Consider the following 55,553-nt stretch of genomic DNA (forward strand, 5'->3'; position numbering starts at 1 on the left):
GGCTGTGGACCCGCCCGACCAGCCCCTGGCGGCGCATCGAACTCAACGAGTCCGAACCCAAGACCGAGGCGCCGGCCGAAGAACCCAGCTGACCGAGTCACAGGCTGCGTAGGATTCCGCGGCCGTAGCGCTGGAACTGGGTGTCGTCGACCATGCCGAGCGAGTGCCGCTCCACCAGCAGCTCCCATTCGCTGTAGAGCTGGGTGACGCCGGGATCGGCCGGCCCGGGCGCGCCGTCGGCCGCCTGCCTGCGCACGGCGAAGTTCACCGCACAGGTCACGCGTTCGATGTCGGCCCGATCGACACCCGCGAAATGCAGGGTGCGATTGCCGTCGCTGACATCCATCCCCGAGCCGCCGTGCCTGGTGTCGACCTCGCCGGGCGCCGCATGACTCTCGACGGTCCTGGCGCCCAGAATCGCGGGAACGGGTAGTTCGTGGGCATAACGATCGCCGCCGATGCCGATGAACAGCAGCCGGTCGGTGGTCGCCGCGAGCAGCCCGGGCCCCGAGCCCGCGGGCGGCGAGGCGATGGCGATCGCGGTCTCGAGTACGTATTCGTCGGAGGTGACGTACCGGTGCAGCGCGTTGATCGCCGAGCGGGCGTCCTTGCGCGGCGCCATCCGGCGCACGGCGCGGTCCACATCGGCGCGGACCGGCCCGGACTTGCCCCACTCGGGAGCGGGCGGGGTGAGATCGGGCGCGGCGATATCGATGCGCTGGGTGGCCATGATCTGGTCGTTGATCCGGTCGACGATGCCGAGTGCGGTCGGTACGTCGTGTTCGGCGATCAGCACCGGAAGCGGGGTGCGGTCGGCGGGCACACCGGTGAGCACGGCGGTGGGATAACGCAGGTAGATCTCGATCACCACCGCGTCGTCGGCGCGGCGGTTCAGCCGGACTTTGAGCAGGTCGGCGATGGGAACGTCGAGTACCCGTTCGCCGTCGGTACCCGGCCGCAGGACGGTGAGCCGCCCCTCGCCGTGGCGCAGAATCGCTGTGGGTGTTCGTAGCTCGACGATGTCCGTACCCCCTGCGCTGTAGTTGTGTCCTCGCCCACGATAAGACGGGCATGACATGATTGTGGCCACTTGCAACAACCCGGACGGGGTACTCGGGAACCTCTCCCGTTCCCCGGCCGTTTACCAGTGCAGCTGCACCAGCAGCCGAACTGCGCGATGTATCGACTAGACCGTACGCGGTAACGTGGCATGTCCGCATCCGAATCCCGCCGATCTCGACAGCTTCGCTAGGCACACCCCGGAGAAATAACCGGAAAGGACTGGGCCGTCCGGCCGACGCTCTATGAACCGCAAGACAGTGTTTCGCACCTTGGCGATCATCTCGGGCATCATGCTCATGATCTGGCTGTTCAGCTATCTCGGCGATGACACGCGCGGCTGGGAGAGTGTCGACACCTCCGTGGCGCTCAGTCAGCTGGAGAACAAGGAAAACGTCAAGAACGTCCAGATCGACGACAAGGAGCAGCAGCTCCGCGTCGAACTGAACAACGGCAACGACGCGACCAACAACAACGCCAAGATCGTCGCCAAGTACCCCGGCGGCGGCGAGACCTCCGCCAAGATCCTCGACGCGGTCCAGAAGTCGGGCGCGCCCTACGACACGGTGGTCAAGCAGGAGAGCTGGCTGTCGCAGCTGCTGCTGTTCATCGTGCCGATGGTGCTGCTGGTCGGCCTGTTCATCTTCGTGATGTCGCGCATGCAGGGCGGTGGTCGCGGCGGCATGATGGGCTTCGGTAAGTCCAAGGCCAAGCTGCTGTCCAAGGACATGCCCAAGACCACGTTCAAGGACGTGGCCGGTGCCGACGAGGCCGTCGAAGAGCTGTACGAGATCAAGGACTTCCTGCAGAATCCGGCCCGCTACCAGGCGCTCGGCGCGAAGATCCCGAAGGGCGTCCTGCTCTACGGCCCACCCGGAACCGGTAAGACGCTGCTGGCGCGCGCGGTCGCCGGTGAGGCCGGGGTGCCGTTCTTCACCATCTCCGGTTCGGACTTCGTCGAGATGTTCGTCGGTGTCGGTGCCTCGCGTGTGCGTGACCTGTTCGAGCAGGCCAAGCAGAACAGTCCCTGCATCATCTTCGTCGACGAGATCGACGCGGTCGGCCGTCAGCGCGGCGCGGGCCTCGGCGGCGGTCACGACGAACGTGAGCAGACCCTCAACCAGCTGCTGGTCGAGATGGACGGCTTCGGCGACCGGTCCAACATCATCCTGATCGCGGCGACCAACCGCCCCGACATCCTCGATCCCGCGCTGCTTCGCCCCGGTCGTTTCGACCGGCAGATCCCGGTCGGCAACCCCGATCTGGCCGGTCGTCGCGCCATCCTTCGGGTGCACTCGGCGGGCAAGCCGATCGCCCAGGACGCCGACCTCGAGGGTCTGGCCAAGCGCACCGTCGGCATGTCCGGCGCCGATCTGGCCAACGTCATCAACGAGGCCGCGCTGCTCACTGCCCGCGAGAACGGGTCGGTCATCACCGGCGAATCGCTGGAGGAGTCGGTCGACCGTGTGATCGGTGGTCCGCGTCGCAAGAGCCGCATCATCAGCGAGCACGAGAAGAAGATCACCGCCTACCACGAGGGTGGGCACACGCTCGCCGCGTGGGCGATGCCCGATATCGAGCCGGTCTACAAGGTCACCATCCTGGCGCGCGGCCGCACCGGCGGTCACGCCATGACGGTGCCCGAGGACGACAAGGGCCTGATGACCCGCTCGGAGATGATCTCGCGACTGGTCTTCGCGATGGGTGGCCGCGCGGCCGAGGAACTGGTGTTCCACGAGCCGACCACCGGTGCGTCGTCGGATATCGACCAGGCGACCAAGATCGCGCGCGGCATGGTCACCGAGTACGGCATGAGTGCCCGCCTCGGCGCGGTGCGCTACGGCCAGGAGCAGGGCGACCCGTTCCTCGGCCGCTCGATGGGCGTGCAGGCCGACTACTCGCACGAGGTCGCCCGCGAGATCGACGAGGAGGTGCGCAACCTGATCGAGGCCGCGCACACCGAGGCATGGTCGATCCTGAGCGAGTACCGCGAGCAGCTCGACGCGCTGGCCACCGCCCTGCTGGAACGCGAAACCCTGCACCGCAAGGACCTCGAGGAGGTCCTCGCCGGTGTCGAGAAGCGTCCGCGCATCACCGCGTTCAACGATTTCGGTGAGCGGCTGCCGTCGGACAAGCCGCCGGTGAAGACCCCGGGCGAGCTGGCGCTCGAGCGTGGTGAGCCCTGGCCGCCGGTGCAGCCCGCGCCGGTTCCGGTGCCCAACGGCGCCCCGCAGCAGCAGCCCAACGGCTACCCGGGCCAGCAGCCCTACGGTCAGCCCGCCCCGCCCGCCGCCGGATACCCGCTGCCCAACGCGCCCACCCAGGCGTTCCCGCGTCCGACGGGCACGCACGGTTCGCGTCCGGACTACGGCGCCCCGGCCGGTTGGTCCGCGCCCGGCTGGCCGCCGCGCGAGGAACAGCAGCAGGACCAGGGCGGTTGGTCGCAGCCGCCTCAGCAGCAGGTCCCGCAGCACCAGCCCCGCCACGGTAGCGAGTTCCAGCCGTGGGGCGAGCAGCCCCCGACCCCGCCGCAGCAGCCACCTGCCCGCGACGCGGACCCGGACACCAACGAATGGAACGGCCCCAACGGCCGTTGACAGACCCCCACCGCGCCCGCCCGGTCGGCCCGCCTGGAACCCAGGCGCCGAACCGAGCGGGCGCGGTGGGTTTCGCCGTTCATGCGCCCGCGTCTCCGAACGGGATGCATGGACCTCGCCGGTCGGCGCACGTCGCGGATTGCCGATCGGATGCACGGGGTTTCGCAGACCGCGAGTGCGCGCCTCGGAGTTTCCGCAACGGCGGTCCTGCTCCAGGGACGGTCGGAAGGCGTGATCGGAACCGGCGACCGCTGCGGTCTCGCCCGCGCACGGCTTTCGCGGTCGGGCGCACGGCGAGCGAGTCGTGGTCCTTGCGTGGGTGCCGTCTATGCGTTCCGGTGGTGCGTACCTGGCTCGGCGCGCAGGTCAGGCCGGGCGTGCGGCGTGATGGGGCGGACGCGGACTGCGGACACGGGCCGAGCTGCCGTGGTCGGCCCTGCGCCCACTACGCTGGGATGTTCGAGCCGGATCGTTTCGGCTCTGGTCACCGTCGAGCCGGGACGTTCCGGCTCTGGTGACCGACGCTGCCGGATCGGCCCGGCAGCGTTTACCGGATTGACCCGGAGGTGTGGAGAAGTTGTCGGCCAATAGGAAAGTCGCTGAGCCGGCCGGGAACGGTTCGGGGTTCGACCCGGCCGGTGAGCTCGGCGAGACGAGCCCGGCCGAGCTGACGGCGCTGGCGACGGGCCGCCCGTTCGACCAGCAGCGCGCCGAGAACGCGGTGCGTGAACTGCTGCTCGCCGTCGGCGAGGATCCCGACCGTCCCGGCCTGCTCGACACTCCGGCCCGTGTGGCGCGCGCCTACCGCGAGATGTTCGCCGGCCTCTACACCGAGCCCGACGAGGTGCTCGCCACCACCTTCGACGAGGGCCACCAGGAACTCGTGCTCGTGCGTGACATCCCGATGTTCTCCACCTGTGAGCATCACCTGGTGTCGTTCCACGGCGTCGCGCACGTCGGCTACATTCCCGGCACGCACGGCCGGGTGACGGGCCTGTCGAAGCTGGCCCGCGTGGTCGACCTCTACGCCAAACGCCCCCAGGTGCAGGAACGCCTCACCAGCCAGGTCGCCGACGCGGTGATGCGCAGGCTCGACCCGCGCGGCGCGATCGTGGTGATCGAGGCCGAACACCTGTGCATGGCGATGCGCGGTATCCGCAAGCCCGGCGCGAGCACCACCACCTCGGCGGTGCGTGGCCTCCTACAGACCAATGCCGCCTCGCGAGCCGAGGCGCTGGACCTGATCCTGCGCAAATGAACCAGTCCCTCGTGACCGCGCGGGGCGGCCGCTCATGTGTGGTCATGGGCGTGGTGAACGTGACCGCCGATTCGTTCTCCGACGGCGGTCGCTATCTCGATCCCGAACTCGCGATCGCGCACGGTGTCGCCCTGTACAAGGCGGGCGCCGACATCGTGGATGTGGGTGGTGAGTCCACCAGGCCCGGCGCCGACCGCGTCGACCCGGCGACCGAGGCCGCGCGGGTGGCGCCGGTGATCCGCGGGCTCGTCGCGGCGGGGGTGCCGACCAGTGTCGACACCATGCGCGCCGAGGTGGCCGAGGCGGCGCTGGCCGCCGGTGTCGCCGTTGTCAACGACGTGTCCGGCGGGCGAGCCGACCCGGACATGGTCCGGGTGGTCGCCGACGCGGGCGTGCCGTGGATCCTCATGCACTGGCGCGCCGCTGCCGACTACCGCCACACCGGTCCGGCCGACCACTACGACGACGTGGTCGCCGAGGTGCGCGCCGAACTGCGCACCCAGGTGGACCTGGCCGTGGCCGCGGGCATCGCCGCCGACCGGCTGATCCTCGATCCGGGCCTGGGTTTCGCCAAGAACGCCGACCACAACTGGGCCCTGCTCGGTGCCCTTCCGGAGCTGGTCGCCGACGGCCTGCCCATCCTGATCGGCGCGTCCCGCAAACGTTTCCTCGGCGCCCTGCTCGCCGACGAATCCGGCCCGCGCCCGCCCGACGGACGCGAGGTCGCCACCGCGACCGTGTCGGCGCTCGCCGCGACCCACGGCGCCTGGGGCGTGCGCGTCCACGACGTGCGCGCTTCGCTCGACGCCGTCACCGTTGTCGATGCGTGGCAGCGCGCCACCGCCGCCCGAGGAGCCGCCCGATGAACTCACCGCTGCTGCCCCCGCCCGCCGACCGGCCCGCGTCCTCGCGCATAGAACTGCGCGGGCTCACCGTGTTCGGCAGGCACGGCGTGTTCGATTTCGAGCGCCGCGACGGTCAGGAGTTCGTCGTCGACCTCACCGTGTGGGTCGATTTCGCGGCCGCCGCGGCCTCCGACGATCTGGCCGACACGGTCGACTACGGCGCCCTCGCCGAACGCGCCGTGCGCATCGTCGCTGGTCCGCCGCGCGATCTCATCGAAACGGTGGTCTCCGAGATCGCCGACGACGTGATGACCGACCCGCGGATCGAAGCGGTCGAAGCGGTGCTGCACAAGCCGTCGGCACCGATCCCGCACACCTTCACCGATGTGCGCGTGGTCGCCACCCGCTACCGCACCGAGGTGCCGGAGCCGCGCCGATGACCCGTGCGGTGCTCTCGATCGGCGCCAATCTGGGTGACCGGCTCGCCAATCTGCGCAGCGTGCTCGACGCGCTGGGGGAGCGCACCCGCGCGGTGTCACCGGTGTACACCACGGCGCCGTGGGGCGGGGTGGAGCAGGACGACTACCTGAATGCCGTTGTGGTGGCCGAGGATCCGTCGTTCGACGACTACGACTGGTTGCGTTTCGGGCAGCGGCTCGAGCAGGCGGCGGGCCGGGTGCGTGAGGTGCGCTGGGGCGCAAGGACGCTCGACATCGACATCGTGCAGTGCGTCGACGGCGGCGAAGCCGTTGTGCGCGACAGCGATCCGACGCTGATCCTGCCCCACCCCGAGGCGCACCACCGTGCGTTCGTGCTGGTTCCGTGGCTGGACGTCGAGCCCGATGCCCGTCTGCACGTCGACGGCGCCCAGGTGCCCGTCGCCGACCTGCTCGCCGCCGTCGACCCCGCCGAACGCGCGGGTGTGATCCGCACCGACCTGGTCCTGCGCGAAGGCGCCCGCCCGTGCTGAAACCGACCCGGCTGCTCGACCTCGCCCTGAATGTCGTGCTGGCCGCGGCCATCGCCTGGACCGCGACCCGCTTCGCCTATTCCACCTTCCCGTCCATCTCGGTGCTCGCCGGCGCCTCGCTGTTGCCGGTGGCCGGGATCGAGGCGGCGCTCGGGTTCGTCGTCAAGAACCGGATCGCCGAGCAGCGCATCGGTGACGGACCGGGTGAACTGCACCCGATCAATGTGGCGCGGGCGGCCGCGCTGGCCAAGGCGTCGTTGCAGGTCGGTTCGCTGGCGGCGGGCGTGTGGCTCGGCTTCCTGCTGTGGGTCTTCCCACAGAGCGGCACGGTGACTGCGGCGGCCTCGGATTCACCGGGCGCGGTGGTCGGTCTGCTCGCCGGTTCCGCCCTGGTTGCTGCGGCTTTGTGGCTCGAGTACTGCTGCCGCGCGCCCGACGAACCACCGGACGAACCGGCAACCACCTAGCAACTTGCGAATGGAATCACCCCCGTTGTCGGTGTGCCGACCAGCTGTTTCCGGCTACCCTGGCCACCATGGTTTCACCCTCCCGTAGCACCACGCCCCGTCGACGGCGGGACGACGCGGGAAAGCTCTTCATCGGCGCCCTTCTCCTCCTCGGCCTGACAGCCAGTGTTTTCCTCGTCTTCAGCGACAATGTGCAATTCGTCCGGATCGGCCTGGTAGCGGCGTTGTGGGCGGCCGTGATCGGCGCCCTCGCGGCCACTCGCTATCGCAAGGACGCGGCCGTCGACAAGGCCAAAGTGCGCGATCTGCAGACGGTGTACGAGTTGCAGCTCGAGCGGGAGATCAACGCCCGCCGCGAATACGAGATGGGTGTCGAGGCACGGGTGCGCGCGGAAGTGGGCGCCGACGCTTCCGAAATCGCGGCCCTGCGTGCGGAACTCACGTTGCTGCGCCAGAACCTGCAGGTGCTGTTCGAGGGTGCCCTGCCCGATGACCAGCCCGCCCTGCAAGCCGACGCGGTCCGCATCGACGCCCTGCCGAGCGGCGGATCGGCCTACGCCGATTTCGACGCCTTCGACGAGGCGGAGCCCGAGATCGACGATAGCCACGAGGCTGCCGCCGCCGCCTGGTTCGGCCCCTGGCAGCAACCGCCCAGCGCCCTGAAGCCGGTTTTCATGCAGCCGGTGTCGGCCAATTTCGCCGACCCCTACGACGACCCGGTCACCGCCGAGACCTCGGCCGTGCAGCTCGACGAATACGCGGAGTCCCAGCAGCCGACCCCCGAGCCCGAACCGGCCAAGCCGTCGTCGACCAAAACCCCGCCCCCGCGACTGTCGGCCCCCCACACCCGCAAGGTCGACAACGACGGCCGCCCCCTCGACCCCGAGCCCTCGGCCCCCACGTCGAACGGCACGGACCAGTCGTCGAACCCGGCCACCGACCCGACGGCCACCCCGGCACCCACCGGCTCCCTCAATCCCGAGCCCGCGACCGAACAACCCGCCACGGTCCCCACCGCCGAATCCGCCTTCGAAGCTCCGCCGAACTCCGGCCCGGCCCTGGCCCCCAACCCCGCACCGGCCACCCCCACCGTCGGCACCAGCTCCCGCCGCCGCCGTCGCGCCGAATCCGAAGGCACCCGCCTCTCGGTAGCCGACATCATGGCCAACCTCCAGTCGGAGTCCACCCGCACATAGCCGCGGGCGCACCCAGCAACCCAGGCGAGTACATGGGTAACTCACCGGGAACGGGCTAACGCACCACGCACCTCGTCTGGCCGCCGACGCACGTCACCCCGCCCCTGAGTCCGGCCTGAATTCCCGGAGAGGCGGGTGTGCTAGATCACCACGGGGGGCGTGGCGGGGCGGGCGTAGGGCCCGTTATTCTCGACCCGTACGTCTGGTACCCGCACAGCGGGACTGGAACGCAATCGAGAGGACAATGTTGACCTCGAGAAGTGTCGATTCCGACGGCGCGAACTCAGGTGTCGATCCAGCGCCCGCACGGCTGACGGTGGGAATCGTCTCGGCGGGACGGGTGGGTTCGGCGCTCGGTGTGGCGCTCGAGCGAGCCGGGCATGTGGTGTTCGGTGTCGCCGCGATTTCCGATGCCTCCGTGCACCGGGCGCGCACGCGGCTGCCCGATTCGCAGATCCTGCCGGTGGAGCAGGTGGCGCAGCGCAGCGAGTTGTTGCTGCTCGCGGTGCCCGATGCCGAGCTGGCCGGGTTGGTCCGTGGTCTGGCCTCGGCCGGTGTGGTCCGGCCGGGCACGATCGTCGCGCACACCTCCGGTGCCAACGGTGTCGGTGTGCTCGCCCCGCTCACCGAGCAGGGCGCCTTGGGCCTGGCGGTCCATCCGGCGATGACCTTCACCGGTCACGACGAGGACATCGCCCGCCTCGCCAATGCCTGCTTCGGTATCACCGCCGCCGACGACATCGGTTACGCCATCGCCCAGGCGCTGGTGATCGAGATGGGCGGCGAGCCGGTGCGCATCGAGGAGGACCAGCGCACGCTGTATCACGCGGCCCTCGCGCACGGCAGCAATCACCTGGTCACGCTCATCGTCGACGCGGTTTCGGCACTGCGCGAAGCGATGTCGGGCCCGGGCCTGCTCGGTCAGCCGGTGGTCGACGACCAGCCGGGCGGCCTGCCCGAACGCCTCATCGGCCCGCTGGTCTCCGCCGCGCTCGACAACGCGCTGCGCCGTGGTCAGGCCGCGCTCACCGGCCCGGTCGCCCGGGGCGACGTGGACGCGGTCGCCGCACACCTGAATGCCGTCGAGTCGTTCGACGAACGCCTGGCCGCGTCGTATCGCGCCATGTCGTTGCGCACGGCCGAACTCGCCAGGACCAATCCCGCTCTGCTGGAGCTGCTCGCCGAGAAAGGCCACTGATGGAACCCCGAGAAGTGCATCACCACCAGGGCGGCGCCCGGGCGACCGGCGCGTTCAAGCCCGGCGCGCTCACCGTGCACCACAGCCCCGAGGTGCTGTCCACGGTGGCCAAGGCGTTGCGCGGGGCGGGCCGCAGCATCGGTTTCGTGCCGACCATGGGCGCGCTGCACGAGGGCCACCTGCAGCTGGTCCGGCAGGCGCGGCTCACCAATCAGATCGTGATCGTGTCGATCTTCGTCAATCCGCTGCAGTTCGGTGCGGGCGAGGATCTCGACGCCTACCCGCGCACCCTCGACGCCGACCTCGCACTGCTCGCGGCCGAGGGCGTCGATCTGGTGTTCGCGCCGTCGGCCAACGAGATGTACCCCGACGGCCCGCGCACCACCGTGCAGCCGGGCCCGCTCGGCGCCGAGCTCGAAGGCGGCAGCAGGCCGACGCATTTCGCGGGCATGCTCACCGTCGTCGCGAAACTGCTGCAGCTCACCCACGCCTCGGAGGCGTATTTCGGGGAGAAGGACTACCAGCAGCTCACCTTGATCCGCCAGATGGTCCGCGACCTGAACTTCGACGTGAAGATCGTCGCCTACCCGACGGTCCGCGAACCCGACGGTCTCGCCCTGTCCTCGCGCAACCGCTATCTCGATGCGGCGCAACGGGAATCCGCGCTCGCCCTGTCGGCCGCACTGGCCGCCGGCAGGCACGCCGCGGGCCTCGGCCCCGAGGGTGTCCTCGCGGCCGCCCGCGCCGTCCTCGACTCGGCCGACGGTGTCGAGGTCGACTACCTCGAACTGCGCGACTCGCTCCTCGGCCCCGCCCCGGAATCGGGCAACGCCCGCCTGCTCGTCGCGGCCAAGGTCGGCAGCACCCGCCTGATCGACAACGCACCCCTTGTTCTCGGCGCCCAGCTCGACGGGCACCCCGACGCGAACTCCCTGCCTGCCCCGCAGGCGCACTGAGAAAGGCGAAGCCGATGCTGCGCACCATGATGACCTCGAAGATTCACCGTGCCACCGTGACCCACGCCGACCTGCACTACGTGGGTTCGGTGACCGTCGACCAGGACCTGCTCGACGCGGCGGGCCTGCTCGAGGGTGAGCAGGTGTGCATCGTCGACATCGACAACGGCGCCCGCCTCGAAACCTATGTGATCGCGGGCGAACGCGGTTCGGGTGTGATCGGGATCAACGGCGCCGCGGCACATCTCGTGCACCCCGGCGACCTGGTCATCCTCATCGCCTACGGCCAGCTCGACGAGGCCGAGCTGCGCGAGTACGCGCCGAAGGTGGTCTTCGTCGACGACCGTAACCGGCCCGTGGAGCTCGGCGCCGATCCCGCGCACGCGCCCGAGGGTTCCGGGCTCACCTCGCCGCGTTCCCTGTCGATCGCCTGATCGCGGCGGGGGGTCGGACATGCTGCTGACGATCGACGTCCGCAACACCGCCATCGAACTCGGCCTGTTCTCCGGTCTGGGCGAGCACTCGAAACTGGTGCGGCACTGGCGTATTCACACGAATCCGCTGCTCACCGCCGACGAGTTCGCGATGCAGGTGCGCGGTCTTGTCGGTGCCGATCTCGACCAGGTGGTCGGTGTCTCGGCGTTGTCGACGGTGCCGCCGGTGCTGCGGGAACTGCGCATCATGCTCGCCCGCTATTGGTCGCACGTGCCGAATGTGGTCGTGGAACCCGGTGTGCGGACCGGCATTCCGCTGCTGGTCGACAATCCCAAGGAGGTCGGCGCCGACCGCATCGTCAACTGCCTCGCCGCGTTCCGCCGGTTCGGCGGCCCGGCGATCGTCGTCGACTTCGGCACCGCCACCTGTGTCGACCTGGTCTCGGCCAAGGGCGAGTTCCTCGGTGGCGTGATCGCGCCGGGCGTCGAGGTGTCGACGGAGGCACTGGTCGAACGCAGTGCGTTGCGCCGCGTCGAACTGGCCAGGCCGCGCTCGGTGCTCGGCAAGAACACGATGGAGTGCATTCAATCCGGTGCGGTTTTCGGTTTCGCCGGTCTGGTCGACGGATTGATCGACCGCATTCGCGACGAATTCGACGCGTTCGCCGGTACCGATGTCACCGTGGTCGCCACCGGGACTGGCGCGCCGCTGATCGTGCCGGAATCGGAAACCATCGACCAGCACGAACCCCATCTCACCCTCACCGGTCTGCGCCACGTCTACGAGCGCAACAAGAAGTGATTCAGGTCATTGGCCCGTCCCCACGGGAGCCTGCTAAGCTCGCTCCCGTGTCTTTCCGTGTGAGCACCCAGGAGTGTTGTCGAGGCTGACCTGCCTCGACCGTTCGAGGCTGACGTTTTCCCCTCGACCGATTCTCACTCCTTGGAGATGCGCTCATGCGTTCTTCTGTTCTTTCCCTGCCGTCGGCCCGTGACGAATACTCCGCGACCCCGCCGCTCGACCGCGCGGTCGCCTCGGCCCTGCCCACCCGGCTGCGACCCGCCGACCTGCTGCGTCTCACCGACGAGGGCGCCGAGGATGTCCTGGCCGGTCGCTACGACCATCTGCTGCCCGCCGACGGGCTCTGGCCGACCGAACAGCGCTGGGCCACCCGCCTGATCGCCGACGACGAGGTCGATGTCTGGCTCATCAGCTGGACGCCGGGGAAATCCACCGAATTGCACGACCACGCCGGTTCGCTCGGTGCGCTCACCGTGCTCAGCGGCGCGCTGTCGGAATTCCGCTGGAATGGCACCGAGTTACGCGAGCGCACCCTTGCCGCGGGCGATCAGGCGTCGTTTCCGATCGGCTGGGTCCACGATGTGGTCCGCGCCGCCGACGCGACGGCGGGCCCGCTCGATCCCACCCTCAGCGTGCACGCGTATTCGCCGCCGCTGACCGCCATGTCCTATTACGAGGTGACCGGCCACGGCACCCTGCGACGCACCCAAACCGTCCTCACCGACCAGCCCGAAGGTGATCTGTGATGAGCCGTTTGTCGATTGACCAGATGCTCGACAACGCGCGCGCCAAGCTGCGCAGGCTGTATGTCTACGACGTCCCCGCCGCCCTGGCCCGAGGCGCCATTCTGGTCGACATCCGCCCGGCCGCGCAGCGTGTTCGGGAGGGCTCGCTGCCGGGCGCGCTGGTGATCGAGCGCAATGTGCTGGAATGGCGGCTGGACCCCACGTCGTCGGCGCGGTTGTCGCTCGCGCGCGACCACGATGTGGAGTGGATCATTTTCTGCTCGGAGGGCTATACGTCCAGTTTGGCCGCGGCCTCGCTTCAGGAACTCGGATTGCACCGCGCGACCGATCTGATCGGCGGTTATCAGGCGTTGAAGTCGGCGGGCATGCTCACCGTTGGCGTCGGGGTGCCGCACTTCGCCCGGGAAGTGGAGTCGCTGGCTTCGTTGTAACGGGCGGCGCACTGGTCCTTTCCGGTGCACGCTACTGTTATCGAATGTGAGCACCCCTAACTCCGCCGAGACCGGCCGCGCCGTCAGTTCCGCCGTGGACAGCGATGTCCCCGAGCAGATGCGGATTCGCCGGGACAAGCGTGAACGGCTGCTCGCCGGCGGTGGTGACGCCTATCCGGTGGTCGTGCCGCGCACGCACACGCTGGCCGAAATCCGTTCCGCCTACCCGGATCTCGAACCCGATACGCAAACCGGTCTGCAGGTCGGTGTCGCCGGCCGCGTCATTTTCGTCCGCAATACCGGCAAGTTGTGCTTCGCCACCCTGCAGGAGGGCGACGGAACCAAACTGCAGGCGATGATCAGCCTCAATGGTGTCGGCGCCGACGCGCTCGCCGCCTGGAAGTCCGATGTGGACCTCGGCGATTTCGTGTTCGTGCACGGTGAGGTCATCTCCTCGCGCACGGGCGAATTGAGCGTGATGGCCGACTCGTGGTCGATGGCGGCCAAGTCGCTTCGCCCGCTGCCGGTGGCGCACAAGGAAATGAACGAGGAATCGCGTGTCCGTCAGCGCTACGTCGACCTGATCGTGCGCCCCGAGGCCAGGGAAATGGCCCGTACCCGCGTGAACGTGGTCCGCGCGCTGCGTACGGCGCTCGAGCGTCGCGGCTTCCTCGAGGTCGAGACCCCGATGCTGCAGACCATCCACGGCGGTGCCGCCGCGCGCCCGTTCGTCACCCATTCCAATGCCCTCGACATGGACCTGTTCCTGCGTATCGCGCCGGAACTGTTCCTCAAGCGCTGCGTGGTCGGCGGCCTGGAGAAGGTCTTCGAGATCAACCGGAACTTCCGCAACGAAGGCGCCGACTCCACCCATTCGCCCGAGTTCGCGATGCTGGAAACGTATGAGGCCTACGGCACCTACGACGACTCGGCGACGATGATCCGGGAATTGGTCCAGGAAGTCGCACAAGAGGCATTCGGCACCCTCGTGGTGACTCTTGCCGACGGTACTGAATATGATCTGAGTGGCGAGTGGACGACGGTCGAGATGTATCCGTCGTTGTCGGAGTCGATCGGTGTGGAGGTCACTCCGGAAACGACTGTCGAGGAATTGCTGGCACTTGCCGAACGGGTCGGTCTGGAAATTCCGTCGGGCAAGGGCTACGGTCACGGGAAACTGGTCGAAGAACTCTGGGAACACGTCTATGGCGACAAGCTCTACGCGCCGACTTTCGTTCGCGACTTCCCCGTGGAGACCTCACCGCTGACCCGTCAGCATCGCAGCAAGGACGGCGTTACGGAGAAGTGGGATCTCTATGTTCGCGGCTTCGAGTTGGCCACGGGCTATTCGGAGTTGGTCGATCCCGTCATCCAGCGGGAACGGTTCGTCGACCAGGCGCGCCTCGGCGCGGCGGGCGATGACGAGGCGATGGTGCTCGACGAAGACTTCCTCACCGCGATGGAACACGGCATGCCGCCGACCACCGGAACGGGTATGGGAATCGATCGCTTGTTGATGGCACTCACGGGTTTGGGAATCCGGGAAACGATCCTGTTCCCCATTGTGCGCCCGAGTAGTCGCTGACCTGTGAATTCGCGGGGCGAAGGCCTCGTGTTGGAAATTTCGCATTTCGGGGTATTCTTGCCTCGGGTATTCGGCCTGGAGGCAGGCTTGACGATTTCGAGAGGACGTTCATCTCATGGCAAAGAAGGTCACCGTTAGCCTGATCGACGATGTCGACGGTGAGTCCATCGCGGACGAAACCATCGAGTTCGCTATCGATGGGGTGTCGTACGAGATCGATCTGTCGGAGGCAAATGCGGCGCGCCTGCGCGAAGGCCTGGACGAGTGGGTCGCCAACGCGCGTCGCGTGAGTGGCCGTCGCCGGACCAAGGCCGCCGGTACGCCTGCGCCGCAGGGCAAGAGCCGCGTTTCCATGGACCGCGAGCAGAGCGCCGCAATTCGTGAATGGGCCCGTCGTAAGGGTCACAAGGTCTCCGCGCGCGGCCGTATCTCGGCCGACATCACCGAGGCCTACAACAAAGAGGTCGGCAAGAGCTGAATTTTTGGAGCGCTGGCGCGCTCGAGTCGGCGGCCCCTGCGGTCCCGACGATCAGGCACCGTTGCTTGCTCCTTCGTCGCCTACGCAACGGCGCCTGATCGTCGGGACGGCCGCCGACCGCCGCTTCGCGGCGATCCCTCCTCGAGGTCGGGAAGGGGTTGGGGACCGCTTCTTCCGCCCTCCTGGGGTGCGTGGGAATGTGGCCTGGAAAGATAGACTGATGGTTGTGCGCAAGGTGTTTCGAGTCTCGGGAGATGTGCGGTGAGCTCCTTTCTTCGGTACACCGACAACACCGGGCGCCAGCATGAATTGCCGCTGGACCCCGCGCAGCAGCGGATCACCATCGGGCGCAACGTTCAGGCCGATCTCGTACTCGGCTGGGATGCCGAGGTGTCGCGGTTGCATGCCGCGGTCGAACACCTCGGTGCGCACTGGACGATCGTCGACGACGGGCTGTCGCGCAACGGGACGTTCGTCAACGGTGAGCGGTTGGTCGGCAGGCGCAGGCTGAGCCCAGGTGACCGTATTCGCGTCGGCACCACGCTGGTGCATTTCTTCGATTTCGGTGGTGTCGTCGACGACGCCACACATACCGCCTCCGGTTCCATCCCCACCATGCGTTCGCTGACCGAAACCCAGCGCGCGGTGCTGATTGCCCTGTGCCGTCCGTACAAGCACGGCACCGGATTCGCGACGCCCGCGTCGAACCAGCAGATCGCCGAGGAACTCTTCCTGTCGATCGACGCGATCAAAACCCACCTGCGTGCCCTGTTCGCGAAGTTCGGGGTGGAGAATCTGCCGCAGAACCAGAAGCGCACCCGGCTCGCCGCCCTCGCGATGCAGAGCGGAATGATCTCCGACCACGAGTTGTGACCTCTGCGGCCGGCGTTCGAGCGCCTGACGCAGGTGGCCGAGCGCCTGAACCATGTCGGTGGCGGTGGGGACGCGGTTGACTTGTTCCTGTCACCGGAGTGCGACTCCGGATTCGAGTCAGGAGTTGGTTCCCATGTCGGCCATTCGTTTGTCCTCGCTGGTTCTCGCGATGCTCAGCACCGGCCTCGTCGCCGGCGTGTTCTACGCCTACGCGATCTCGGTGATGCCCGCCCTGGCGCGCACCGGCGACCGCACGCTGATCGAGGTCATGCAGAAGATCAACGTGGTGATCATCAACCCGTGGTTCATGTTCGGCTTCCTCGGGACGGTCGGCTTCACCGCACTCGCGGCCGCGCTGCACCTGGGCGGCGATCACCGCGCCACGCTGATCTGGATCGGAATCGCGTTGGTGCTCAACGTGATCGCGTTCGCGGTCACCGCCGGGCAGAACGTGCCGCTCAACGACGCCTTGGCCACGGCGGGCGACCCGGCGACGCTGGCCGACACCGTTTCGGTGCGCGCCGATTTCGAGGCGGCGTGGGTGCGCTGGAACATCCTGCGGGCGATCCTGCACACGGCGGCGTTCCTGGTGCTGTGCGGTGCGCTGTTCGTCGCGGGTGTGCAGCAGGGCAAGTCGAACGCCGCCGCACCGGTCGCGGGGCAGACCGTTTCGCACGCGCTGGTGCGCTGAATCGCACCGTAGTGCCACGCGAAGGCTGGAACGTGTTCCATGATGACTGAAACACGTTCTAGTCAGGGGTGGTTCCATGCGAAGTAAGTCGATGCTCGTTCTCGCCGTCGCGATGCTGCTGGGTCTCGTGGGGGCAGGCGGTGCGTCCGCCGACCCCTACCCCGTCGACTACAACTTCTTCGCGGGCATCGCGCCCGAGCTGACGAACCCGGGCGGTGCGCTGCCCGGGGCGAACGACCCGAATTGTGTTCCTACACCGGAGCATCCGAATCCGGTCGTCCTGCTGCACGGCACCGGCGGCGGGGCGCAGACGAACTGGGGCGTGTACGCCCCGCTGCTGGCCAATGAGGGCTATTGCGTGTTCACCCTCACCTACGGCGCGTACGCGCTGCCCTGGCCCGTCTCGGCCATCGGCGGGATGCGTCCCATCGAGCAGAGTGCGGCGGAGGTGTCGGCCTTCGTCGACGGTGTCCTCGCGCGGACCGGCGCCGAACGGGTCGACCTCGTCGCCCACTCGCAGGGCAATATCGTCGGCAACTACTACCTCAAGCGGCTCGGCGGCGGGGAGAAGGTCGGCACGCTGGTCGGGATCGCGCCGCCCTGGCTCGGCACAAACGCCTTCGGCGCGGGCGATATCGCCCACTTCAGCCGGGCGCTCGGCGCGGGACCGGTCTTCGACGCCGCCACCGGCTCGCTGTGCCAGGCGTGCGCGCAGATGTTCAGCGGTTCGCCGTTCATGACCGCGCTCAATGCCGACGGGGTGTACGACCCGCGCGTCACCTACGTCAATATCGTCACGGTCCTCGACGAGCTCGTCGTGCCGCACACCTCCGGTTTGGTGCCCGGTCCCAACGCCACCTCGGTCGTCGTGCAGGACGGTTGCGCGCAGGACTGGTCCGAGCACATGGCCATCGCGGGCAGTCCGCGTGCCGCCGGTCACGTCCTCAACGCCCTCGATCCGGCCAGGCAGGCGCCCGTGCCGTGTGAGTTCGTGCCCCCGTTCACCGGCTGAGGCGGGATTTCGCTGTAGGCAAAACTGGAACGGAAACGAATGCCGCGACGTGCGCGTTGTGAGTGAATGACCAAGTTGTCATCGGTCCCCAATAGGGTGGAGCGGCGACGGCGGAATCCCCTGCCAACTAGAGTGGATGGCGGGGGCCGCAACCCCCGGGCTTCATGGCAGGCTGACGGAAGCGGCGTCTGTTGCCAGAATGTCGGAGCAGGAGAGTGAGGGAGCGATGTTCGAGAGGTTCACCGACCGCGCGAGGCGTGTCGTTGTCCTGGCCCAAGAAGAGGCCCGGATGCTCAACCACAACTACATCGGCACCGAGCACATCCTGCTTGGGTTGATCCACGAGGGCGAGGGCGTGGCGGCGAAGTCGCTGGAGTCCCTTGGCATCTCGCTGGAGGGTGTGCGCAGCCAGGTCGAGGAGATCATCGGGCAGGGCCAGCAGGCGCCGTCCGGTCACATCCCCTTCACCCCGCGTGCCAAGAAGGTGCTGGAACTGAGTCTGCGCGAGGCGCTGCAGCTCGGTCACAACTACATCGGCACCGAGCACATCCTGCTCGGTCTCATCCGCGAGGGTGAGGGCGTCGCGGCCCAGGTGCTCGTCAAGCTGGGCGCCGACCTGAACCGGGTCCGTCAGCAGGTCATCCAGCTGCTGTCCGGGTACCAGGGCAAGGAGCCCGTCGAGGGCACCGGCTCGCGTGGTGAGGCGGGTACGCCGTCCACCTCGCTGGTGCTCGACCAGTTCGGTCGCAACCTCACGCAGGCGGCGCTGGAAGGCAAGCTCGACCCCGTCATCGGCCGCTCGAAGGAAATCGAGCGCGTCATGCAGGTGCTGAGCCGCCGCACCAAGAACAACCCGGTGCTGATCGGCGAGCCCGGTGTCGGTAAGACCGCCGTCGTCGAGGGCCTTGCGCAGGCCATCGTCAACGGCGAGGTCCCCGAGACCCTCAAGGACAAGCAGCTCTACACCCTCGACCTGGGTTCCCTTGTCGCGGGCAGCCGCTACCGCGGTGACTTCGAAGAGCGCCTCAAGAAGGTGCTCAAGGAGATCAACACCCGCGGCGACATCATCCTGTTCATCGACGAGCTGCACACGCTCGTCGGCGCGGGTGCTGCCGAAGGCGCCATCGACGCGGCCTCGATCCTGAAGCCGAAGCTGGCCCGTGGCGAGCTGCAGACCATCGGCGCGACCACCCTCGACGAGTACCGCAAGTACATCGAGAAGGACGCCGCCCTGGAACGCCGTTTCCAGCCGGTGCAGGTGGGCGAGCCGACCGTCGAGCACACCATCAACATCCTCAAGGGTCTGCGCGACCGCTACGAGGCGCACCACCGGGTCTCCATCACCGATGGCGCTCTCGTGGCCGCCGCGACGCTGGCCGATCGCTACATCAACGACCGGTTCCTGCCGGACAAGGCGATCGACCTCATCGACGAGGCGGGCGCGCGCATGCGCATCCGCCGGATGACCGCGCCGCCGGACCTGCGCGAGTTCGACGACAAGATCGCCGACGCCCGTCGCGAGAAGGAAAGCGCGATCGACGCGCAGGACTTCGAGAAGGCCGCGCGCCTGCGCGACAAGGAGAAGCAGCTCGTCGCCAAGCGCGCCGAGCGGGAGAAGCAGTGGCGTTCGGGTGACCTGGACGTCGTGGCCGAGGTCGACGACGAGCAGATCGCGGAGGTGCTGGCCAACTGGACCGGTATCCCCGTCTTCAAGCTCACCGAGGAGGAGACCACCCGACTGCTGCGCATGGAGGACGAGCTGCACAAGCGGATCATCGGCCAGGAGGATGCCGTCAAGGCCGTCTCCAAGGCGATCCGTCGCACTCGCGCCGGCCTGAAGGATCCGAAGCGTCCGTCCGGTTCGTTCATCTTCGCCGGTCCGTCCGGTGTCGGTAAGACCGAGCTGTCCAAGGCGCTGGCGAACTTCCTGTTCGGCGACGACGACGCGCTCATCCAGATCGACATGGGCGAGTTCCACGACCGCTTCACCGCCTCGCGCCTGTTCGGTGCCCCTCCCGGGTACGTGGGCTACGAGGAGGGCGGTCAGCTCACCGAGAAGGTGCGGCGCAAGCCGTTCTCGGTGGTGCTGTTCGACGAGATCGAGAAGGCGCACCAGGAGATCTACAACACCCTCCTGCAGGTGCTCGAGGACGGCCGTCTCACCGACGGTCAGGGTCGTACGGTCGACTTCAAGAACACCGTGCTGATCTTCACCTCGAACCTTGGCACCTCCGACATCTCCAAGGCCGTGGGCCTGGGCTTCACCCAGTCCAACGCCGAGGGCTCGAACTACGAGCGGATGAAGCTCAAGGTCAACGACGAGCTGAAGAAGCACTTCCGCCCCGAGTTCCTCAACCGCATCGACGACGTGATCGTCTTCCACCAGCTCACCAGCGAGCAGATCGTGCAGATGGTGGACCTGATGATCGGCCGTGTCGCCAAGGCGCTGAAGAACAAGGACATGGCGATCGAGCTGACCGACCAGGCCAAGAGCCTGCTCGCCAAGCGCGGTTTCGACCCGGTCCTCGGTGCCCGTCCGCTGCGTCGCACGATCCAGCGCGAGATCGAAGACCAGCTGTCGGAGAAGATCCTCTTCGGCGAGATCGGCGCGGGCCAGACCATCACGGTCGACGTGGAGAACTGGGACGGCGAAGGCCAGGGCGAAGACGCCAAGTTCACCTTCACCGGCAAGACGAAGCTGACCAAGGCCCCCACGGGCGACGACAAGCCCGAGGTCGTCCTCACCGGAGCAGCCGAGGGCACCGCCCCCGACACCGCCGCCTCCGGCGAGTAACCAGCTGAACGAAAAGCCCACCTTCTGAACCCAGAAGGTGGGCTTTTTCGTTGCCGGATTCAGCCGAAGTGCTGCAGGAGCCCGGCGTCGTGCTCGGCCGCGTGCTGAAACACGGCGACCAGCTTGGTGTAGTACTCCCGGAGATAACCGAGGCCGTCGTTACGGGTATCGCCCCAGATGTTGGGATAGACCTGAGCCTCGACCATGCGCACTCCGTTGTAGTGCTCGGCCAGCTTGCTGAACGGAGTCTTCGAGAGTGTCTCCGCGGTGCGCGCCACCTCCTCTGCCGTCCAGCCGTTGTACTCGCCGATCGGTAGAGGGGTAGGCGTGAAGAACAGGTCGACACCGGTCCCCGCGGCCTCCAGCAGGTAGTTCAACCCACCCCATGCTTTGTCGAGGTAGCCACTCGGATCATCGGCGGAGGGCTCATATCCGGCAAGGAACTCCTCCGCGATGTCCTTGTGCCGCATCGCCATTTCCAGCTCGGCCGTGCTCACCCTCCTGAACGACATAACTGCACCCACGTCAACTCCTCCTTGTGATCCCAGTGAACCCATTGCGAAGTTGGGAACGATGGCTTGGAGATGTCTTGCCATCTCCTTTCCGGGCGGCGGCATCATTGAAATAGCGCGACGGCCTGGGAATTCTGTTCGGCGGCGAAGATGAAGAATGTGCGGAGGGCTTCGTAGTTTCGCGGAGGAATTCTCGGCAGAAATCGGTCGCCGGTCGGTTCGCCGGGGTGGTCGAGTTGGTCGATCAGGTCGAGGGCGGCTTCGGCATCGGCGAGGATGCGGGCGGCGTCGGCGTCGGAAATTTGGTGGAATGCGAGAACTGGGCCCATGGAGGCGAAGGTAGGAATGCGAACTTGGAGATACCTTTCGAGCCGCTTTTCACGGCCTCCGGGAGGTGAATTCGCGGCGTACCGTGGGTTGGGCCAGTCCATACGACACGGGGGTGTTCACGCACATGACTGATTCCGATCGCACGCTCATCGCTGTTCTGCTCGACCGTTCGGGTTCGATGCAGACGATCAAGGCCGACACCGAAGGTGGGTTGGCCGCGTATTTCGAGCAGCAGCGGGAGGTGCCGAAGCGGATCGAGGTGACCTTGGCGCAGTTCGACACCACCTACGAGGTGGTCTATTCGTATGTGCCGCTGGATCAGGTGCCCCCGCCGAATCTGCTGCCGCGTGGTGGGACCGCGCTGTACGACGCCGTCGGCAAACTCGTCACCAGCGTCGGCGAGGAGCTCGCGGCCCGCCCCGAGCACGAGCGGCCCGGCACGGTGATCGTTGTCGTCCTCACCGACGGCCACGAGAACTCCAGCCGCGAATGGACCCATGCGGCGGTCAAGTCCCTCATCACCCAGCAGCAGGAGGTCTACAGCTGGACCTTCGTCTTCCTCGGCGCCAACATGGACGCCGTCGAAGTAGGCTCCAACCTCGGCTTCGACCCCGGTTCCTCCATCACCTACGCCCCAGTCGCAGGTGGCGTCCGCGGCGCCTTCGACGCCCTCTCGGCCTACTCGGCCCGAGCCCAGGCCGCCCCCGCCGGAATGGCCCGCCGCGCCCACTTCTCCGAGGACGAACGCCGCCGAGCGGGCACGGACAGCTGACCCGAAGGCGCTCCGGCTACTGCCAGCCGGGGCGGACGAGCCCGGATTCGTAGGCGAGGACTACCAGTTGGGTGCGGTCGCGGGCGGCGAGTTTGGTGAGGATGCGGCTCACGTGGGTGCGGGCGGTGGCGGGGCTCAGGTAGAGGCGGGCGGCGATTTCGGCGTTGGTGAGGCCCTCGGCTACCAGGGTGAGGACCTCGCGTTCGCGGTCGGTGAGGTCGGCGAAGGCGGGTGGGGGTGGTTGTTTGGCGTGGGTGGCGAATTCGGTGAGCAAGCGGCGGGTGACGCTGGGGGAAAGGAGGGCGTCGCCCGCCGCGACGACCCGGACGGCGCGGAGCAGGTCGGCGGGTTCGGTGTGTTTCACCAGGAAACCCGCGGCACCGGCGCGGATCGCCTCGAAGACGTATTCGTCGATTTCGAAGGTGGTGAGCACGACGACGCGCACGTCGGCGAGCTGCGCGTCGTCGGCGATCATGCGGGTGGCGGCCAGCCCGTCGAGGACGGGCATGCGGATGTCCATCAGCACCACCGAGGGCGCCAGCGCGCGCGTCATCCGCACGGCCTGCTCGCCGTTCTCGGCCTCGCCGACCACCTCGATGTCGTCCTGGGCATCGAGCAGTGCGACGAACCCGCCGCGCACCAGCGCCTGATCGTCGGCGACCAGCACCCGGATCATGTCTCTGCTCCGGCCGGCCGGGAGGGCAACCGCGCGGCCACCCGGAAGCCGCCGGACGGCCGGGGTCCGGCGGTGAGCGCCCCGCCGAGCGCATGCGCCCGTTCCCGCATGCCGATGATCCCGTTCCCGCCGATCCCGCTGCGCACGGCGGTACCGGTCGGGCGGGTGTTGTCGACGGTGATGTCGACCGTTTCGGGCGTGTAGCGCAGGGTGATCATCGCCGTTGACCCCGGCGCGTGGCGCACCACATTGGTCAGCGATTCCTGGATGATCCTGGCGGCGGCCACGTCGATCACGCTCGGCAGCTTCTTGGGGGTGCCGATGACCTTGGTGTCGACGGGCAGACCGGTCGCCCTGGTTCGTTGCAACAGGGTGTCGAGGTCGTCGAGCGTCGGTGCCGGGGCGCGCGGTGCGGGTGCCGGAACCGGTTCGGCCGCAGGGGTTTCCGGGTACTCGGGGGCGACGGGTGCGCCGCTGCGGATCGCGTGCAGCAGTGTGTGCACCTCGGTCAGTGCTTCTTTGGAGGTGGTCTTGATCGTGGCCAGCGCGGCGGCGGCCTGCTGTGGTTTGCGGTCGAACAGTTCCAGCGCCACCGAGGACTGCACATTGATCAGCGAAAGGCTGTGTGCCAATACATCATGCAACTCGCGGGCGATGGCGAGCCGTTCCTCGGACGCGGCCCGCGCCTGCTGTGCCTGTTCGTCGCGTTGCGCCGCCTCGGCCCGCTCCCGGCGCGCGAGCACCACCGTGCGCCGCTGACGTATTCCCTCGGCGATCCCGACCAGCACACCCAGCCAGGCCAGCAGGCCGAAAACCTGCCAGGCATCGACATCGCGGCCGAGCAGGGCGGGCAGCGGCCACACCATCGTCAGGTAACCGACGACGACCAACGGGTAAGTGCGCCAGCGTGATCCGTGTACGGCAGCCGTGAGGAACGCGATGATGAGAGAAAGGAAGATCGGCCCGTACCCGTAGTCGCGCAGCACGTAGGACACGGCGGCGAGCAAGGCCACCACCAGCACCGGCTCGGGGAGCAACCGCCGGAAGCCGAGGGCGATCGGCCCGGCCAGCAGCAACAGGTACGCGAACGCGTCGAGCGAACGCACCCCGGTCTGCTGCGCGTTCGCCCCGGAACTGCCTGCCAGCTGCACTATCGCGACCACCACCGCCAGCCCCCAGTCCCGGACGGCCGCGTCACGCTCCCACTTCGCTCCCACCCACGCAACCCTATTGCGTCACCCGGGCAGAAGCGTCGGCCTACGCACGTATTTCTCTCGCGGCCCCGCGTACATCGCGCGACGTAGGCCCGATCGAGCCGCGCGACGGATGTGCGGGCACCCCTTCGGCGCGGATCGTCTTTCGCATGAACGAATCAATCGTGGTCACCACCGGGCTGACCAAACGCTATGGCGAACACCGCGCGGTCGACGCCGTGAGTATGCGGGTCAGGACCGGGGAGATCTACGGTTTCCTCGGCCCCAACGGCGCGGGCAAGACGACGACCCTGCGCATGCTGACCGGCCTCGTCCGGCCGAGCGCGGGCACCGCGACGGTCCACGGCAGCGCCCCCGGCGACCCGGAGGTGCTGCGCCGGGTCGGGGTGCTGATCGAGGGCCCGGGCTTCTACCCGTACCTGTCGGGTCGCGACAACCTGCGCGTTCTCGCCCGCTATCGCGGACTCGGCGACCGCGAGGTCACTCAGGCGCTGGCCCGCGTCGACCTCACCACCCGCGCCGACGACCGCTTCCGCACCTATTCCCTCGGTATGAAGCAGCGCCTCGGTGTCGGCGCGGCCCTGCTCGGCGATCCCGATCTGCTCGTCCTCGACGAGCCGACCAACGGTCTCGACCCGGCCGGTCTGGCCGAAATGCGTTCGCTCATCGTCGATCTCGCGGCAGACGGCCACACCGTGTTGCTGTCGAGTCATCAGCTCGCCGAGGTGCAGGAAATCTGCCACCGGGTCGGGGTGATCTCCGGAGGACGTCTGCTCGCCGAATCGACGGTCGCCGAATTGCGCGGCACCGCATCGCTGCTCGTCCGCGCCGAACCGGTGGATGTGGCCGTCGAGGCGGTCCGCACGCTGTCCGACGCGCCGGTGCGGGCGAGCGCCGAGGGCATCCGGATAGAGACCACGGCCGCGATGGCGCCTGCTGTGGCGCGAGCTGTCGTGCAGGCGGGTGCGGACCTGCTCGAGCTGCGCGTCGACGAGAAATCCCTGGAAGAAGTCTTCTTCGAGCTGACGGAGGTTGCGAAATGACCAGCACGACAAGAGATCTCACGGCGAGTATCAGGGCGGAGGGTCTGCGTCTCCGGCGCTGGCCCGCCTTCTGGATCGTGCTCGGCACATGGATCCTGCTGAATCTGACCTTCGCCTACCTGTTCAATTACCTGGCCTACCGCTCCGGAGAGAGCGGTTCCATGGCCGACGGTTTGCCGCGCGACGTGCTGCTCGGCCAGCTCATGCCGGCCGCTGTGCCCGAAGTGTTCACCCAGGGTATGGCCATGTTCGGCGGCGCGCTGATGCTTGTTCTCGGTGCGCTGGCGGTGGGTAGTGGGTACGGCTGGGGGACGTGGAAGACCGTGTTCACCCAGGGGCCGGGCAGGGCCGATGCGGTCGGTGGGCTGCTGCTGGGTCTGCTGGTAACAGTGGTGGTCCTGGTCTGTGCCGCGTTCGTCGTCGACCTCGGTGTCGCGTCGCTCATCGCGGTGACGGAAGGCCAGGCGGTCACGCTGCCCGCGCTCGACCGGTCTCTTCTCGGAATCCTCACCGGCACAGCCATTCTGAGTATGTGGACCGCGGCAGGCGCCTTCATCGGCGCCGTGGCCCGCGGTCCCGCTCTCGCTGTCGGGCTCGGCCTGATCTGGGTTCTCGTCGTCGAGAACCTGCTGCGCGGGGTCGCGGGGATATTCGGCCCCATCGAAGCGGTCACCGACCTCCTCCCCGGCACCGCCGCGGGTTCGCTGGCAGGGGCGATGCGCACGGTGGACGGCCCAACCACACCGGGTGTCCTCGACATCCTGACCCGCGGCGAGTCCCTCGTCGTCCACGCGGTCTACGTGACGATCTTCGTGACGGGAACCATCTGGCTCACCGCCCGCCGCGACCTCACCTGACCCGATTCGGAACCACCCGGCCGGATTCGACGCCTTGGAGATCCCCGGATTCCGGTCGGGGAAGGTAGTCACGACCCAGCCGTAGCCACCACCTGCCGCGCCTACCCGCCCCCGAGCAGGCGGTGGGCGAGCACCGTCAAGCCGTCGGTGATCTGCTCCGGGGACAATCCGCGTTCGCGCTGCTGGAGATAGACCTCGGCCGCCACGGGCGCCAACACGGTATCGATCAGCGAGTCGGGCTGGGGGAGACCGGCTTCGACCAGAAGTGCCCGGACGTGCAGTGCCCAGAACCCGTAGGCGCCGGTGGCGAAGCGGGCGCCGCCGGTCTCGGCGCCGAGCACCAGATGGGCGTGGGCGCTGAGCAATTCGATCATCGCCGAGTAGAAAGCGGCGAGCCGATCGGCGGGGGGCGCGCCGGGGCCGAGTGGGGGTTCGCCGCGGAGGAGCTGTTCCTGGACGGCGCGTTCGTGTTCGTCGAGCAGGGCGACGGCGATGGCGTTGCGGTCGGGGTAGCGGCGGTAGAGGGTGCCCCGGCCGACGCCCGCGGCCTTGGCGATGTCGTCCATGGTGACGGTGCGCGGGTCGCGGGTGGCGAAGAGGTCGGCCGCCGCGGCGAGCACTTTGGCGCGGTTGCGGGCGGCGTCGGTGCGTTCGGGTGCTGGTGCCGTGCCGGTGAGCAGGTCGGATCGAGGCTCCATGGGATCGACTCTAGCCGAGAAACGTAAATGTGGACAAGCTGTCCACTTGTGTTCTACCGTTGAGGTAAGCGGACACAACGTCCGGTTATCGAAAGGTTGGACCATGACCCACCTGCTGCACCTCGACGCCAGTGCCAGGACCGATTCCCTCAGCCGCAGGCTCGGCGCGGAATTCGTGCGGGCCTGGCGTGCGGCAGCCCCCGAGGGCGACTACACCTACCGCGACCTCGCCACCGACCCCGCACCGTTCATCGACGAGGGCTGGACCGAGCTGTGCGACGCCGTCCTCGCGGCGGGCAGCACCGACCTCGATCGCCTGCCGGACCTCGCCGTCACCCCCGCCGCCCGCGCCGCGTGGCGCACCGTCGAACCTCTGCTCGCGCAGTTGCTCGCCGCCGACGTGATCCTCATCGGAACCCCGATGTACAACTACTCGATCCCCGCCACGCTCAAGGCCTGGCTCGATCAGGTGACCTTCCCGCGTATGTCGCTGGGGCACCGGCGCTTCGTCGTCGTCTCCGCACGCGGCGGCGCCTACTCGCCCGGCGCGCCGAAGGCCGCCTTCGACTATCAGGAGCGCTACCTGCGCGATTTCTTCGCAGGCCATTACGCCGTCACCGACACCGTTTTCGTCAATGCCGAACTGGCCAACGCGGTCTCGGACCCCAACCTCGCCCACCTGCGTACCGAGCACGAGGCCTCACTCGATGCCGCTATCGCCGAAGTGCGCTTGCTCGCAAAGGATTACACGCGATGAACTGGATCCTGCTCGGCGTGGCCGGCCTGGTCGAAATCGCCTGGTCGCAGACCATCAAACCCACCGAGAACTTCACCAGACTCGGCCCGACCCTGCTCTGCATCGCGCTCGGCTCGCTGGCGGTCTACCTGCTCTCGCGCGCCATGCAGACCCTTCCGGTCGGCACGGCGTACGCGGTGTTCACCGGGATCGGCGCGCTCGGGGCGATCGGTCTCGGCGTGCTCGTGCACAAGGACCCGCTCAGCGCGGGCCGGGTCTTCGCTCTGACGCTGATTCTCGGTGGCATCGTGCTCGCGCGCGTCACCAACCCCGAGTGACGCTGTGGCACACCCGATGCGGGCTCGGTGGGCACTTGACCGGTAGGGTCGGCTGATGGACCAGCCAGTTCGCCCCCCGGACCTGTCCACTCGGCCCCACGAGCTCACCGTCGAGCGAGTCATGAAGGCCCAGCCGAGCCTGCTGTACGCGGCTTGGACCCAAGGCCTCGACCTGTGGCTGGCCGTCCCCGGATCGGTTCTGATGCGACCCGCCGTGAACGAGCCCCTCTATTTCGACACCGGCTCGGCCGAGAAACGCAACCCGCACTACGGCCGCATCCTCACGCTCGAAGCGAACCGCCGCATCGAGTTCACCTGGGTCACCGCCGCGACCGAAGGGGTGGAGACCGTGGTCGCCGCCGAGTTCCTGAAACAACCACGCGGCATCAGGTTGCGGCTGCGGCACTCCGGTTTCCCCACCGCCGCCATCCGTGACCTGCATCAGCAGGTGTGGCCGGAGAAGCTGGAACGCCTCGACGAAGTGACGAGTATCCCGGTCTGAGCTCACGTAGGTTCGGTATCGAACACACACACTCCGGCTAACGAAAGGAACGTGATGGCGACTCGTAGCGCACGCACACTCTGGGCAGGCGGGCTGCAGGACGGCTCCGGGCAGGTCGAGCTGGTCAGCTCCGGCGTCGGCAAGTACGACGTCACCTTCCCCCGCCGCGCGGCCGACAACGCCGAGGGCACCAGCCCCGAAGAGCTCGTCGCGGCCGCGCATTCGTCGTGCTACTCGATGGCGCTCTCGGCCGAGATCGCCAACGTCGGCGGCACGCCGGAGAGCCTCGACGTCACCGCCGACGTGACCCTCGGCCCCGACCCGGCGGGCGGTTTCCGGATCAGCAAGATCAAGCTGACCGTGCGCGCCGTCGCCTCGGGGATCGACGCCGAGGGCTTCTACACCGCGGCGACCGCGGCCAAGAACGGCTGCCCGGTGAGCAAGGCGCTCGCCGGTGTCGCCGAGGTGGAACTGGACGCCGAACTCATCTGAACACTCACCGCTGGGTGAACCAGCGGTGCGCCGCCGGGGTGTACATCGCCGGAATCGCGATCACCACCGCGAGGATGTGCACCGCCCGGCAGGCGACGAGGACAGCCGAATCGGGCGCGAGCCCACCGAACAGGGCCCCGAAGTCGTCGGTGGACAGCAGCACCGCCAGCGGTTCGATGATTAGCGAGACCAACCCGATCATCCCGATACCGACGGTGAGCAGGGCCCGCGACACCCGGCTGCCGTTGGCCATGTGCATCGCGACCCCGAGCACCACCAGGTAGATGGCCAGCCGGGGGAGCAGACCCGTTGCGGTGGCGCCGAATTCGGTCCCACCGCGCACGGCACGCAGCAGTCCCTCGGCGACCCCGGCGGCCAGCGCGGTGACCAGCCCGGCGAAGGCCACGCGCACCGCGCCCGGACGGGCGACGGAAACAGAGAAGGCAGTGTCGGTCATGATGCCGACACTGCCCTCTCGCGGTACGCACGAGGATCACCCCGAGGTAGCGACCTCGCGTGCTACCGGAGTGCTACGCGCGCTGGACCATTCGGTGAGCGCGGCGAACGCCAGCCCCAAAGCAGCCCACAGGGTGGCGGTTTCGGCCAGCGACGCCACCCGGAACTGCCACAGCAGCGTCGCCGGGAAATCGTCGGACACCTCGTTCACGCCCGGCAGCAGCACGTAACCGACCGTGGTGACCAGCACGAACGCGGCTACCGCGGCGACGAGCCGGAACGAGTCGAGCTGCCCGGCCAGCGCGCGATAGGCCGCGACGGCCGCCGCGACCGCGAGCAGGCCGAGCACGACGACGGCCACCCACAGCCAGGTGCGCTGATCGATGGTTTCCGGGTCGCCGACCGCCGGTGGATTGGCCGGGTACTTGAAGAACGGCACCGCGACGATCGCCACCCATGCGCAACTCGCTGCGGTCAGCGACAATCGGGGCCCGCTCAGCGTGGTGAAACGGCGAGCCACATTCACCACCGCGGCGAAGATCGCCCCGAACGCCATACCGGCCAGGGCGAGCGCGAGGAACTGACCCGCCTGCTGCCCCGACCGGCTGACCAGCGGTTCTTCGTCGTGCGCCTGGTCCTCGACCGTCCCGTGCGAATGCCCGCCGGAACCGGCCTCCTCGATGGCGATCGCCGCCTCGATATGGGGTTCGCCGATGAAATAGCCCACTGTCGCGGCCAGCAGACCGGCGATCAGGCCGGCCAGCAGACCACGTAACAGCAGGGTTTTGAAGGATCCGGTCAGTGGCACGGGACACCGAGCAGGTGACGTCCGTCGTGCATCAGCTCGTGCAGGAACATCCCGCTCCGCGAGACGGCCCCCTGATCGAAACCGACCAGGTACAGCGTGAGCAGTGCAAGAAGAACGACACCGGCCGTGACCAGCACGGTTGCCAGGGTGTCGAGGCCGGTAGACCGGCTGGGTGAATGTGCGACAGCCATTCGGGTCCTCCTCCGGGATGCGCGTCCCGCGATCGAAGCGATAGGCGAGGGTGCCGATGTCTGGCTGTCCGCACCGGAATCCGGCACGGAATACAGTGGCGCGACCGCTCCGGAATCTCACCGGATTACCGCGCACCCTCGCGTAATTTCCCTCGAACTGTGACAGCCGCTGCCGGCGCGCGTCAATACATCCAGGGGAAACGCCCGAATCAGGACTTCGCGGGCACGTCGAGCACGACCTCGAATTCGAGCAGCGACGCACCGGTCGACACCGGCTTGGGCCGCTCACCGTCGGCACCGTGACCGGCGTGCGCCGCGCGGGCCGGGCCGTCGCGCCACGCGGCGAACGACTCCTCCGAATCCCACTGCGTCACCACGAAGTACCGGTTGTCACCGGCCACCGGGCGCAGCAACTGGAAGCCGAGGAACCCGGGGGAGTTCTCCACCGCGTGGGCACGCGCGGCGAACCGCTTCTCCAGTTCCGGGCCCGCGCCCTCGGGAATCTCGATCGCATTGATCTTCACAACAGCCATGAGCTCAGTCTATGGCGGTCGACGCCAGGCCGGTCAGTCCAGCTCGAGGCGGCCGAAAAGCGATGCTCGAGCTGGCACAATCAGCTGGGTGTTGTACGACGAAGGCGGGGTCGGGGTGCCGATTCTGCTGTTGCACGGGTTGATGGGAAGTGCGCGTACCTGGTCGGATCAGGTGCCGTGGTTGCGCGAGTCGGGGCGTGTATACACCTTCGATGCCGCAGGTCACGGCCGTGTTCCGCCTGCGGAGCTCACCACCGAGGCGTTCGTCGCCGACCTCGCCGCGCACACGGCGGCGATCGCCGAACCGATGATCGTGATCGGGCACTCGATGGGTGCGCTGCACGGGTGGGTGTTCGCGGCGACCCATCCCGAGCGGGTCCGCGCGATCGTCGTCGAGGACATCGCCCCGGACTTCACCGGCCGCACCGCCGCGCACTGGGCCGAACTCATCCACTCCTGGCCGCAACCCTTCCCCGACGAGCAGGCTGTGCTCGACTATTTCGGGCCGGTGGCCGGGCGGTACTTCCTGCGGGCGTTCACCGAATCGGGCGGCTACCGGCTGCACGGCGAGGTCGACACCTTCCGCGCGATCTCCGAGGAATGGGGAACGCGCGACTTCTGGGACGAATGGAAATCGCTGCGCGTGCCCGCCTTGCTCATCGAGGGCGAGCACACCATCATCCCGGCGGGGCAGATGCGGACGATGGCCGAGGTGCATCCGGACGCGGAGTACGTGCGAGTCCTCGGGGCCGGGCACCTCATTCACGATGAGCGGCCCGAGGAATACCGCGCGCACGTCGAACGGTTTCTGGCGCGGTTCTGAGTGCCGGGTTTGTCGAACGATTCCGGCACGGTTCCGAGCGGCACGCCCGCGGCTGGTCGAACGGTTTCCGGCACGGTTCCGAGCGGCACGCCTGCGTCTGGTCGAACAGTTCCGCCGCGGGTCCGGAGATCAGGCTCCCTCGCCGGCCAGGGCGAACAGGCCGTCCTCGGTCTGCTCGATGAGTCCGTCGACCAGCAGGGAATCCAGGGCGCGGGCGCGCTGACCCGGGTCACGCGTCCAGGCCATGTCCAGCCGCACCCGCTCGACCGGCCCCGACGCATCACGCAACACGTCGAGCAGCCTGCCGCGCGCCTGTCGATCGGTGCCCTCGTACTTCTGCACCTTGCGCACCACCTCGGCGGCAGGCCTGCCCGCGTCGACCCAGGCGCAGCGCGGCAGCGGGCAGTTGCCGCAGTCGGGGTTGCGGGCTGTGCAGACCAGCGCACCCAGTTCCATCAGCGCCGCCGAGAACTTCGCGGCCCGCGGCACCGAGGTGGGCAGCAGCGCCTCGGTTTCGGCGAGATCGCGCGAGGACGGATTACCGGGTTCACGGCCGTGCACCGCTCGCGCCACCACGCGGCGAACGTTGGTGTCCACCACCGGAACTCGCTGCCCGTACGCGAAACACGCCACCGCGCGGGCGGTGTAGGCGCCGATACCCGGCAGGCTCAGCAGGACATCGACATCGGCCGGAACCACGTCGCCGTGGTCGGCGGCAAGCGCCCGCGCGCACTCGTGTAACCGCAGTGCCCGGCGTGGATAACCGAGTTTGCCCCACGCCCGCAACACCTCCGCCTGTGACGACGCCGCCATCGCCGAGGGCACCGGCCAGCGCGCCACCCACTCCCGCCAGATCGGCTCCACCCGGACCACGGGTGTCTGCTGCAGCATGATCTCGCTCATCAGGATGTGCCAGGCGGTCGCCTCCGGACGCCGCCACGGCAGGTCACGCGCCCGCTCGGTGAACCAATCCAGCAGGACCTCGGCGTCGATACTCACTGTTTCCGTTCCATCTCTGCCAGGCCGACTTTGCCGAGGCGTAACAGCGCAGACTCGCTGGTAACCGATAGCGTGTGCACAATGGTCGGTATGCCTGGTTCTAATCCGATAAGTGCCTGGAAGTCGCTGCGCGAGGGTAACGAGCGCTTCGTCAACGACACTCTGCTGCATCCTAGCCAGGGCGCCGCAGACCGGGCCAAGCTCGTGAACGGACAGCGACCGCACGCCATCCTCTTCGGCTGCGGCGATTCACGCGTAGCCGCCGAACTGATCTTCGACCAGGGCCTCGGCGACATGTTCGTGGTGCGTACCGCGGGTCACGTCGTCGACTCCTCGGTGCTCGGCTCGATCGAATACGGCGTCGAGGTGCTCAATGTGCCGCTGATCGTGGTCCTCGGCCACGACAGCTGCGGCGCGGTGAAGGCCACGATCGACGCGCTCGACGGCGGCGCCGTCCCCGGCGGCTTCATCCGCAGCGTGGTCGAGAAGGTGACCCCCTCGATCCTGCTCGGCCGCCGCGAAGGGCTCACGACGGTCGACGACCTCGAGGCCCGGCACGTGGTGGAGACCAGCAAGCTGCTCATGGAACGTTCGATGATCATCTCCCAGCGCGTCGCCACTGGTCAGTGCGCGATCGCGAGCGTCACCTATCAGTTGTCGGACGGTCGCGCGCACCTGCGCCGGGTGGTCGGCAATATCGGCGAGACGGTCTGAATCGGGCGGTACGCGCCCGACACGCCGAGGTCATCGAGCGCGCCCTCGCGCGCTGCGCTTACCTTTGAAGCGTGCTGGAACCGAATGGACCGCTGCCACCGGAGATCTACTGGCGTCGTCGCGCGCTCGCGATCGGCGTCATCATCGTCGCGCTCGCGATCGTGGTCTGGCTGGTCACGATGGTGGCGCGCGGTGGTGATTCGTCCGGTTCGGGCGCGGCCGCGTCGTCGACGACGGTCGCGAGCACGTCCCAGACCAGCAGTGCGACCAGTAGCGCGGCGGCAAGCAGTTCGGTGACCAGCACGTCGGCGGCGGCGTCGTCGACCACATCCGCCGCGCCCGAGCCCGCTGCCCAGCCGTGCAGTGATCAGTCGCTGGCGCTGAAGGTGACGGTCAACCAGCCGACCTACCGGGTGGGTGACCAGCCGGGCTTCGGCACGGTCATCACCAACATCTCCACGGCCCCGTGCTCGCGCGATCTCGGCGCGGGCCCGCAGTTCCTCGTCTACACCCTCGACGGGCAGCGCAGGCTGTGGGCGAGCAACGACTGCACCCCGGACGGGCCGCCGGAGGTGAAGACCCTGAAGGCGGGCGAACAGCTGTCATACAAGGGCACCTGGTTCGGTACGACCTCCCAGCCGCAATGCGCGGGGGAGCGCTTGCCGGTCCCGGCGGGTGCGTACATGGTTGTCGCACAACTCGGTTCCATCCGCAGCGCGGCCGAACCGTTCAACCTGGCCGACTGAATACCGTCCGACCGGGCATTATGCGGATGCGCTGTAAATCACATGTCCAAGATGGCTGATTTGCAGAATTCGCAGGACGGGCGGCCGTGTCAACGACTGTTACCGCCGAAATGCCGAATTCGACCGGAAAGCGCGGTTTGCCGGAGTTATTCCACAGCCACCGGCTCGCGGGGTGCCCGGGATTTGCGGAGTTCGGCCAAACGCAGCGCCGAACGCAGGTCGCCGACCTCGTGGATGCGCATCGAACCGACCTTGGCCTTCTCCGAACCCGGCGGAACCAGGGCGGTGGTGAAGCCCAATCGCTCGGCCTCGGCCAGGCGCCGACCGAGCCCGGTGATCTTGCGGACCTCGCCCGCCAGGCCGACCTCACCGAGGATCACCCAGCCGGCGGGCAGGGCGATATCGGCCTCGGCGCTGGCGATGGCCAGGGCGATGGCGAGGTCGGCGGTCGGCTCCACCAAGCGCATGCCGCCGACGGTCGCCGCGTACACGTCGTGCTTGCCGAGGAACACCCGTCCACGGCTCTGTAGCACCGCGAGCACCATGGCAACCCGGTTGTAGTCCAGGCCGCTCACCGCGCGACGCGGCTGGGGGATCTCGGTCTTCACCGTGAGCCCCTGCACCTCGGCGACCAGCGGACGTTTGCCGTCCATCGCGACCGTCACCGCTGTGCCGGGCACGGCATCGGTGCGGTGGTGCAGGAACAAGCCGGACGGATCGTCGACGCAGGCGATGCCGTCCTCGTGCAGTTCGAAACAGCCCACTTCGTCGGCGCTGCCGAAGCGGTTCTTGATGCCGCGCACCATGCGCAGCGAGGAGTTCTTGTCGCCCTCGAACTGCAGCACCACGTCCACCAGGTGCTCGAGCGTGCGCGGACCGGCCACATTGCCGTCCTTGGTGACGTGCCCGACCAGCAGCACCGCGATCCCGCTCGCCTTGGCCAGCGAGGTGAGCGCCGCCGTCACCGCGCGTACCTGGGTGACACCGCCGATCACGCCGTCGACCTCGGGGGCGAGCATCGTCTGCACCGAGTCGACGACCAGCAGCGTCGGGCGCACCTGCTCCACGTGCCCGAGCACGATCGACAGATCCGATTCGGCCGCGAGATACACCCGGTCGTGCACGGCGCCGGTCCGGTCGGCACGCAGGCGCACCTGACCCGCCGACTCCTCCGCCGTCACATACAGCGCGGTCTCGTCGCGCTGGGCGGCCCACCGGAACGCGACCTCGAGCAGCAGGGTCGACTTGCCGACGCCCGGTTCACCCGACAGCAGCACCACCGATCCCGGCACCACCCCACCGCCGAGCACCCGGTCGAGCTCGCTCACCCCCGTCGACCTGGCCTGGGTGACCTTCGCGTCGATCTGCGACAGCGGCGCCGCCGCGGTGCTCGGCAGCATGGCCCTGCGCCCGGGTGCCGCCGCGGAGGCCGAGACCGCCACCTCGTTCACGGTGCCCCACGCACCGCAATCGGGACATTTGCCAACCCATTTCGACACCTCGTGCGAACACGAGGTGCAACGGAAAACAGCTTTGGTCTTGGCCACACGCGCACCCTACGGATCGGGTCCGACAACAAGAAAAGCCGCCGCGAAAGTTCGCGACGGCTTTCTCGGCAGCTGGTCTCAGTGACCGCCACCGGCGCCCTCGGGCGCCGGGCCGGACTTCTCGTTCTCGATGCGCTCGGACGTGGCGGCGTCGACCGGAACGGCCACCTGCACGGTGCCCGCGTCCTTGAAGTTGAAGGTGACCGTGTAGGTCAGGCCGGGGGTGATGTTCTCCGTGAGGCCGGTGATCTCGATGCTCGCCGGCTCGGCGGCGGCATCGCTCGCGCTCGAGTTACCGCCACCCGGCGCCGTGGTCGGTGCCGCGGTGGTCGTCGGCGCGGCCGTGGTTGTGCCGTGGTGATCGCCGGTCTCGGCCGCGGCGGTGACGCTCGGCGGGCCCACCAGCACGGTCTCCTGCGGCTTCAGCTCGAACTTGCCGCCGGCCGGGCCGGTGATCTTGATCGGGCCGAGGTCGGTGCTCACGCTGGTGAGCTCGTCGGTGACGGTCTCGCTGCCGTTGATGATCGACAGGGCGAGGACGGCCTTGCCGCCCTTCTGGTGCTCCGACGCCGCCTCGGGGTACACGATGTGCACGTTGCGCAGGGAGATGTCGCCGACATCGGCGTGGTTGCCGTTGATCGCGGCGGCCTGCGACGAGGTCTGGGTGTGCTGGCCGGCACTGCAGCCGGTCAGGGCGATGCCCGCGGCAGCGGCGAGCGCGGCAACCGTCACCATGCGACGTCGCGCCGACGGGGCGGTCACAGCTTTCAGGGCAGTCACGGTTTGTCCTCCATGTCGACCGGGCTCACTCCGTTCCACGCGGGGACCGGAGGGTAGTAACTAGGCAGCGTAGTAGTTCGCTTCGCGCGCGTGGCGTCGGGGCTCGCGACGCGCGGGTACGGAAGTAACAGTTCGGTGTCCCGGACGTGGTTGCCACGTCGATGCCGGACGGCCGAAGTGCGAATACCGGTCGTTGTGCTGGTGGTTAACCTGTTCTGGCGCAACACAATGCACAACAATTCTTGATTGTCAACCCCTGGGATGTCCTCGTTGTGGCCCTGACCTGCACAGTTGATCGCGCCGTTACCGAGTCGCATGTTAAACTGTGAACATCGAAAGGGGCACGGGACACATGATTTTTAAGGTCGGAGACACCGTCGTTTACCCCCACCACGGAGCGGCGCTGATCGAAGCAATCGAGACCCGCACCATCAAGGGTGTGCAGAAAGAGTATCTGGTCCTGAAGGTCGCGCAAGGCGACCTGACCGTTCGCGTTCCCGCAGAAAACGCCGAATACGTCGGCGTGCGCGACGTCGTCGGCCAGGAAGGTCTCGACCGCGTCTTCCAGGTGCTACGCGCGCCACACACGGAGGAGCCGACCAACTGGTCCCGCCGTTACAAGGCCAACCTCGAGAAGCTCGCCTCCGGCGACGTGAACAAGGTGGCCGAGGTCGTCCGCGACCTGTGGCGTCGTGAGCAGGATCGCGGCCTGTCCGCCGGTGAGAAGCGGATGCTGGCCAAGGCGCGTCAGATCCTCGTCGGCGAGCTCGCGCTCGCCGAGGGCACCGACGACGGCAAGGCCGAATCGCTGCTCGACGAGGTCCTCGCCGCGGCCTCGTAGTGTGCGACCTGTCGTAGCACTGGTTCCTGCCGCCGGTCGTGGCGTGCGCCTGGGTGAACCCACCCCGAAGGCGTTCGTCCCGGTCGGCGGTATACCTATGGTCCGGCTGGCCGTCGATGGGCTGATCGCGTCCGGTGCTGTGCACCGGGTGGTCGTGGTCGTGCCCGCCGAACTGGTCGACGCCGCGTCCGCCTTGCTGTCCACCACTTCGCTGACCGGCGGTTCGATGCCCCCTGTGCCGGTGCAGGTCGTCGTCGGCGGCGCCGAGCGCACGGATTCGGTGCGCGCGGGCATCGCGGCCGCCCCCGACGCCGGGTACTACCTCGTGCACGACGCCGCCCGCGCGCTCACCCCGCCCGAGCTCATCGCGCGCGTCGCCATCGAACTACAGGCAGGCAGCCCGGCCGTCGTGCCCGCCCTGCCCGTCGTCGACACCGTGAAATCGGTCGACGACGCGGGCGTCGTCACCGGCACACCGGACCGCGCCGGCCTGCGCGCCATCCAGACTCCCCAGGGCTTCGACGCCGAGTTGCTGCGCCGCGCCTACGCCACCGACGTCGGCGCGACCGACGACGCGGGCCTGGTCGAACGCCTCGGCGTCGCCGTGCACACCGTCGCGGGTGACCCCCTGGCCTTCAAGATCACCACGCCACTCGACCTGACCCTCGCCGAAGCCGTCCTCGCGGTCGGCGCCCCCGCGCAACTCGGTCACTCTGCCGTCCGGACCGAGGTCGCTGGATGAGAGTCGGCATCGGGAGCGACGTGCACCCCATCGAGCCCGGTCGTCCTTGCTGGATGGCCGGTCTGCTGTTTCCCGACGCCGACGGCTGCGCGGGCCACTCCGACGGTGATGTCGCCGTGCACGCCCTGTGCGACGCACTGCTCTCCGCCGCCGGCCTGGGCGATGTGGGCGCCGTCTTCGGCGTCGGCCGCCCCGAATGGGCCGGAGTCACCGGCGCCGCCATGCTCACCGAAGTCCGCAGACTCCTCACCGACGACGGCTACTCCGTCGTCAATGCCGCCGTGCAGGTCATCGGCAATCGCCCGAAGATCGGCCCGCGCCGCGCCGAGGCGCAAAAAGTACTCGGCGAATTACTCGACGCACCGGTTTCGGTATCCGGAACCACCACCGACGGGCTCGGATTGACCGGGCGCGGTGAGGGTGTCGCCGCCATCGCGACCTGTCTGCTGGAGTGTTCGCAGCCCTGACGGGCCATCCCACCCGACCGCCCCACCGTCACCGCCCGGAATCGCGGCGAGCCACGAACCGGCCGGTCAACCCCACTCTCATCCCACCGACTAGGATCGAATGCCGTGACCTTGCGCCTTTTTGACACCGACACGCGGACCATGCGGGAATTCACCCCGCTGGTCCCCGGCCGTGCCTCGGTGTATCTGTGTGGTGCCACCGTGCAGGGTCAGCCCCATATCGGGCATGTGCGCAGCGGCGTCGCCTTCGACGTGTTGCGCCGCTGGCTGCTGGCACACGACTACGACGTGCGGTTCATCCGCAATGTCACCGATATCGACGACAAGATCCTGAACAAAGCCGCCGAGGCGGGCAGGCCGTGGTGGGAATGGGCGGCCACGCACGAGCGCGCGTTCGATTCCGCCTACGAAACCCTCGGTGTGCTGCCGCCGTCGGCCGAGCCGCGTGCCACCGGGCACATCACCCAGATGGTCGCCCTGATGGAGCGGCTGATCGAGCGCGGGCACGCCTACGCCGCCGAGGGCGATGTGTATTTCGATGTGGTGAGCTGGCCGAATTACGGTGAACTCTCCGGCCACAAACTCGACGACGTGCACCAGGGCGAAACCCCTACGCGCGGGAAACGCGACCCCCGCGATTTCACCCTCTGGAAGGCCGCCAAACCGGGCGAGCCGAGCTGGCCTTCGCCGTGGGGTCCCGGTCGCCCCGGCTGGCACCTGGAATGCTCCGCGATGGCCGAGTTCTATCTCGGCCCGGAATTCGATATTCATTGCGGCGGAATGGATTTGATCTTCCCACACCACGAGAACGAGATCGCCCAGTCGAAGGCGGCAGGCGACGGTTTCGCGCGTTACTGGCTGCACAACGGCTGGGTGACGATGGGCGGGGAGAAAATGTCGAAGTCGCTCGGCAATGTGCTCTCGGTGCCGAATGTGCTCACCCGGGTGCGGCCGGTGGAATTGCGTTTCTATCTGGGCAGCGCGCATTACCGTTCGATGCTCGAATACTCCGACAAGGCACTCGACGACGCGGTCGCTTCTTATCAGCGCATAGAGGCTTTCGTGCGGCGGGTGCACGATCGGGCCGGTGCGGTGCCGGTCGGTAAATGGACCGACGCTTTCGCTGCCGCGCTCGACGACGATCTGGCGATTCCCAAGGCGCTCGCCGAGATCCACCACGTGGTGCACGAGGGCAATCGCGCCATGGAATCGGGCGCGCTCGACACGGCGGCCGAACTGGCCGGACAGGTGCGGGCGATGCTCGGCATCCTCGGCGTCGACCCGTTCGACGAACACTGGTACACCCCCGCCGACAATTCGGCGGCGCTCGACGCGCTCGACGTGCTGGTCCGCTCGGAGCTGGATCGCCGGGCGAGCGCGCGGGCCGACAAGAACTGGGCAGAAGCCGATGCCGCACGGGATCGGCTCATCGCGGCGGGTATCGAAGTCACCGATACCCCGCAGGGGCCGGAATGGTCGCTGGGCGCAGCTAGCGGAAAGGCGAACTGATGGCAGGCAATTCACAGCGACGCGGAGCGATCAGGAAGGGCGGCACCAAGAAGGGTGCTGTCGTCGGTTCCGGCGGCAGGCGCCGTCGCGGCCTCGAAGGGCGCGGCGCGACCCCGCCCGCGGTCGAACGCACCAAGCACCCCGCCGCCAAGCGCGCGGCCGCCGCGGCCAAAGCCAAAGCGGCACAGGGTCGTCCGACCGGCAAGTCCGGTGTGCCGCGCGCCGGTCGCAAATCCGACGACGGTCCCGAGCTGGTGCTCGGCCGCAACCCGGTACTCGAGTGCCTGCGCGCCGATGTGCCCGCGACCGCGCTCTACGTGGCGGTCGGCACCGAGAACGACGACCGCCTCACCGAAAGCGTGCAGCGCGCCGCCGACCTCGGCATCTCCATCCTCGAGGTGCCACGCACCGACCTGGACCGGTTGAGCGCCAACGGATTGCACCAGGGTGTGGCACTGCAGGTGCCGCCGTACCGGTACGCCCACCCAGACGATCTGATGGACCGGGTGAAGTCGACCGCCGAGCCCGCACTGCTCGTCGCCCTCGACAACATCACCGACCCGCGCAACCTCGGCGCGGTCATCCGCTCGGTCGCCGCGTTCGGCGGTCAGGGTGTGGTGATCCCGCAGCGTCGCAGCGCGGCCGTCACCGCGGTGGCATGGCGGACGAGTGCGGGCGCGGCGGCACGCCTGCCCGTCGCCCGCGCGACCAACCTGACCCGCACGCTGAAGGACTGGGCCGCGCAGGGCATCCAGATCGTCGGCCTCGACGCGGGCGGCGACACGACCCTCGACGATTTCGACGGCAGTGTGCCGACGGTGGTCGTCGTCGGCTCCGAGGGCAAGGGCCTGTCGCGCCTGGTCCGCGAGACCTGCGACTCGATCCTGAGCATCCCGATGGCGGGTCCGGTCGAGTCGTTGAACGCTTCGGTGGCCGCTGGTGTGGTGTTGGCCGATATCGCCCGGCAACGCCGCCTGGGCTGAGTTTGGCCGCTGTACGCCAGGTCGGCAGCCTAGTTGTGGTTTGCTGACGCTGAATCGTGGTCGCACACCGTAGAATTCGGGTGTGGCGATCCCTAATCAACCGATCGGCCCGACGGTCGAGCACCCGCAGGCGAACATGATTCTCGTGCTCGGGCTGCTCAGCCCGTTCTGCTGCGGGATCTTCGGGCCGGTCGCGTGGACGCTCGGGAAGCGGGCACTCAACGAGATCGACGCTTCCTACGGTGGGCTCAGTGGGCGTCATCAGGTGCTGATCGGGTACATCGGCGGGATCATCGGCACGATTCTGATGATCTGTTTCGCGTTGCTGTACCTGGCCGGTTCCTGCAACGGGAACTTCTGAGCTAGTCGAGGCTCGGGCGTTCGCCGGGGGCGTCCCAGGCGGGCCACTCGTCGTTGACGCTGCCCGACCAGTTCGGCTGCCGGCGTTCCTTGAAGGCCGCCATCGCCTCGCCGCCGTCGACGCTCTTGGCCACGTGCGCGTTGAGCTCGGATTCGAGCTGCCCGACCACGGCGGGAGTCATGCCGAGGCTTTCCCAGATGAGCCGCTTGGTGAGGGCCACGGGCAGCGGCGCGGAGCCACCGGCGATGTCCTCGGCGACGGCAAGCGCGGTCGGCAGCACCTCGGCGGCGGGCAGGCTGGCATTGGCCAACCCCATCGACTTGGCTTCGTCACCGTCGAAGGTGCGGCCGGTGAGCATGATGTCGGCGGCGTTGGCGAGCCCGGCCAGGCGGGGCACGGTCCAGTGCGCGTAGCCGTCGGCGAGCACTCCGCGCCGGACCTGGCTGAGGCCGTACACGGCGTCGTCGGCGAAATAGCGCAGATCGCACTGCAAGGCGAGCGCGAGCCCGATGCCGACGGCGTGCCCGTTCACGGCGGCGATCACCGGTTTGCGCACCTGCCACGGTGCCGGGTCGAGCGTCGCGCTCGCTTCGCCGGCACCGGCCGACAGGTCGGCACCGGCGCAGAAGGCGGGTGGGGTGCCGGTGATGACGACGGCGCGGATGGCGTCGTCGGTGTCGCAGCGGCGAAGGGCCGCCCCGAGTTCGGCCGTCATGGTCGCCGTGACGGCGTTGCGCTGGGCAGGACGGTTGAGCGTGAGCACCGCGACGCCCGCGCGGACATCGACCAGCAGTTCCGAACTCATGGGATCGAATGGTACTAGCGGCCGACCAGATGTCTGCCGATCGCGTATTTGTGGACCTCGGTCGGCCCGTCGTACAGCCGGAAGGCGCGCATGTCACGGAACAGCATTTCCACCACGGTCTCGTCGCTGATCCCGATCCCGCCGAGTACCTGCACACACCGGTCGGTGACCTTGAACAGTTCCTCGGAGACATACGACTTGGCCATCGACGATTCGTGCCTGGCCTGCTGGCCCTGGTCCATCAGCCAGCAGGTGTGCCAGATGGTCAGCCTGCACTGGTGCAGCGCGATCTCGTTGTCCGCCAACATGAACGACACCCCTTCGTGCTGCCCGATGGGTTTGCCGAAGGCGGTGCGGGTGCGCGCGTGCGCGAGGGCGATGCTCTGCGCGCGTTCGGCGGCGCCGAGCCAGCGCATGCAGTGCGTGAGCCGGGCGGGGGCCAGGCGCAACTGGGCGTAGCGCAGGGCCTGACCGGTGCGGCCGAGCACCGCGCTCGGCGGCAGCGTCAGATTCTCGAACCGGACCACCGCGTGCCCGCCCACGTAGTTGCGGTCCATCGTGTTCATGATCCGCTCGATGACGATGCCCGGCGTGTCGGCCTCGGTGAGGAACAGTGTCGGCCCGGCGGGCAGGTGCGGGTTCTCGGCCAGGTCGGCCATGATGATCCAGGTCGCGGCGCCGTCGGCACCGGTGATGAGCCATTTCTGCCCATCGATCACGAAGTTCTCGCCGTCGAAGACGGCCCGCGTGCTGAGTTGGCCGGGGTCCGAACCCGCCCCGCCCGGTTCGGTCATGGCGAACACCGAGCGCCGTTCCCCGCGGATCATCGGCATCAGATGCTGGTCGATCTGTTCGGGGTCGGCGATCTTGCCGAGCAGGTACATGTTGCCCTCGTCGGGCGCCGCGCAGTTCATCGCGACCGGCCCGAGCGTCGACCACCCGGCCGCCTCGTACACCAGCGCCTGCTCCACGTGGCCGAGCCCGAGCCCGCCGTACTCGACGGGCGCCTGCACGGTGAGCAGCTTCTCGGCCCGTGCCAGCTCGACCAGTTCGGCCCGCAACTCGTCGGTGGGTCCGTGCGCGGTGAGCCGCGGATCGCGTTCGAACGGCACGATCCGGTCGACGACGAAAGCGCGCACCCGATCGCGCAGGGCGGCCAGATCCTCCGGCACCGAGAAATCGATCATGGATGAATCATCGCGCTGCCGTGCGCGGTCCGTGGCGATTTCAGCGCACGGGCGCGAGCTTGCGCTGCCGGTGTCCGACGACCCGGCACACCAGGTAGATGGTGAACGAGATGCCGGTGACGAAGGTCGACACCGGCACGCCGGGCGCCAGCGACAGCAGCAGACCGCCCACGGCGGCGACCTCGGCGAAGATCACCGAGAGGACGGTGGCGCGCAGGGGGCTCGACGTCACCTGTGCGGCCGCGGCAGCCGGGGTGATGAGCAAGGCGAGCACCAAGAGCGCGCCGACGATCTGCACCCCGAACGCGGCGGTGATGCCGAGCAGCACCGCGAACACCACCGACAGCGCACGCACCGGCACCCCGCGCGCCACGGCGACCTCGGGGTCGGCGCTGGCGAACAGCAGCGGCCGGTACACCACGGCGAGCACGGCCAGCACGGCGGCGGTGCAGGTGAGCAGCAGGGCGAGCCCGTCGTAACCGACGCTGGCGACCTGCCCGGTGAGCAGCGAGAACTTCGATCCGGCGCGGTCGGGGGACAGCCACAGGAACAGCACCGACAGGCCGAGCCCGAACGAGAGCACCACCGCGATCACCGAATCACGTTCGCGCGCACGCGAACCCAACCAGCCGAACAGCACGGCCGCGACCACCGAACCGGCGATGGCACCGAACCCGACACCCACGCCGACGAGCAGCGCCGCCGCCGCACCGGTGAGCGACAGTTCGCTGGTCCCGTGCACCGCGAACGACATCTGCCTGGCCACGATGAGCGGCCCGATCAGCCCGGCGAGCAGGCCGAGCAGGGCGGCGGCGAGCAGTGCCTGCTGCACGAAGTCGTAGCCGAGCAGGTTCGCGGTGGTGCCGATGTCGAACATCGACTGGAGAACTTTGGTGAGCTTGTCCATCAGGCCAGGGCGTCCATATCGTCACCGGTGCCCACGACCACGAGCCGCCCGCGCACCCGCAGCACCTCCACCTCGGTCCCGTAGAGCTCCGAGAGGGTCTGCGAGGTCATCACCTCGTCGGGTGTGCCGATCCGGAACTCGCCGTCGACCAGGTACAGCACCCGGTCGACCAGCGGCAGGATCGGATTGAGTTCGTGGGTCACGAACAGCACGGCGGTGTCGTGTTCGCGGCGGCGCTTGTCGATCAGTTCGGCCACGAGACGCTGGTTGGCCAGGTCGAGGCTGAGCAGGGGTTCGTCGCACAGCAGTACCGAGGGATCACCGACGAGCGCCTGGGCCACCCGCAACCGCTGCTGCTCGCCACCCGACAGCGATTCGAGCGGGGCATGCGCGAACTTCTGCGCGCCGACCGCCGCGATGGCGGCCTCGACCTGCTCGGCCCGCTCCCGGCGTTTGCGCCAACCGAGACCCCAGCGGTGTCCGTCCACGCCGAGCCCGACCAGATCCACGCCGCGCAACAGCACCCCGGCATCGATCGTCTTCTGCTGCGGGATGTACCCGATACCGGGATTGCCCACCCCGGCTCGCCGCCCGGCGATCTCCGCGCTGCCCGCGGTGAGCCCGAGCGTGCCGAGCAGCACTCGTAACAGCGAGGTCTTACCTGATCCGTTCGGGCCGAGCACCGCGATGAACTCACCGGGCGAAACCTCGAGATCGAGGTCGCTCCACAGAGTGCGTTCGCCGAACGACATCGTGGCCGAGCGCAACCGGATCGCCGGATCCGCTTGCGCGTCTGCCACGCCTGCGGCAGACGCGCCGGTCGTGCCGGGCGCCGACAGGGCGGTTGCGTCGGTCATGAGGTCCTCGATCGGGTTCGAGCGTCAGCGCAGAGCCGCGGCCAGCGCCTTGGCGTTGGCCGTCTGCCATTGCACGTAGTCGACGCCCTCGGGCAGCGTCTCGGTCACCTCGACCACCGTCACACCGGCAGCCTGTGCGGCCGCGCGCAGGTCCTGGGTGACCTTGTCCTGGGTCTGGGTGTTGTAGATCAGGGCCTTGACCTGCTTGCCGGTGATGAGGTCGCGGGTGGCGGCGACGGCGGCCGGGGACGGGTCGGTCTCCTGCTCGATCGCTTCTTGGAACTCGTGCGGAGTCTTGTCCTGGGCCTTGGCGGCCAGCAGCAGGTAGTGCGCCAGCGGCTCGGACTGGGCGACGGCCGCGTTCGGCGTCTGCGCCGCGATGGCGCCGGTGATGGTGCTGATGCCCATCAGCTGGTTCTTGAAGGCGACGGCACGCTCGGTGTAGGCGTCCTTGTGCGGCGCGTCGATCTCGCCGAGTTCGGCGGCGATGCGGTCGGCGACGGCGGCGACGGTGGTGACGTCGTACCAGACGTGCTCGTTCTCGTCGCTCTTGTCGGTGCGCTCCTCGAACGCCTCGACGGTCCGCTTGTCCTTGCCGGAGATGGCTTGCTCGATGAACTCGTCGTAGTGGCCGCCGTTGAACACCACCAGCTCGGCATCGCTGATCTTCGCGGTATCGCTCGCCGAGGTCTCGAACGAATGCGGGTCGGCGGCCGGATCGGTGATGATGGCGCTGACCTGGGCGTCCGGTCCGGCGACCGCGCTAGCGACCGAGCCCCACACATCGGTGGACGCCACGATCGATGGAGTGCCGGATTCCTCGGAGCCACCGCCGCAGGCCGTCAGGACGGCGGCGACCGCCACTCCCGCCGTGAGACCGGCACACGCACGGGCGATTCGACTGTTCACGCGGGACTCCTGGGGCAAACCACGACCGGACCACACACGGTTGTGCGTCAGATCATAATGGAAATCGTTACCGTTTTAGATTAGCAGCAATGATGCTGGCTCGTGAACCAGGCCGCCTACCGACAACGGCCGGCGTTCCCCCGTATGGAGAACGCCGGCCGTCTGCCGGAACTTCCCGCGCTTAGATCTGGCCCGATGAGACAGGCAGGCGCGACTGCTGGCTCAGCAACTGGGCGCAGCGCAGCAGGCCGAGGTGGCTGTAGGCCTGCGGGTGATTGCCGAGGGAGCGCTCGGCGACGGGGTCGTACTCCTCGCTGAGCAGACCGGTCGGGCCGGCCGCGGCGACGAGCTGCGTGAACAACGCCTCGGCGTCGGAACGGCGACCGATCAGCAGGTACGCCTCGACCAGCCAGGCGGCGCACAGGTGGAAACCGCCTTCACCGCCGGGCAGCCCGTCGTCGTGGTGGTAGCGGTAAACCGTCGCGCCGCTGCGCAGTTCGGCCTCGGTGGCCACCACGGTCGCCGCGAACCGCGGGTCGGCGGGGTCGATCAGACCGCTGAGGCCGATGTGCAGGGTGGCCGCGTCCAGATCGGTGCCGTCGTAGGCCGCGGTGTAGGACTGCACCTCCTCGTTCCAGCCCTTGGCCTTCACCTCCTCGGCGATCGTGTCGCGCAGGGTCACCCATTCGGGATCGATGGCGCGATCGAAACGCTGAGCGAGAGTGAGCGCGCGGTCGACGGTGAGCCAGCCCATCACCTTCGAGTACACGTGGTGGCGCGGGTTGCCGCGGATCTCCCAGATGCCGTGGTCGGGTTCGGTCCAGCGCCGCTGCACCGCGGAGACCATGGCGTGCACCAGTTCCCAGTCGGCGTCGGGCAGAGCCTTGGTCGCGTCGGTGGCGCCCTGGCGTTCCCGTTCTTGCGCCAGGGTGGTGATGAGGTCGACGATCGGGCCGAACACATCGAGCTGCACCTGCATATTGGCCGCGTTGCCCACGCGCACCGGCCGCGAACCGGCGTATCCGGGCAGCAGGTCGATGACGGCCTCGGGCGGCAGCGTCTCGCCGTAGATCGTGTACAGCGGGTGCAACCGCTCCGGACCCGGCAGGGTGGCGAGCACCTTGTGCACCCAGTCCAGGAATTCCTCGGCCTCGGTGAGCGAGCCGAGCGTCACCAGTGCCTGCGCGGTGAGCGAGGCGTCGCGCAGCCAGCAGTAGCGGTAGTCCCAGTTGCGCACGCCGCCGATGTCCTCGGGCAGCGAGGTGGTCGCGGCGGCGAGGATCGATCCGGACGGGCGGTGCACGAGCCCGCGCAGGGTCAGCGCCGAACGCTTCATCAGATCGGGCTTGAGCGGCGGCAGCTGCAGGCCGCTCGCCCACTCGGTCCAGTACCGCTCAGCCAGCTGACGACGCTGGGACTCCGGCGTCATCGACGGCGCGAGATCGGCCGTACCGCAGCGCAATTCGAGGACGACCGGCGCCACGGCCGGATCGACCACGGCGCGTGCCTGCTCGCTGATGCCGTCGGAGGTGATCTCCCACTGCACGCCGGGGGAGCGGAGCACCATCGGATCATTGGTGCCGCTCACTCGAAGCCCGTTGTGCACGGCCTCGATCCGCACCGGCACCTGCCCGAACTCCGGCCGCGGCGCGAAGTGCACGACGGCCTTGGCGGTGCCGGTGATGACGCGGGTCAGGTCGGTGCGGTTGGGGGTCACGTCGTGGGGCAGGTAGTCGGCCACTTGCAAACTGGCCCACCGGGTTTCGACGGTCATGGTGCCGTCGACGTACCGCTGTGACAGCGGCAGGCTCGGCCGCTCCGGTGCCACCGAGAAGTGACCGGCCGCCGACCCGCCGAGCAGGTGCGCGAACACCGCCGCCGAATCGGGTTCGGGGTGGCAGAACCAGGTGACGGTGGCATCGGGGGTGAGCAGGGCGACCGAGCGCGGGCTGGCGAGCATGCTCAGCCGCTCGATGCGCGGTGCGCTGGCACCGGCGAGCCAGGTACGCCGCTCCTCGACGAGGAAGGCCAGCGCGCGCGCCACGTCCTCGGTGGAGTCGACGCGCAGCTTGGCCAGGCTCTCGCCCTCGCCGACCTTGATGCCCACGTCGGGGCCCGACAGCACGCGAAAGGCCTTCTCGTCGGTGACGTCGTCGCCGAAGAACACTGCGGCCGAGGCACTTTCCTGGTGCCGGATGGTGTCGAGCGCGGTGCCCTTGTCGGTGGGGATCACCGCGAGTTCGATCACCGCCTTGCCCTCGGTGACCTGTACGCCCACCCAGCACGCCGGGCCCTGGCGCGCGGCATTCAGTGCGCGCCTGCCGATTTCGGGGCTGGCGTTGCGCACGTGCAGTGCGGCGCTGGCCGGTTTCATCTCCACGGTGACGCCGGGATTGTCGGCGGCGATCTGGGCGAAGGCGGCGTGAATTTCGGAGAGCAGTTGCTTGGCGTCGTTGTCGATGGCGTGCACGAAGCCGACATCGAACTCGGAGCCGTGACTACCGATCAGTTGCACCTCGACGGGGAGCCGCGACAGCGCGGCGAGGTCACGCAGAGCTCGGCCGGAGATCACCGCTGCCGTCGTATTGGCCAGCCCCGCGAGCGCGCGTAACGCACTCACCGATTCCCGTTGGGGAAACGCTTTCGACGGGTCGGACACGATCGGGGCGATTGTCCCGTCGTAGTCCGAGGCGACCAATAGCCGTGGCACTCGTGCGACCGACGCCAGTGCACGGCGGACATCCAAGGGCAGTTCCTGTGCGCTCACGCATCCAACCTAGTGATGGGAGGGGTGGATCAGGGGGCGCCAAAAACAATACTGGGTCAATTCTCGCGCGCGAGCGGCGCGGCGGGTTGTGCGCACGAGTGTCGTCCGGGTAGTCCGCGACCTCGCGGCTAATCCCGTCGGTCCTCGTCCGGCCGTACCGACGGGTAAGCAGGGATTATCCGCGATCGCCCAGCAACAGGTCGACGGTGAGCTCGAGGCGCTCGGTGACGTCGGTCGCAGAGGCGCGCCTGGTGAGCCAGGCCACCAGATTCGACAGCCACACATCGGAGATCACGCGGGCGATGGCGAGCTGACGCTCGGTCGGTTCGCCGTCGGCGATGGCGCGGGCGAACACCCGGTCCATCACCTTGCCCACGCGGTCCACTTCGGCGGCGGCGGAGGCGTCGGCGAACATGAAGGCGCGCGTCATGGCTTCGGTGAGCAGCGGGTCGCGCTGCATCATCCGGGTGATCTGGGTGAGCAGGCCGTGCATGCGCTCGGACGGGCCGTCACCCGCCAGCGGCTTGCGCTTGCTCTCGAACTGCTCGAATTCCCTTGCCAGAGCGGACACCAGCAGGTGGACCTTGGAGGGGAAGTAGCGGTAGAGGGTGCCGACGGCCACGTCGGCGCGTTCGGCGACCGCGCGCATCTGCACCGCGTCGTAGCCGCCCTTGGAGGCGAGCGCGAGGGTGGCGTCGAGGATGCGCTTGCGGCGTTCACGCTGCGCGGTGGAACTCAGCTCCTCTTCGGACAGCGTTGTCACGGTGGGCGTTGGTGCGGGACTGTCCATCGTGGAAACCCTTTCGCTGAGTACGGCAAGAGAACATGGTTGCCGGTGAAGGTCTCTTGACTTACACCCGCCCCGGATATTAGAACATGTTCTAGGAGTGGGAGCCACGCCGGAAGGGCGGTTTTTCTTGTGACCATCGCCACCACTGACGAGCATAAAGCCGCCGCGGCCTCCCTGCGGAGCTGGGCGAGCTCGGCGGCGCCGATTGCAACAATGCGGGCGGGCGGTAGCTGGCGCGAGTGCTGGCCGGCACTTGCCGAGTTCGGGTTGTTCCAGGTAGCGCTCGACGACGATCACGGCGGACTCGGCGGCACCGTCGCCGACCTCGCCGTGCTGCTGGAACAGACGGCCGACGACCTGGTGAACGGTCCGGTGCTTGCCACCGCGCTGGCGGGTCTGGTCACCGGCGCGGCCGACGGGACGCCCTGTGGCGTCGCGCTGCCCGATGCGTCGTCGGGTGCGGCGACGGGTTCGGATGCCGAAGGCTGGAAGGTCAGCGGCACTTGGGAATTCGTCTACGGAGCGGATGCGGATACGCAGGTGCTCGTGCCTGCCGAGACCGCCGACGGCATCCGCTGGTTCGTGCTCACCGACGCGACGATCACGCCGCTGTCCGGCGGTGATCCGACGGTGCCGCTCGCCCGGGTGACCGCCGAGAGTGCCACCGCGGCACGGGGTTTCGCGCCGTCGTTCGACGTCACCGATCTGTTCGTCACCCTCGCGGCCGCCGAACTGGCCGGGCTGGCCGGCTGGTGCCTGCGAACGGCCGTCGACTACGCCAAGGTGCGCGAGCAGTTCGGCAAGCCGATCGGCAGCTTCCAGGCGATCAAGCACCTGTGCGCCTGGATGCTGTGCCGCACCGAACTGATCCGCGCGGTCGCCGCCGATGCCGCCGACGCCTTCGACGCAGGCGGTGAAGAGCTGCCGATCGCGGCCGCTGTCGCCGCGGCCTGCGCGCTCGACGCGGCCGTCGACACCGCCAAGGACGCCATCCAGGTGCTCGGCGGCATCGGCTTCACCTGGGAACACGACGCGCACTTCTACCTGCGCCGGGCCAGCTCGCTGCGGCAGTCGCTCGGCGGGTCGGCGCGCTGGCGGGCCCGAGTCACCGAACTCACCCGCGACGGGCAGCGCCGGACCACCGGCGCCGAGCGCGTCCTCGGTGACGCCGAGGGCGACACCGCGTTGTCCGCCGAGATCGCCACCATCGCGGCGCTCCCCGCGGCCGAACGCCCGCGCGCGCTGGCGGACGCAGGCCTGATCATGCCGCACTGGCCGAAACCCTATGGGCGAGGCGCGGATCCGATGACCTGCCTGCAGATCGCCGAACAGCTGCGCCGCGCCGAGGTGGAAACCCCCGACCTCGCGGTCGCGGGCTGGGCGGTGCCCACCCTGCTTCGCTTCGGTACCGAGGAGCAGATCGAGCGCTTCGTCTGGCCGACCCTGCACGGCGAGGTGATCTGGTGCCAGCTTTTCAGCGAGCCGGGCGCGGGGTCCGACCTGGCCGCCCTCCGTACTTCCGCCGAGCGGGTCGAGGGCGGCTGGGTGCTGCGCGGTCAGAAGGTGTGGACCTCGCTCGGATCCACCGCGAATTGGGGCATCTGCCTGGCCCGCACCGATCCGTCCGCGCCCAAGCACCGCGGTATCAGCTATTTCCTCGTCGACATGCGCGCCGCGGGCGTGCAGGTGCGCCCACTGGTGCAGATCACGGGTGAGGAGAAGTTCAGCGAGGTGTTCCTCGACGACGTGTTCGTGCCCGACAACTGCCTGGTCGGCGCGCTGAACAACGGCTGGAAGATCGCCCGCGCCACTCTGTCGGCCGAGCGGGTCGCCATGGGCGGTGGCGGGATCGGTGGCGCGCTGGAAGCGCTGCTCGCCGGTTTCCCGCCCGGTGGTCGGGGAACAGAACTGCGCGAGGATCATTTCGGCGCCCTGATCACCACCTCGATTGCTGGAACATTGCTGGATCAGCGGATCGCGGCGGCCACCGTGGCCGGAGCCGATGCGGGCGCCCAGGCGGCCGTCCGCAAACTCGTCGGCGTCCGGTACCGGCAGGAGCTCGCGGAATATGCACTGGAACTTTCCGGCCGGGAAGGTTCCCTGGATAGCGACGTTCTGAAAGAATTCTTGCTCACACGCTGTCTCTCCATCGCGGGCGGTACCGAGCAGATCCTGTTGACCGTGGCGGCCGAACGGATTCTCGGCATGCCGCGCGATGCGGACAGTTAGCTCGAAGGAGGACGCCGTGGATTTCACCCGCGACGAAAGTGCCGATGCCGTAGCCGAGGTTGTCGTGAGCCTGCTCGAACGTGAGCCTGCCCGCGACATGGAATTGTGGCCGAGTCTCATCGATTCGGGCCTGCTCGCGGTCCCCGTGCCCGAGCGGTTCGGCGGTGACGGAATGGGCTTGCCCGAGGTGGCGGCCCTGCTGATGGAACTGGCCACCGACGCGGCGGCGGTTCCGGCGCTGCCGACCTTCGGGTTCGGTGTGCTTCCGCTGTTGCCGGTGCTACCCGATCACCTGGGCGAACGTGTGCTCGCCGAGATCGGCAAGGGCACCGTGCTCACGGCCGCGCTCAACGAACCGGGCGCGCCGTTCACCACCGCGCCGACGACAAAAGCCGTGCGCGACGGTGACACCGTGCGCGTCACGGGCCGCAAGACCGGCGTGCTCTACGCCGAACAGGCGCGCTGGATTCTGGTGCCGACCGATGCCGGGGTCGCCCTGATCGACGGGGTCGCCCCCGGCCTCGAGGTGATCCCGGTGACCGGTTCGGCGGGCGTCCCCGAGGCCTCGCTCGTCCTCGACGAGGTGGAGATCCCCGCCGAGCAGCTCCTGCCCGACGCCCTGCCCGGCCTGCACCGCTATGCCGTCGCCTGCCTCGGCGCGGTGGCCGACGGCCTGCTCAAGGGCGCTGTCACTCTGACCGCCGAGCACGTGCGGACTAGAGAGCAGTTCGGCAGGCCGCTGGCGGAGTTCCAGGCGGTGGCCCAGCAGATCGCCGACCTGTACGTGGTGTCGCGCACGCTGCACGTGGCCGCCGAGTCGGCGTGCTGGGCGCTGGCGCACAACGACGCCTCACCCGAGCATCAGGACCGTATCGACGAAGACCTCGCCGTGCTCGCGTACTGGGCGGCGGCCGAGGTGCCGCGTGCCATGCAGCAGTGCCATCACCTGCACGGGGGGCTCGGTGTCGACATCACCCACCCGATGCACCGCTATTACTCACAGGCCAAGGATCTCGCGCGGCTGCTCGGCGGCGCGGATCTGCGGCTCGACCTCCTGGGAGCCAGATGTTCATCGATCTGACCGCCGAGCAGCGGCGGTTGCGCGAGGAATTGCGTTCCTATTTCGCCGATCTCGTCACGCCCGAGGAACACGCCGAGATGGCGATCAATCGGCACGGCGACGCCTACCGCGAGGTTGTTCGCCGGATGGGCCGCGACGGCTGGCTCGGTGTCGGCTGGCCGAAGGAGTTCGGCGGGCAGGGTTTCGGCCCGATGGAACAGCAGATCTTCTTCAACGAGGCGGTGCGCGCCGATGTGCCGTTGCCGTTGGTGACCTTGCTGACCGTCGGCCCGACCCTGCAGAAGTACGGCACCGATGCGCAAAAGAAGAAGTTCCTGCCCGGAATCCTCTCCGGCGACATCCATTTCGCGATCGGTTACTCCGAGCCCTCGGCGGGCACCGACCTGGCCGCGCTGCGGACGACCGCCGTGCGTGACGGCGATGGCGACTGGATCGTCAACGGGCAGAAGATCTTCACCACCGGTGCCCACGAGGCCGATTACGTGTGGCTGGCCTGCCGCACCGGCACGGTCGAATCCCGGCACCGCGGCATCACGATCCTCATCGTCGATACGGAGGACCCCGGCTATTCGTGGACGCCGATCATCACCTGCGACGGCGCCCACCACACCAACGCCACCTATTTCGACGACGTGCGGGTGCCCGCCGACATGCTGGTCGGCGAGGAGAACCGGGGCTGGCGGCTGATCACCACCCAGCTCAACCACGAGCGGGTGAGCCTCGGCCCGTCGGGCAAGATCGAACAGCTCTACGACCGCCTGCGTGACTGGTCGGCGGCGCGCGAACTGCTCACCCGGACGGATGTGCGCCGCGCGCTCGCCCGGGTGCGAACCATGGTGCGGCTCAACGAATTGCTGAACTGGCAGGTCGCCGCCGCCGACCCCGCCGCCGCGCAGAACACCGTCATCGCGGATGCCTCGGCGACCAAGGTGTTCTCCACCGAGGCGTTGCAGGAAGCCGGTCGGCTGGTGGAGGAGGTCGTCGGCCGCTACGGCGACCCCGCCGATCCCGACACGGCCGAGCTGCTGGCCTGGCTCGACCGGCGGACCAAACAGAACCTCGTCGTCACCTTCGGTGGCGGCGTCAACGAGATCATGCGCGAACTGGTGGCCTCGGCCGGCCTGGAACTGCCGCGCGTGCCCCGATGAACCAGGAGCGGCGTGTGCCGGAAACTGCTGTGCCCGAGGATATCCAGGCGGGCCTGACCGCGCTGGTCGCGGCGGGGGAGAGCGCTCCCCGCGTCGGCCGCGACCCGGTGAACCAGCCGATGATCCACAACTGGGTGGAGGCCATCGGCGACACCAACCCGATCTATGTCGACGAGGCCGCCGCCAAGGCCGCCGGACACCCCGGCATCGTCGCCCCGCCCGCCATGGCGCAGGTCTGGACGATGACCGGCCTGCACGGCGAGCGCGCCGCCGACGATCCCATCGGCCGCGTCAACGAACTGCTCGACGCGGCGGGCTACACCTCCGTCGTCGGCACCAACTGCGAGCAGACCTACCACCGGTACCTGCGTCCCGGCGAGGAGGTGACGGTCACCAGCCGTCTCTCGGAATTCAAGGGGCCCAAGCGAACCGGCCTCGGCGACGGCTGGTTCCTCACCTTCACCACCACCTGGACGGTCGGTGACGAGGTGGTCACCGAGATGCTGTTCCGGATCCTGAAGTACGCACCGGCCGCCCCCGCACCCGCCGACACCTCGACGGATACGGTCGAGATCGCGCCCGCCGAGCGGGTGGGCCCGGTGATCTCCCGCGACACCGAGTTCTTCTGGGCCGGAACGCAAGCCGGTGAACTGCGCATCCAGCGCCTGCCGGACGGCACGCTGCGCCACCCGCCGATTCCGGCGCTGTGGCAGGACAAGGCCGAGCCGACCGATTACGTCGTCGCGGCGGGCACCGGCACGGTGTTCAGCTTCGTCGTGCACCACGCGCCGAAGGTGCCCGGCCGGGAGCTGCCGTTCGTGGTCGCGCTGGTCGAACTCGACGAAGGTGTGCGGATGCTCGGTGAACTGCGCGGCATCGACCCGGCCGAGGTCGCCATCGACCTGCCGGTGCGCGTGGCCTTCGAAAAGCTGGCCGACGGCACCGTGCTGCCGTATTGGCAGGCCGAGCGGTGAGCGCGGCACCTCCTCGCGCGTGATCCGCCCAGCCATCGCGGAACAGTGCGGGGGGTGCGCCGAGTCGACTCGCTCTGCCCGTCCGGAAAGGACCCGCTCGTGACAACCACCATCGATCCCGCCGCTCTCGCGGTGGGAACCACCCTGCCGGAGTTGGTGATCCATGCCGATCCCACCTTCGTGATCAGTACCGCTCTGGCCACCAGGGACTTCCAGGACGTGCACCACGACCGCGACAAGGCCGTGCGGCGCGGTTCCGACGACATCTTCGTCAACATCCTCACCGACACCGGCCTGGTGCAGCGTTTCGTCACCGACTGGGCCGGACCGCGCGCCCGGGTGAAGTCGATCGCGCTGCGTCTCGGGGTTCCGCTGTATGCCGGTGACACGCTGACCCTCTCGGGCACCGTCACCGAGATCGACGACACCCTGATCACCATCGATGTCCGTGGTCGCGACAGCCTCGGTGAGCACATCATCGCCACCTCGGTCGTCGCCGTCCCCGATCTGGAGCCGAAATGAGCACGCTGTCCGGCCGCGCGGCCGTCGTCGGTATCGGTGCCACCGACTTCTCCAAGGACTCCGGCCGCAGCGAATTGCGGTTGGCCGCGGAGGCGGTCACCGCTGCCCTGGCCGACGCGGGTCTCACTCCTGCCGATGTCGACGGTCTGACCACCTTCACCATGGACACCAACACCCAGGCCGCGGTGGCCAGGGCGGTCGGCATCCCGAACCTGAAGTTCTTCAGCCACATCGGGTACGGCGGCGGCGCGGCGTGTGCGACCGTGCAGCAGGCGGCGATGGCGGTGGCCACCGGTGTGGCCGACGTGGTGGTCG

The 55,553-nt window shown here is 68.4% G+C and carries 62 protein-coding genes (2 of these 62 running past the window's edge); 42 read left to right on the forward strand and 20 right to left on the reverse strand.

Annotation, left to right across the window (positions count from 1 at the left end):
• Positions 1-92: the final stretch of a DUF1266 domain-containing protein gene (locus tag ACWEVR_RS26570; protein WP_067495788.1), read on the forward strand. Its footprint begins 766 nt before the window's first position; 92 of the gene's 858 nt are visible here — the last part of the coding sequence; its start codon lies beyond the left edge, outside the window; its stop codon occupies positions 90-92.
• Positions 93-97: 5 nt separating this feature from the next.
• Here the strand turns inward: ACWEVR_RS26570 and ACWEVR_RS26575 are convergent, their stop codons facing one another.
• A complete protein-coding gene (locus tag ACWEVR_RS26575; RefSeq protein WP_452469167.1) occupies positions 98-1,078 on the reverse strand; it encodes a hypothetical protein in 981 nt (326 codons plus the stop codon).
• Positions 1,079-1,304: 226 nt separating this feature from the next.
• On the opposite strand from ACWEVR_RS26575, the gene ftsH reads away from it, so the two are divergent.
• The 19 genes from ftsH to ACWEVR_RS26670 all read left to right on the forward strand — a co-directional run bounded on the left by ftsH (position 1,305) and on the right by ACWEVR_RS26670 (position 20,392).
• A complete protein-coding gene (gene ftsH, locus ACWEVR_RS26580; RefSeq protein WP_452469168.1) occupies positions 1,305-3,656 on the forward strand; it encodes an ATP-dependent zinc metalloprotease FtsH in 2,352 nt (783 codons plus the stop codon).
• 667 nt (positions 3,657-4,323) lie between these two features.
• Entirely contained in the window at positions 4,324-4,914 is a 591-nt protein-coding gene (gene folE, locus ACWEVR_RS26585) for a GTP cyclohydrolase I FolE (protein WP_452469217.1), read from the forward strand.
• On the forward strand, positions 4,911-5,780 hold the full coding sequence (gene folP / locus ACWEVR_RS26590) for a dihydropteroate synthase (RefSeq protein ID WP_452469169.1): 870 nt from the start codon (positions 4,911-4,913) through the stop codon (positions 5,778-5,780). Before folE ends, folP begins: the two co-directional genes overlap by 4 nt.
• Positions 5,777-6,199 carry a dihydroneopterin aldolase gene (folB, locus tag ACWEVR_RS26595; protein WP_452469170.1) on the forward strand — a complete coding sequence of 141 codons (423 nt, stop codon included), beginning with the start codon at positions 5,777-5,779 and terminating at the stop codon, positions 6,197-6,199. Before folP ends, folB begins: the two co-directional genes overlap by 4 nt.
• Positions 6,196-6,729, forward strand: a complete 534-nt coding sequence (gene folK / locus ACWEVR_RS26600) for a 2-amino-4-hydroxy-6-hydroxymethyldihydropteridine diphosphokinase (RefSeq protein WP_452469171.1) — start codon at positions 6,196-6,198, stop codon at positions 6,727-6,729. The genes folB and folK overlap by 4 nt, the downstream gene beginning before the upstream one ends.
• Entirely contained in the window at positions 6,723-7,196 is a 474-nt protein-coding gene (locus tag ACWEVR_RS26605; protein WP_067640545.1) for a DUF3180 domain-containing protein, read from the forward strand. The genes folK and ACWEVR_RS26605 overlap by 7 nt, the downstream gene beginning before the upstream one ends.
• Before the next feature lie 68 nt (positions 7,197-7,264).
• Complete coding sequence (locus ACWEVR_RS26610) at positions 7,265-8,392, forward strand: DUF6779 domain-containing protein (RefSeq protein WP_452469172.1); 1,128 nt, start codon at positions 7,265-7,267, stop codon at positions 8,390-8,392.
• Positions 8,393-8,636: 244 nt separating this feature from the next.
• Entirely contained in the window at positions 8,637-9,590 is a 954-nt protein-coding gene (locus tag ACWEVR_RS26615) for a Rossmann-like and DUF2520 domain-containing protein (RefSeq protein ID WP_452469173.1), read from the forward strand.
• On the forward strand, positions 9,590-10,546 hold the full coding sequence (gene panC, locus ACWEVR_RS26620) for a pantoate--beta-alanine ligase (protein WP_452469174.1): 957 nt from the start codon (positions 9,590-9,592) through the stop codon (positions 10,544-10,546). Before ACWEVR_RS26615 ends, panC begins: the two co-directional genes overlap by 1 nt.
• Before the next feature lie 14 nt (positions 10,547-10,560).
• On the forward strand, positions 10,561-10,980 hold the full coding sequence (gene panD, locus ACWEVR_RS26625) for an aspartate 1-decarboxylase (RefSeq protein ID WP_067640553.1): 420 nt from the start codon (positions 10,561-10,563) through the stop codon (positions 10,978-10,980).
• 19 nt (positions 10,981-10,999) lie between these two features.
• Entirely contained in the window at positions 11,000-11,782 is a 783-nt protein-coding gene (locus ACWEVR_RS26630) for a type III pantothenate kinase (protein WP_067640555.1), read from the forward strand.
• 155 nt (positions 11,783-11,937) lie between these two features.
• Positions 11,938-12,528, forward strand: a complete 591-nt coding sequence (locus tag ACWEVR_RS26635) for a cysteine dioxygenase (RefSeq protein ID WP_067640557.1) — start codon at positions 11,938-11,940, stop codon at positions 12,526-12,528.
• Positions 12,528-12,959, forward strand: a complete 432-nt coding sequence (locus ACWEVR_RS26640; RefSeq protein WP_174550337.1) for a rhodanese-like domain-containing protein — start codon at positions 12,528-12,530, stop codon at positions 12,957-12,959. Before ACWEVR_RS26635 ends, ACWEVR_RS26640 begins: the two co-directional genes overlap by 1 nt.
• 118 nt (positions 12,960-13,077) lie before the next feature.
• Entirely contained in the window at positions 13,078-14,544 is a 1,467-nt protein-coding gene (lysS, locus tag ACWEVR_RS26645; protein ID WP_067640833.1) for a lysine--tRNA ligase, read from the forward strand.
• 115 nt (positions 14,545-14,659) lie between these two features.
• Positions 14,660-15,022, forward strand: coding sequence for a histone-like nucleoid-structuring protein Lsr2 (locus ACWEVR_RS26650; RefSeq protein ID WP_067495754.1), 363 nt, complete (start codon positions 14,660-14,662; stop codon positions 15,020-15,022).
• 261 nt (positions 15,023-15,283) lie between these two features.
• Positions 15,284-15,895: an FHA domain-containing protein gene (locus ACWEVR_RS26655; protein ID WP_452469175.1), complete on the forward strand. Its 612-nt coding sequence runs from the start codon at positions 15,284-15,286 to the stop codon at positions 15,893-15,895.
• A gap of 133 nt (positions 15,896-16,028) precedes the next feature.
• Positions 16,029-16,586: an anthrone oxygenase family protein gene (locus ACWEVR_RS26660; protein ID WP_452469176.1), complete on the forward strand. Its 558-nt coding sequence runs from the start codon at positions 16,029-16,031 to the stop codon at positions 16,584-16,586.
• Between the two features lie 76 nt (positions 16,587-16,662).
• A complete protein-coding gene (locus tag ACWEVR_RS26665) occupies positions 16,663-17,598 on the forward strand; it encodes an esterase/lipase family protein (protein WP_452469177.1) in 936 nt (311 codons plus the stop codon).
• Between the two features lie 226 nt (positions 17,599-17,824).
• On the forward strand, positions 17,825-20,392 hold the full coding sequence (locus tag ACWEVR_RS26670) for an ATP-dependent Clp protease ATP-binding subunit (protein ID WP_452469178.1): 2,568 nt from the start codon (positions 17,825-17,827) through the stop codon (positions 20,390-20,392).
• A 59-nt stretch (positions 20,393-20,451) separates the two neighbouring features.
• Here ACWEVR_RS26670 and ACWEVR_RS26675 read toward each other — a convergent pair whose 3' ends face one another.
• Positions 20,452-20,916, reverse strand: coding sequence for a YfbM family protein (locus tag ACWEVR_RS26675; protein WP_452469179.1), 465 nt, complete (start codon positions 20,914-20,916; stop codon positions 20,452-20,454).
• Positions 20,917-21,008: 92 nt separating this feature from the next.
• Positions 21,009-21,233 carry a hypothetical protein gene (locus ACWEVR_RS26680; protein WP_452469180.1) on the reverse strand — a complete coding sequence of 75 codons (225 nt, stop codon included), beginning with the start codon at positions 21,231-21,233 and terminating at the stop codon, positions 21,009-21,011.
• A 125-nt stretch (positions 21,234-21,358) separates the two neighbouring features.
• On the opposite strand from ACWEVR_RS26680, the gene ACWEVR_RS26685 reads away from it, so the two are divergent.
• Positions 21,359-22,006, forward strand: coding sequence for a vWA domain-containing protein (locus tag ACWEVR_RS26685; RefSeq protein WP_452469181.1), 648 nt, complete (start codon positions 21,359-21,361; stop codon positions 22,004-22,006).
• Between the two features lie 16 nt (positions 22,007-22,022).
• Here the strand turns inward: ACWEVR_RS26685 and ACWEVR_RS26690 are convergent, their stop codons facing one another.
• Together ACWEVR_RS26690 and ACWEVR_RS26695 are read right to left on the reverse strand one after the other, a co-directional pair.
• Complete coding sequence (locus ACWEVR_RS26690) at positions 22,023-22,682, reverse strand: response regulator transcription factor (RefSeq protein WP_452469182.1); 660 nt, start codon at positions 22,680-22,682, stop codon at positions 22,023-22,025.
• On the reverse strand, positions 22,679-23,899 hold the full coding sequence (locus tag ACWEVR_RS26695; protein WP_452469183.1) for a sensor histidine kinase: 1,221 nt from the start codon (positions 23,897-23,899) through the stop codon (positions 22,679-22,681). Before ACWEVR_RS26695 ends, ACWEVR_RS26690 begins: the two co-directional genes overlap by 4 nt.
• A gap of 146 nt (positions 23,900-24,045) precedes the next feature.
• Between ACWEVR_RS26695 and ACWEVR_RS26700 the strand changes: the two genes are divergently transcribed.
• Complete coding sequence (locus tag ACWEVR_RS26700) at positions 24,046-24,939, forward strand: ABC transporter ATP-binding protein (protein WP_452469184.1); 894 nt, start codon at positions 24,046-24,048, stop codon at positions 24,937-24,939.
• Positions 24,936-25,796, forward strand: coding sequence for an ABC transporter permease subunit (locus tag ACWEVR_RS26705; RefSeq protein WP_452469185.1), 861 nt, complete (start codon positions 24,936-24,938; stop codon positions 25,794-25,796). The genes ACWEVR_RS26700 and ACWEVR_RS26705 overlap by 4 nt, the downstream gene beginning before the upstream one ends.
• 101 nt (positions 25,797-25,897) lie before the next feature.
• Here ACWEVR_RS26705 and ACWEVR_RS26710 read toward each other — a convergent pair whose 3' ends face one another.
• On the reverse strand, positions 25,898-26,494 hold the full coding sequence (locus tag ACWEVR_RS26710; RefSeq protein ID WP_452469186.1) for a TetR/AcrR family transcriptional regulator: 597 nt from the start codon (positions 26,492-26,494) through the stop codon (positions 25,898-25,900).
• Positions 26,495-26,597: 103 nt separating this feature from the next.
• Between ACWEVR_RS26710 and ACWEVR_RS26715 the strand changes: the two genes are divergently transcribed.
• Genes ACWEVR_RS26715 through ACWEVR_RS26730 form a run of 4 tightly spaced genes read left to right on the forward strand, consistent with a single transcriptional unit; the run spans position 26,598 to position 28,562 of the window.
• Entirely contained in the window at positions 26,598-27,251 is a 654-nt protein-coding gene (locus tag ACWEVR_RS26715; protein WP_452469187.1) for an FMN-dependent NADH-azoreductase, read from the forward strand.
• Positions 27,248-27,568, forward strand: a complete 321-nt coding sequence (locus ACWEVR_RS26720) for a DMT family transporter (RefSeq protein WP_452469188.1) — start codon at positions 27,248-27,250, stop codon at positions 27,566-27,568. Before ACWEVR_RS26715 ends, ACWEVR_RS26720 begins: the two co-directional genes overlap by 4 nt.
• Before the next feature lie 55 nt (positions 27,569-27,623).
• Positions 27,624-28,070 carry an SRPBCC family protein gene (locus ACWEVR_RS26725; protein WP_356987514.1) on the forward strand — a complete coding sequence of 149 codons (447 nt, stop codon included), beginning with the start codon at positions 27,624-27,626 and terminating at the stop codon, positions 28,068-28,070.
• Between the two features lie 54 nt (positions 28,071-28,124).
• The gene (locus ACWEVR_RS26730) at positions 28,125-28,562 is read left to right on the forward strand and encodes an OsmC family peroxiredoxin (RefSeq protein WP_067640593.1); all 438 of its coding nucleotides are present in this window, start codon (positions 28,125-28,127) and stop codon (positions 28,560-28,562) included.
• 4 nt (positions 28,563-28,566) lie between these two features.
• On the opposite strand, the gene ACWEVR_RS26735 is transcribed toward ACWEVR_RS26730, so the two are convergent.
• The 4 genes from ACWEVR_RS26735 to ACWEVR_RS26750 form a co-directional block, all read right to left on the reverse strand.
• A complete protein-coding gene (locus ACWEVR_RS26735) occupies positions 28,567-29,019 on the reverse strand; it encodes a hypothetical protein (RefSeq protein WP_067495672.1) in 453 nt (150 codons plus the stop codon).
• 36 nt (positions 29,020-29,055) lie between these two features.
• Positions 29,056-29,826, reverse strand: a complete 771-nt coding sequence (locus ACWEVR_RS26740) for a CbtA family protein (protein WP_452469189.1) — start codon at positions 29,824-29,826, stop codon at positions 29,056-29,058.
• Positions 29,817-30,017, reverse strand: a complete 201-nt coding sequence (locus ACWEVR_RS26745) for a CbtB domain-containing protein (RefSeq protein WP_067640598.1) — start codon at positions 30,015-30,017, stop codon at positions 29,817-29,819. Before ACWEVR_RS26745 ends, ACWEVR_RS26740 begins: the two co-directional genes overlap by 10 nt.
• A gap of 209 nt (positions 30,018-30,226) precedes the next feature.
• A complete protein-coding gene (locus ACWEVR_RS26750; RefSeq protein WP_067495664.1) occupies positions 30,227-30,550 on the reverse strand; it encodes an antibiotic biosynthesis monooxygenase family protein in 324 nt (107 codons plus the stop codon).
• 88 nt (positions 30,551-30,638) lie between these two features.
• Here ACWEVR_RS26750 and ACWEVR_RS26755 point away from each other — a divergent pair, with 88 nt between their 5' ends.
• Positions 30,639-31,373, forward strand: coding sequence for an alpha/beta fold hydrolase (locus ACWEVR_RS26755; protein WP_452469190.1), 735 nt, complete (start codon positions 30,639-30,641; stop codon positions 31,371-31,373).
• Positions 31,374-31,502: 129 nt separating this feature from the next.
• Here the strand turns inward: ACWEVR_RS26755 and ACWEVR_RS26760 are convergent, their stop codons facing one another.
• Positions 31,503-32,372 (reverse strand): A/G-specific adenine glycosylase, encoded by an 870-nt coding sequence (locus ACWEVR_RS26760; RefSeq protein WP_452469191.1) that lies wholly within the window; start codon positions 32,370-32,372, stop codon positions 31,503-31,505.
• Between the two features lie 90 nt (positions 32,373-32,462).
• Here ACWEVR_RS26760 and ACWEVR_RS26765 point away from each other — a divergent pair, with 90 nt between their 5' ends.
• Together ACWEVR_RS26765 and ACWEVR_RS26770 are read left to right on the forward strand one after the other, a co-directional pair.
• Positions 32,463-33,086, forward strand: a complete 624-nt coding sequence (locus ACWEVR_RS26765; RefSeq protein WP_181700825.1) for a carbonic anhydrase — start codon at positions 32,463-32,465, stop codon at positions 33,084-33,086.
• Between the two features lie 71 nt (positions 33,087-33,157).
• Positions 33,158-33,832 (forward strand): hypothetical protein, encoded by a 675-nt coding sequence (locus tag ACWEVR_RS26770; protein ID WP_452469192.1) that lies wholly within the window; start codon positions 33,158-33,160, stop codon positions 33,830-33,832.
• A 146-nt stretch (positions 33,833-33,978) separates the two neighbouring features.
• Here the strand turns inward: ACWEVR_RS26770 and radA are convergent, their stop codons facing one another.
• Together radA and ACWEVR_RS26780 are read right to left on the reverse strand one after the other, a co-directional pair.
• Positions 33,979-35,379, reverse strand: a complete 1,401-nt coding sequence (radA, locus tag ACWEVR_RS26775; protein ID WP_378670967.1) for a DNA repair protein RadA — start codon at positions 35,377-35,379, stop codon at positions 33,979-33,981.
• Positions 35,380-35,457: 78 nt separating this feature from the next.
• Entirely contained in the window at positions 35,458-36,159 is a 702-nt protein-coding gene (locus tag ACWEVR_RS26780; protein WP_452469193.1) for a hypothetical protein, read from the reverse strand.
• 352 nt (positions 36,160-36,511) lie between these two features.
• Here ACWEVR_RS26780 and carD point away from each other — a divergent pair, with 352 nt between their 5' ends.
• From carD to ACWEVR_RS26810, 6 genes are all read left to right on the forward strand, one after another.
• Positions 36,512-37,000 (forward strand): RNA polymerase-binding transcription factor CarD, encoded by a 489-nt coding sequence (carD, locus tag ACWEVR_RS26785; RefSeq protein WP_019044685.1) that lies wholly within the window; start codon positions 36,512-36,514, stop codon positions 36,998-37,000.
• A 1-nt stretch (position 37,001) separates the two neighbouring features.
• Positions 37,002-37,742: a 2-C-methyl-D-erythritol 4-phosphate cytidylyltransferase gene (gene ispD / locus ACWEVR_RS26790; RefSeq protein WP_452469194.1), complete on the forward strand. Its 741-nt coding sequence runs from the start codon at positions 37,002-37,004 to the stop codon at positions 37,740-37,742.
• Positions 37,739-38,209, forward strand: coding sequence for a 2-C-methyl-D-erythritol 2,4-cyclodiphosphate synthase (ispF, locus tag ACWEVR_RS26795; protein ID WP_181700831.1), 471 nt, complete (start codon positions 37,739-37,741; stop codon positions 38,207-38,209). The genes ispD and ispF overlap by 4 nt, the downstream gene beginning before the upstream one ends.
• Before the next feature lie 105 nt (positions 38,210-38,314).
• Positions 38,315-39,718, forward strand: coding sequence for a cysteine--tRNA ligase (gene cysS, locus ACWEVR_RS26800; protein ID WP_067495651.1), 1,404 nt, complete (start codon positions 38,315-38,317; stop codon positions 39,716-39,718).
• Positions 39,718-40,701: a 23S rRNA (guanosine(2251)-2'-O)-methyltransferase RlmB gene (gene rlmB, locus ACWEVR_RS26805; protein WP_067495648.1), complete on the forward strand. Its 984-nt coding sequence runs from the start codon at positions 39,718-39,720 to the stop codon at positions 40,699-40,701. Before cysS ends, rlmB begins: the two co-directional genes overlap by 1 nt.
• A gap of 82 nt (positions 40,702-40,783) precedes the next feature.
• Complete coding sequence (locus ACWEVR_RS26810; RefSeq protein ID WP_067495645.1) at positions 40,784-41,062, forward strand: hypothetical protein; 279 nt, start codon at positions 40,784-40,786, stop codon at positions 41,060-41,062.
• A 1-nt stretch (position 41,063) separates the two neighbouring features.
• On the opposite strand, the gene ACWEVR_RS26815 is transcribed toward ACWEVR_RS26810, so the two are convergent.
• The 7 genes from ACWEVR_RS26815 to kstR all read right to left on the reverse strand — a co-directional run bounded on the left by ACWEVR_RS26815 (position 41,064) and on the right by kstR (position 49,284).
• Positions 41,064-41,867, reverse strand: coding sequence for an enoyl-CoA hydratase/isomerase family protein (locus ACWEVR_RS26815; protein ID WP_452469195.1), 804 nt, complete (start codon positions 41,865-41,867; stop codon positions 41,064-41,066).
• A gap of 14 nt (positions 41,868-41,881) precedes the next feature.
• Positions 41,882-43,054: an acyl-CoA dehydrogenase family protein gene (locus tag ACWEVR_RS26820; protein ID WP_452469196.1), complete on the reverse strand. Its 1,173-nt coding sequence runs from the start codon at positions 43,052-43,054 to the stop codon at positions 41,882-41,884.
• Between the two features lie 40 nt (positions 43,055-43,094).
• Positions 43,095-43,961 carry a metal ABC transporter permease gene (locus ACWEVR_RS26825; RefSeq protein ID WP_084457235.1) on the reverse strand — a complete coding sequence of 289 codons (867 nt, stop codon included), beginning with the start codon at positions 43,959-43,961 and terminating at the stop codon, positions 43,095-43,097.
• The gene (locus ACWEVR_RS26830) at positions 43,961-44,713 is read right to left on the reverse strand and encodes a metal ABC transporter ATP-binding protein (protein WP_067640838.1); all 753 of its coding nucleotides are present in this window, start codon (positions 44,711-44,713) and stop codon (positions 43,961-43,963) included. The genes ACWEVR_RS26825 and ACWEVR_RS26830 overlap by 1 nt, the downstream gene beginning before the upstream one ends.
• A 129-nt stretch (positions 44,714-44,842) precedes the next feature.
• Entirely contained in the window at positions 44,843-45,727 is an 885-nt protein-coding gene (locus tag ACWEVR_RS26835) for a metal ABC transporter solute-binding protein, Zn/Mn family (RefSeq protein WP_452469197.1), read from the reverse strand.
• 181 nt (positions 45,728-45,908) lie between these two features.
• The gene (otsB, locus tag ACWEVR_RS26840) at positions 45,909-48,494 is read right to left on the reverse strand and encodes a trehalose-phosphatase (protein ID WP_452469198.1); all 2,586 of its coding nucleotides are present in this window, start codon (positions 48,492-48,494) and stop codon (positions 45,909-45,911) included.
• Between the two features lie 175 nt (positions 48,495-48,669).
• Positions 48,670-49,284: a cholesterol catabolism transcriptional regulator KstR gene (gene kstR, locus ACWEVR_RS26845; protein ID WP_067495630.1), complete on the reverse strand. Its 615-nt coding sequence runs from the start codon at positions 49,282-49,284 to the stop codon at positions 48,670-48,672.
• Between the two features lie 129 nt (positions 49,285-49,413).
• Here kstR and ACWEVR_RS26850 point away from each other — a divergent pair, with 129 nt between their 5' ends.
• The 6 genes from ACWEVR_RS26850 to ACWEVR_RS26875 form a co-directional block, all read left to right on the forward strand.
• On the forward strand, positions 49,414-51,513 hold the full coding sequence (locus tag ACWEVR_RS26850; protein ID WP_452469199.1) for an acyl-CoA dehydrogenase family protein: 2,100 nt from the start codon (positions 49,414-49,416) through the stop codon (positions 51,511-51,513).
• Positions 51,514-51,529: 16 nt separating this feature from the next.
• Complete coding sequence (locus tag ACWEVR_RS26855; protein WP_452469200.1) at positions 51,530-52,594, forward strand: acyl-CoA dehydrogenase family protein; 1,065 nt, start codon at positions 51,530-51,532, stop codon at positions 52,592-52,594.
• A complete protein-coding gene (locus ACWEVR_RS26860; RefSeq protein WP_452469201.1) occupies positions 52,579-53,742 on the forward strand; it encodes an acyl-CoA dehydrogenase family protein in 1,164 nt (387 codons plus the stop codon). The genes ACWEVR_RS26855 and ACWEVR_RS26860 overlap by 16 nt, the downstream gene beginning before the upstream one ends.
• Positions 53,743-53,756: 14 nt before the next feature.
• On the forward strand, positions 53,757-54,716 hold the full coding sequence (locus tag ACWEVR_RS26865) for a bifunctional MaoC family dehydratase N-terminal/OB-fold nucleic acid binding domain-containing protein (RefSeq protein ID WP_452469202.1): 960 nt from the start codon (positions 53,757-53,759) through the stop codon (positions 54,714-54,716).
• 99 nt (positions 54,717-54,815) lie between these two features.
• Positions 54,816-55,238 carry a MaoC family dehydratase gene (locus ACWEVR_RS26870; protein WP_452469203.1) on the forward strand — a complete coding sequence of 141 codons (423 nt, stop codon included), beginning with the start codon at positions 54,816-54,818 and terminating at the stop codon, positions 55,236-55,238.
• Positions 55,235-55,553, forward strand: the beginning of a protein-coding gene (locus ACWEVR_RS26875; protein WP_452469204.1) for a lipid-transfer protein. Its footprint extends 851 nt past the window's final position; the window shows 319 of its 1,170 coding nt (coding positions 1-319); the start codon lies at positions 55,235-55,237; its stop codon lies off the right edge, out of view. Before ACWEVR_RS26870 ends, ACWEVR_RS26875 begins: the two co-directional genes overlap by 4 nt.

The organism is Nocardia sp. NPDC003979, assembly GCF_053605015.1.

Bases quoted from the DNA above. Each gene is read 5' to 3' on its own strand.
- ACWEVR_RS26575 (WP_452469167.1), bottom strand. From the start codon at position 1,078: ATGTCATGCCCGTCTTATCGTGGGCGAGGACACAACTACAGCGCAGGG.
- ftsH (WP_452469168.1), top strand. From the start codon at position 1,305: ATGAACCGCAAGACAGTGTTTCGCACCTTGGCGATCATCTCGGGCATC.
- folP (WP_452469169.1), top strand. From the start codon at position 4,911: ATGAACCAGTCCCTCGTGACCGCGCGGGGCGGCCGCTCATGTGTGGTC.
- folB (WP_452469170.1), top strand. From the start codon at position 5,777: ATGAACTCACCGCTGCTGCCCCCGCCCGCCGACCGGCCCGCGTCCTCG.
- folK (WP_452469171.1), top strand. From the start codon at position 6,196: ATGACCCGTGCGGTGCTCTCGATCGGCGCCAATCTGGGTGACCGGCTC.
- ACWEVR_RS26610 (WP_452469172.1), top strand. From the start codon at position 7,265: ATGGTTTCACCCTCCCGTAGCACCACGCCCCGTCGACGGCGGGACGAC.
- ACWEVR_RS26615 (WP_452469173.1), top strand. From the start codon at position 8,637: ATGTTGACCTCGAGAAGTGTCGATTCCGACGGCGCGAACTCAGGTGTC.
- panC (WP_452469174.1), top strand. From the start codon at position 9,590: ATGGAACCCCGAGAAGTGCATCACCACCAGGGCGGCGCCCGGGCGACC.
- panD (WP_067640553.1), top strand. From the start codon at position 10,561: ATGCTGCGCACCATGATGACCTCGAAGATTCACCGTGCCACCGTGACC.
- ACWEVR_RS26630 (WP_067640555.1), top strand. From the start codon at position 11,000: ATGCTGCTGACGATCGACGTCCGCAACACCGCCATCGAACTCGGCCTG.
- ACWEVR_RS26635 (WP_067640557.1), top strand. From the start codon at position 11,938: ATGCGTTCTTCTGTTCTTTCCCTGCCGTCGGCCCGTGACGAATACTCC.
- ACWEVR_RS26640 (WP_174550337.1), top strand. From the start codon at position 12,528: ATGAGCCGTTTGTCGATTGACCAGATGCTCGACAACGCGCGCGCCAAG.
- lysS (WP_067640833.1), top strand. From the start codon at position 13,078: ATGCGGATTCGCCGGGACAAGCGTGAACGGCTGCTCGCCGGCGGTGGT.
- ACWEVR_RS26650 (WP_067495754.1), top strand. From the start codon at position 14,660: ATGGCAAAGAAGGTCACCGTTAGCCTGATCGACGATGTCGACGGTGAG.
- ACWEVR_RS26660 (WP_452469176.1), top strand. From the start codon at position 16,029: ATGTCGGCCATTCGTTTGTCCTCGCTGGTTCTCGCGATGCTCAGCACC.
- ACWEVR_RS26665 (WP_452469177.1), top strand. From the start codon at position 16,663: ATGCGAAGTAAGTCGATGCTCGTTCTCGCCGTCGCGATGCTGCTGGGT.
- ACWEVR_RS26670 (WP_452469178.1), top strand. From the start codon at position 17,825: ATGTTCGAGAGGTTCACCGACCGCGCGAGGCGTGTCGTTGTCCTGGCC.
- ACWEVR_RS26680 (WP_452469180.1), bottom strand. From the start codon at position 21,233: ATGGGCCCAGTTCTCGCATTCCACCAAATTTCCGACGCCGACGCCGCC.
- ACWEVR_RS26685 (WP_452469181.1), top strand. From the start codon at position 21,359: ATGACTGATTCCGATCGCACGCTCATCGCTGTTCTGCTCGACCGTTCG.
- ACWEVR_RS26690 (WP_452469182.1), bottom strand. From the start codon at position 22,682: ATGATCCGGGTGCTGGTCGCCGACGATCAGGCGCTGGTGCGCGGCGGG.
- ACWEVR_RS26700 (WP_452469184.1), top strand. From the start codon at position 24,046: ATGAACGAATCAATCGTGGTCACCACCGGGCTGACCAAACGCTATGGC.
- ACWEVR_RS26705 (WP_452469185.1), top strand. From the start codon at position 24,936: ATGACCAGCACGACAAGAGATCTCACGGCGAGTATCAGGGCGGAGGGT.
- ACWEVR_RS26710 (WP_452469186.1), bottom strand. From the start codon at position 26,494: ATGGAGCCTCGATCCGACCTGCTCACCGGCACGGCACCAGCACCCGAA.
- ACWEVR_RS26715 (WP_452469187.1), top strand. From the start codon at position 26,598: ATGACCCACCTGCTGCACCTCGACGCCAGTGCCAGGACCGATTCCCTC.
- ACWEVR_RS26720 (WP_452469188.1), top strand. From the start codon at position 27,248: ATGAACTGGATCCTGCTCGGCGTGGCCGGCCTGGTCGAAATCGCCTGG.
- ACWEVR_RS26725 (WP_356987514.1), top strand. From the start codon at position 27,624: ATGGACCAGCCAGTTCGCCCCCCGGACCTGTCCACTCGGCCCCACGAG.
- ACWEVR_RS26730 (WP_067640593.1), top strand. From the start codon at position 28,125: ATGGCGACTCGTAGCGCACGCACACTCTGGGCAGGCGGGCTGCAGGAC.
- ACWEVR_RS26735 (WP_067495672.1), bottom strand. From the start codon at position 29,019: ATGACCGACACTGCCTTCTCTGTTTCCGTCGCCCGTCCGGGCGCGGTG.
- ACWEVR_RS26745 (WP_067640598.1), bottom strand. From the start codon at position 30,017: ATGGCTGTCGCACATTCACCCAGCCGGTCTACCGGCCTCGACACCCTG.
- ACWEVR_RS26750 (WP_067495664.1), bottom strand. From the start codon at position 30,550: ATGGCTGTTGTGAAGATCAATGCGATCGAGATTCCCGAGGGCGCGGGC.
- ACWEVR_RS26765 (WP_181700825.1), top strand. From the start codon at position 32,463: ATGCCTGGTTCTAATCCGATAAGTGCCTGGAAGTCGCTGCGCGAGGGT.
- carD (WP_019044685.1), top strand. From the start codon at position 36,512: ATGATTTTTAAGGTCGGAGACACCGTCGTTTACCCCCACCACGGAGCG.
- ispF (WP_181700831.1), top strand. From the start codon at position 37,739: ATGAGAGTCGGCATCGGGAGCGACGTGCACCCCATCGAGCCCGGTCGT.
- rlmB (WP_067495648.1), top strand. From the start codon at position 39,718: ATGGCAGGCAATTCACAGCGACGCGGAGCGATCAGGAAGGGCGGCACC.
- ACWEVR_RS26815 (WP_452469195.1), bottom strand. From the start codon at position 41,867: ATGAGTTCGGAACTGCTGGTCGATGTCCGCGCGGGCGTCGCGGTGCTC.
- ACWEVR_RS26820 (WP_452469196.1), bottom strand. From the start codon at position 43,054: ATGATCGATTTCTCGGTGCCGGAGGATCTGGCCGCCCTGCGCGATCGG.
- ACWEVR_RS26825 (WP_084457235.1), bottom strand. From the start codon at position 43,961: ATGGACAAGCTCACCAAAGTTCTCCAGTCGATGTTCGACATCGGCACC.
- ACWEVR_RS26830 (WP_067640838.1), bottom strand. From the start codon at position 44,713: ATGTCGTTCGGCGAACGCACTCTGTGGAGCGACCTCGATCTCGAGGTT.
- kstR (WP_067495630.1), bottom strand. From the start codon at position 49,284: ATGGACAGTCCCGCACCAACGCCCACCGTGACAACGCTGTCCGAAGAG.
- ACWEVR_RS26860 (WP_452469201.1), top strand. From the start codon at position 52,579: ATGTTCATCGATCTGACCGCCGAGCAGCGGCGGTTGCGCGAGGAATTG.